The organism is Nocardioides sp. CFH 31398, from assembly GCF_022436705.1.
In the GTDB taxonomy this organism is placed as follows: Bacteria; Actinomycetota; Actinomycetes; order Propionibacteriales; family Nocardioidaceae; genus Nocardioides.
Map to the genome: position 1 here is coordinate 55,708 of NZ_JAKUHT010000014.1, position 44,067 is coordinate 99,774.

Here is a 44,067-nt window from a genome sequence, read left to right on the forward strand (position 1 = left end):
CCGCCTCGCTGGCGACGTACGCCGTGGTGAAGCCCGCGTCGGCCAGCTTGGCCTCGAAGAGGCTCATGCTCGCGCGGTGCAGCACCAGCTTGTGGGTGTGGAACCGGTACTGGCGGAAGAAGAGGTCGGGCTCGACGAGGACCATCAGGGTGCCCTCGTCGGCGTCCAGGTGCTCGACGAACAGCTGGTGGGGCATCACGAGACGCGCGGTGACCATGACCCCCGGGTTCCCCCACGGGCGCGGCGCGACACGCCCGGCCCCGGTGCGCGGACCGCGATCGTGTCCCGGGGGCCCGTGGGCCGGCCACGGCCGGCCTCGGCCGGCCTCGCGTCTCGATCTGTGGTGGGCCGGCCGGTACGTTGCGGCGATGGGGGCGTGGGACGAGCTGGTCGTCGGGGACAACCTCGACGTCATGGCGCGGCTGGCGGCCGAGGGTCGCCGCTACGACCTCGCCTACCTCGACCCGCCGTACAACACCGGCCACCGGTTCGCCTACGACGACCGCCTCGCCGGCGGGCACGAGGCGTGGACGGCGGCCCTGCGGCCGCGGCTCGAGGCCGTCCGCGACCTGCTGGAGCCGACGGGCGCGGTCTGGCTGAGCATCGACGACCACGAGGTCGCCCACCTGCGGCTGCTGTGCGACGAGGTGCTCGGCGAGGAGGCGTTCCTCGGTCAGCTGGTGGTCGAGGTGAACGTCAAGGGCCGACAGCTGGGTCGGTGGTTCGCGTCGACCCACGAGTACCTGCTCGTCTACGCCCGCGACCCCGCGCGCTGCACCCTCGACCCGACCAGCCCGGACGGCGTGGACCCACGGGACTTCCCGCTCGCCACCGACGACGGCCGTCGCTACCGCCACCTGCCGCTGCGCAACACGAACAAGCGGTTCAACCCGGCGACGGCGCCCTCCATGCGCTTCGTGCTGTACGGCGACCCGGACGGCGGGCGGGTGTCCCCGGAGCCCTTCGAGGGCGCGGTCGAGGTGTGGCCGACCTTCGGCGACGGCGCCCCCGCCGTGTGGCGCTGGTCGGCCGCGCTGGTCGCCGAGAGACCCGACGACCTGGTGTGCCGCACCGTGCGCTCACCGCTGGGGCCGCGCGTCGACGTCGCCCAGCGCGACTGGCTGACGACCGGGCGCCGCAAGAAGCTGCGCAGCGTCTGGCACGCCGAGGAGGTCGGCACCACCGACGTCGCGGTCGCCGAGATCAAGGACCTGCTGGGCGCCCCGGTCTTCGCCTCGCCCAAGCCGACCGCCCTGCTGCGGCGGGTCGTCGGCACCGCCGGGCCGGACGCCCGCGTGCTCGACCCCTACGCCGGGTCGGGGACGACGGCCCACGCCGTGGCGCTGCTCAACGAGGCGGACGGTGGCCGCCGTACGTGCACGAGCATCGAGACCGACCTGGCCGTCGTCGACGGCAGCGGGGCGGCCGCGGCGGGGTACGCCACCGCCGCCGACGTCACCCGGGCGCGGCTCGACGCGGTCGCGGCCCGGCTCGGCGCCGCACCGCCCGCGCCGACCCTCAGACCCCGGCGGCCTTCTCCAGCGACGCCAGCTCGTCGTCCAGGTGGGTCAGGATCCGCTGCAGGCGCGGCACCGTCCGGCGGCAGCCGGTGACGCCGAAGCCCATGTCGCCGTCGTACGACGTGCAGGTGATGTTGAGCGCCATGCCGTGGATCGGGATCGACAGCGGGTAGAGCCCGTCGAGCCGGGCGCCGTTGAAGTACTGCGTCTCCTTCGGGCCCGGCACGTTCGAGATGATCACGTTGAACGGCGGGCGCAGGATGTTGTGCATCCGCAGCATCGGCGTGACGATCGCCGGCGCGAGGCCCACGGCGGTCATGGCGATGATCTGCGCCGGCGTCATCGACGACAGCGCCTGCTTGCCGTCCTGCATCGAGCGGTGGATCGAGGCGAGCCGGTCGGCGGGGTCGGCGAGGTCCGTGCCGAGCTGGACCATCACGGAGCCGACCGCGTTGCCGCCGTCCGCGGAGGCCTGGTGGACCTTCTTCGCGTTCAACCCGACCGGCACCATCGCGACGAGCGGGCGGTCGGGCAGCGCGTCCTGCTCGAGCAGGTAGGACCGCAGCGCACCGCTGCACATGGCGAGGACGACGTCGTTCAGGGTCGTGCCCGTCGCCTTGCCGACGGCCTTCATGCGCTCGATCGGCCAGTCCTGCGCCGCGAAGCGCCGGGAGCCGGTGATCTTCTGGTTGAAGATCGTCTGCGGGGCGTAGAGGGAGATGGCCGACGTGTCGTTCTTCAGCCCCCGCGCCAGGGTGCGGACGAAGGCGCTCGGCATGCCGGCCGCCTCGGCGCTGATCCCGAAGGCGGTGCGCAGCGCCTCGATCGGCACCTCGGCCAGGCTCGTGCCCGGTTCCTCCTGCTTGGGCGGGCGGCGCGTGCGGTTGGCCGCCGACCACGGCGCCGGCATGTCGCGCTCGTCCGGGTCGGTCGACAGGGTGCTCTGCACGAGGCGGGAGGCCGCGACGCCGTCCACCAGGGCGTGGTGCATCTTCGTGTGCAGCGCCATCCGCCCGTCGCGCAGGCCCTCGATCAGGGTCGCCTCCCACAGCGGGCGCTCGCGGGCCAGGCGGGTGCTGTGCAGCCGCGAGCACAGCTCGAGCAGCTCACGGATGCGGCCCGGCTTGGGCAGCCCGGAATGCCGCACGTGGTAGTCGATGTCGAAGAGGTCGTCGGTCTCCCAGACCCACTGCCCGGCCGTCGCGGCGGAGCGGTGCGGGCGTCGCAGGAAGAGCGGGGCGATCTCCTCGACCTCGCGCAGCTGCGAGTACATGTCGCGGGAGTACGACCGGCCGGCGCCCTCCGGCTTCGCGAACAGCTGCAGGCCGCCGACGTGCATCGGCATCGCGCGGTTCTCGGCGAAGAGGAAGGCCAGTGACGTCGGGTCGAGTGGCGTGACCACCGGGGCGGCTCCTGGGGACGAAGGGACTGTCCATCATCCCGCGCAGGTGGTGACCGTCACAAGGGGATGTGACCTGCTCGGTCAACGTGCGTTCACCGAAAAGGTGGGACGCCGTCACGCCGGGGTCGTGCCGGCGTCACGCCGGGACGGGGGAATCCCTTGATCGACCCTCGACTCGTCCGGCGGTCACCCGCCGGGGCCCCTGCTGGGGCAGGGTGTGCGCCGTCCGCCCCTCCACTCTCGGGAGCCCCCATGTCCGCCCTCACCCCGCTTCGCCGCCTCCTCGCCGGGTCCGCCGTCGCCACCGTGGCCGCCGGAGCCCTCCTCGTCGGTCCCGCCGGGACCGCCCCCGCGGTCTCCGAGGACACCTCGCGTGCCGCCTCCGCCGAGACCTACTCCGCCTCGCTGCGCACCGCCGTCCGGGACCTGCCCGTGGCCACCGAGGTCCGCACCGGCTACAGCCGCGACCTGTTCCGCCACTGGGTGGACGCCGACGGCGACGGCTGCGACGCGCGCCGCGAGGTCCTCATCGCCGAGGCCGAGGAGCGTCCGACCGTCGGGTCCGGCTGCTCCCTCACCGGTGGCCGCTGGTTCTCCTACTACGACGGCGTCTCGCGCTACAGCGCCTCCGACATCAGCGTCGACCACATGGTGCCGCTGGCCGAGGCCTGGGACTCCGGGGCCCGGAGCTGGGACTCCTCCACCCGGCAGGCGTTCGCCAACGACCTGGGCGACTACCGCTCGCTGGTGGGCGTCACCGTCTCCTCCAACTCCTCGAAGTCGGACTCCGACCCCGCCGACTGGCAGCCCGGCCGCGAGCAGTGCCGTTACGTGTTCGAGTACACCGCGGTGAAGATCCGCTGGCGCCTGTCCGTCGACAGCGCCGAGCGCAGCGCGCTGATCTCGCGGGCGGACTCCTGCTCCGACCGGACGCTCACGGTGACCCGGGCCCGCTGAGGACCCGCCTGACGGCCCGCGGCGGGCCGCCGGGCGTCCACAGGCGCGGGGTGGTGCGGTCCCTGCACAGGCGTCGGCGCGAGGCCCGCGCGGCGTGGTCGATCGTTCCTAGCGTCCTTCCCACCAGCGCCCCGCCGGACACGCCGGCGGGGCCGACACGGAGGAGAGACGCATGGGACGACGCACGCCCCTGACCGCGCTGATCACGCTCGCCGCCCTGCTCGTGGGCGCCCTCGTCGGGTCGACCGGCGCGGCCTCGGCGCAGGAGCCGAGCGCCACCGGGTCGTGGCGGCCGCCGGGCCACACGATCGTGCGGGTGACCGGCGACGCCGCCAACGGTTTCACCGTGCACCGCTTCGACGGCACCGCGCTGCACCCGCCGACGCACTCGGAGTCGATGGCCGAGTGCGGGGAGTACCACCGGGCCGTCGCCCGGGTGCGCTGCCGCACCGAGGTGCGCGTCTGGTACCGCGACCTCGCGGCGACCAAGACGGCCATCAACTGGGCACGGTACGACGCCCGCCGCTGACGCGGCGGGGGCCGGACGCCCGGGCCCCCCGCCGCGTCGGCCGGCTCTGGCACGATCGCGTCATGGAACCGCTGGGCCGGGCCCGGGACTGGGGAGCGCGGGGCCGGAGCTCGGGCCGGGCCGGGGTCGACCGCTGGCGGGCGAAGTGGTGGCACGTCGGCCAGTGCACGATCGCGGCGGGGTTGGCGTGGTTCATCGCCGCTGACCTGCTCGGCAACCCGACCCCGTTCTTCGCCCCGGCGGCGGCCGTGCTCAGCCTCGGGACGTCGTACGGCCAGCGTCTGCGCCGGGTGGGGGAGGTCGCGGTCGGGGTCGCGGTCGGCGTGCTCGTCGGTGACCTGCTGGTCTCCGTGGTCGGTGCCGGGGCCTGGCAGGTCGGCCTGATCGTCGGCCTGGCGATGTCGGCGGCCCTGCTGCTCGACGGCAGCCCGCTGCTGGTCAACCAGGCGGCGGTGCAGGCGATCATCGTCGCCACGCTGCTGCCGGCGGACGTGGCCGCGGGGTTCACCCGGTGGGTCGACGCCCTGGTGGGAGGGGCGGTGGCCCTGGTCGCGGCGACCGTGGTGCCGCGGGCGCCGTTGCGGCGCCCGCGGCTGCAGGCGGGGGAGGTGCTGCGCAAGGTCGGCCGGCTGCTGCGGGCCGCGTCGGAGGTGATGACCTCCGGTGACGACGGTCCGGCGACGGCCCTGCTCGCCGACGCACGGTCCACCGACCACCTGGTCCGGGAGCTGCGCAGCGCGGCCGACGAGGGCCTGGCGGTGGTGCGGGTCTCGCCGTTCCGGACGCGCTACCGCCCGGACGTCGAGCACATCGCGGGCCTGGTGGAGCCCATCGACCGGGCGCTGCGCAGCACCCGCGTGCTCGTCCGCCGCGCGGCGGTGGCCGCGCACCGGGGCTCCTCGATGCCCGCGACGTACGCCGGGCTGTGCCGCGAGCTCGCGGACGCCTGCGACATCACCGCCGGCGAGCTGTTGACCGAGGGGGTCCCGATGCAGCTGCGGGAGCGGCTGGTCACCATCGGGGCCGCCACGTCCCGCGTCGAGCGGACCGGCGACCTGTCGGCCGAGGTCGTGCTCGCGCAGATGCGGTCGGTGGTGGCCGACCTGCTGGTCCTGACGGGCATGTCCGCCGTGGAGGCCACCGACGCCATCCCCCCGATGGCCGAGCGCGACCCGTGAGCACCGGCCCCACCGGTCGGACCGGCCCGGGCGGGCCGGTGCTGCACGTCGACCTCGACGAGTTCGTCGCCGCGGTCGAGATCCGTCGCCGCCCCGAGCTGGCCGGGCTGCCGGTCGTCGTCGGCGGACGCGGCGACCCGACCGAGCGTGGCGTCGTCGCGACGGCGTCGTACGCCGCCCGCGAGCACGGCGTGGGGTCCGGGATGCCGCTGCGCGTCGCGGCCCGGAAGTGCCCCGACGCGGTCTTCCTCGCCGCCGACCACGCGGCGTACGACGCCGCCAGCGTCGAGGTGATGGACACGGTGCGGGCGATGACGTGGGGCGGGGAGCCGGTGGTGCTCGAGGTCCTGGGCTGGGACGAGGCGTTCGTCGCCCCGCGCCCGTCGGCCGTGGCGGCGGGCGGGCTGGGCGACCCGGTGGGCTTCGCGGAGTCCGTGCGCGCCGCCGTCCTCGACGCGACCGGGCTGCACTGCTCGGTGGGCGTGGGCGACAACAAGCTGCAGGCCAAGCTGGCGACGTCGTTCGGCAAGCCGCGCGGCGTGGGCCGCCTCGTCAGCGAGGACTGGGCCACCGTGATGGGCCCGCAGGGCGTCGACGCGCTGTGGGGGATCGGCCCCGGCTGGGCGCGGAGGCTCGGCGAGCTCGGCATCCGCACGGTCGCCGACCTCGGCGCGGCCGACGTCCACCACCTCGCCGACGTCCTCGGGCCGAGCACCGGGCCCTGGCTGCGGCGGATGGGTCGCGGCGTCGACACCTCGCCCGTCGACGACACCCCGCGGGTGGCGGTCAGCCACGGCCACGAGACGACCTTCCAGGTGGACCTGGAGACGCTGGACGAGGTGCACGCCGGGCTCGCCGAGCTCGTGGCGAGGGCGCGCGAGGACGTGCTCGCCGAGGGGCGCGCGGTCGCGCGGGTGGGGCTCAAGATCCGGTTCGTGCCCTTCACGACCTTCACCCGGATCCGCAAGCTGCCCGAGCCCAGCACGGACGCCGAGGTGCTGCTGACCGCGGCGGTCTCGCTGCTGGACAGGGTCCCCACCACGCGGGAGGACGGCTCGCTGCGCAAGGTCCGGCTGCTGGGCGTGCGCCTCGAGATGACCCCGCCGTAGGCCGGCTGCCGGACGTCGCGACGCCCCCTGGTGTTCGATGCGTCACCTGCCCTGGTGGACGGCCGCGCCGTTTGGCTCCGGGGCCCCTCGGACTGACACGATTTCGGCATGCTCGACGTGCACGACCGGCTCGACGGTGACACCCGCCCGACCCCTGTCCAGAACCGCATCCAGAACCGCCACCAGACCCCCTCCCAGACCGTCACCAGCGAGGCCGATCGCACCGTGGACCGCACCACGACCCAGGTCCTCGACCTGGCCCTGCGCATCGGCGAGCTGCTGCTGTCCAGCGGCGCCGGCGCCGCCGACGTGACCGCCACGATGCAGTCCGTGGCCATCCACTACGGCGTCCGTCAGCCGGAGATCGACGTCACCTTCACGTCGCTGTCGATGAGCACCCAGCCCGATCCGTACGTCGCCCCGATCGTCGTCATGCGCCAGGTCAAGCAGCGCGACATCGACTACGCCGACCTCACCTCGGTCGACGTCCTGGTCAGCGACATCCTGCTGGGCCGCGTCGAGCCGGACGAGGCCCGCAGCCGCCTGGCCCGGATCACCTCCACCGGGCACACGACGAGGCGCGGGGTCGTCAGCCTGGCTTGGGGCCTGATGAGCGCGGGCATCGCGCTGCAGCTCGGCGGCGACCTCCCCGTGCTGGGGATCGCCTTCGTGGCCGCGATCGGCATCGACCGCCTCCAGCTCGCGATGGCGCGGCGCCGGCTGCCGTACTTCTACCAGCAGGTCGCGGGCGGGGCGTTCGCCTCCACGCTGGCGATCACGGCGGCCAGCCTCAGCGACGAGATCGACCCGTCGCTGGTCGTCACCGCCAACATCGTCATGCTGCTCGCCGGCATCGGATTCATGGGCGCCCTGCAGGACGCCCTGTCGGGCTTCTACATCACGGCCGGGGCCCGGATCACCGAGGCGTTGCTCGCCACCGCCGGCATCATCGTCGGGGTGAGCGCGGGGCTCACCGTCACCGAGGTCGTCGGGCTGGCCCCCGAACGGCTGATCCCGGGACGTACCTCCCTGGAGGAGCTGGTCCTCACCGCACCGGGCGCCGCCATCGGAGCAGCGGCCTTCGCGGTGGCCTGCTACGCGCCGTGGCGGGTCATCGCCCCCATCGGTGTCATCGCGGCTGTCGCCTTCGGCGTCAACCAGGCCGTCTTCGAGGCGAGCTCGTCACGTCCCCTGGCCACCGGGGTCGGCGCGTTCGTCATCGGTCTCGTCGCGTTCGGCGTCGCGGGCCGGGTGCGGGTGCCGCCGCTGGTCGTCGCGGTGCCGGCCGTCATCCCGCTGCTGCCGGGCCTGTCGATCTACCGGGGCCTCTCCCTGCTGACCGAGGACAGCCAGATGGTGTCCTCCGGCCTGCTGTCGATGATCACGGCGATCACGATCGCGCTGGCCATCGCCTCGGCGGTGATCCTCGGCGAGTACATCGCCCAGCCCCTGAAGCGCGAGGCGCGCCGCCTGGAGAGCCGGCTCTCGGGGCCGCGTCTGGTGGGGCCGTTCCGTGCCCGCTCGGTGCGCGCCGACTACCGCCCCGACCAGCGCCCCGACCAGCGCTCCGAGGACGAGCCCGGCGCGCCGAACACCGGCGGGAGCTGAGCCAGCCGCTCCATCCACCGCGCCGCGGTCCCGTCGTACGGCGGGAGACGCGCCTCGACCGCGGCGCGCACGCGCTCGCACGTCTCGCTGGCCGTCGCGACCACGCGGGGCGGGTAGCCCATCGCCAGGCGGTGGGCGGCGAACTCGTCCTCGTCGTCGACCCAGGTGCGGCCCGACGGCCCGCGGACGACGTCCAGGTCGAGGTCGAAGGAGTGCAGCTCGTCGCCGTCGAGGTCCGGGGGCGTGGCGATGTCGACGTACACCTCGTACGGGGTGCCCGGCTCCTGGAACGACGGCAGGCACCAGTCGTGGCCGACGAGGTGCAGCCGGGGCCGCGACTGGGCGTACGACGCCCCCGGCCGCTCGAAGCGGGTGCCGACGGGGCTGCCGAGCCACAGCCCGTGGGTGTCCTCGCCGAGGACGACGGTCTCGTAGGTCCAGTGGGGGGAGCCGTCCCACTTCGCCATGCGCACCCGCACCCGCTGGAGCCGCGACACCCCGCCATCCTGACGGACGGCGGGGTGTCGGTGCGGGAGCGTCGGCGGTGCGGCGGGTGCGTCGGACCCCGCTGGGGTCAGCCGCGGCGGGCCGGCATCATCCGCTTGGTGAGGCGGGCGGTGACGTCCTGGTAGCGCGAGCCCACCGTCTTCGCGGCGTGGTGGATGAGGTGGGCGTCGATGCCGACGAGGACGCGGGCCTTGTCGCGGAGGATGCCCCGCACGATGATCTGCGCGGCGCGGGCCGGCTCCATCTTCGCGAGCTTCTCCTCGAAGAGGATGTCGATCGCCTCGGCGTCGCTGCCGACGGTCTTGCGGCCGTTGCGCGAGATGCCGGTCTTGATGCCGCCCGGGTGCACGCAGGAGACGCCGACCGGGTGCTCGCCGACGAGCATCTCCTCGCGGATGGCCTCGGTGAAGCCGCGGACGGCGTACTTCGAGGCGTTGTAGCCGCTCTGGCCCGGCACGCTGATCAGGCCGAAGAGCGACGAGATGTTCACCAGGTGACCGTCGCCCGAGGCGATGAGGTCGGGCAGGAACTCCCGGGTGCCGGTGACCACGCCGTCGAGGTTGATGGACATGATCCAGTCCCACTCGTCGGGCGTGGTGTCGAGGAAGTCGCCGGTCATGGTGACGCCGGCGTTGTTGACGACGACGTTGACCCGGCCGAAGTGCTCGCGCACCGCGGCGGCGTACGCGGTGAAGGCGGCCCGGTCGGACACGTCGAGGCGCGCGGCGTGCACGAGCGGCGAGCCGGCGGCCTTGGCGAGCTCGACGGTCTCGGCGAGCCCGGCCTCGTTCACGTCGGAGACGGCCACCTGCGCGCCGTGGCTGGCGACCTCGACCGCGAGGGCGCGGCCGATGCCGGAGCCGGCGCCGGTGACGACGACCACCTTGTCGGTCAGGGTCTTCATGCGGGGATCTCCTCGGGGGTCTGGGTGGTGCGGTCGGTGCGGTCCGTGCGGGGGCCCTCGACGTCGTACGCCTGCACGTCGAACGCGCTGGTCTGGCGGCGGAAGGTGAAGGTCGCGCGGGGCCACAGCGTGGTGTTGCGACCGTGGTCGTCGAGGTACCAGCTGGCGCAGCCGCCAGCCGACCACACGGTGCCCTCCATGCGGTCCTGGAGGTCGGCGTTGTAGCGCTCCTGGACGTCGGCGCGCGGCTCGAGGGCGGCGTACCGGTCCCGGCGCATGGTGGCGATCGCGTCGCGGATGTAGGCGACCTGCGACTCGATCATGAACACCATCGAGCTGTGGCCCAGACCGACGTTGGGACCGACGATCTGGAAGAAGTTCGGGTAGCCGTGGACCGTCGTGCCCTTGTACGCCGCCATGCCGTTGCGGGCCCACGTCTCCCCGAGCGAGCGGCCGCCGCGACCGTGGATGTGGTGGCTGATGGGCTGGTCGGTCGTGTGGAACCCGGTGGCGACGACGAGCACGTCGATCTCGCGCTCGGTCCCGTCGGCGGTGACGATGCCGGTCGGGGTGACCCTGGCGATCCGGTCGGTGACCAGGTCGACGTGGTCGGAGGCGAGCGCCGGGTAGTAGGCGTTGGAGATGAGGATCCGCTTGCAGCCGATCCGGTAGTCCGGCGTCACCTTGGCCTTGAGCTCGGGGTCCTTGATCGCGCGGGCGATGTTGCCGAGCGCCAGGGCCTGCGCCGGCGCGGCCAGGCGCGGCTCCTTCGTGAACGCGGGGACGTAGCACTCGCGGCCCCAGTAGATCGCCGTCCGGTAGAGCCTCTGGATCCCCGGCAGGTGGCGGAACGCGAACCGCTCGAGGGCCGTGTAGTGCCGGTCGTTGCGGGGGATCACCCACGGCGCGGTGCGCTGGTAGACGTCGAGGTGCCCGACGACCTTGGCGAGCTCCGGGACGATCTGGATCGCCGAAGCGCCGGTGCCGATGACCGCGACACGCTTGCCGGTGAGGTCGACGTCGTCGTCCCAGCGGGCGGAGTGGAACGTCTGGCCGGCGAACGACCCGATGCCCTCGATGTCCGGCAGTCGGGGCTCCGAGAGGCCACCCGCGCCCGAGATGAGGGTGGTCGCCGTGAGGTCGCCCGCGTCGGTCGACACCTGCCAGTGCTGCGCCCGCTCGTCCCAGCGCGCGTCCAGCATCGTCACCCCGAATCGGAAGCGGTCCAGCGTGCCCGACTCCTGCGCCACGCGCTGGATGTAGGACTGGATCTCCGGCTGCGGGGAGAACGACATGGACCACTCGGGGTTCGGCGCGAACGAGTACGAGTAGAGCTGGCTCGGCACGTCGCACGCGGCACCGGGGTAGGTGTTGTCGCGCCAGGTCCCGCCGACGTCGTGGCCCTTCTCGAGGACGAGGAAGTCGCGCTCGCCGTCCTCGTCGAGCTTGATGGCCATCGCGAGGCCGGCGAACCCGGCACCGACCACGAGGTGGTCGACGTGCCCGCTGAGGGTGGTGTCGGTCATGGGGACGACGGTAGGGGCGCTATTGAACGAGCGTCAACAGTTATGATGCGAGTGTGTCCACCACCACCCCCGCCGGCCGCCGTGCCCGCCTGGCCCCGGAGGAGCGCCGCTCGCAGCTGCTCGACCTCGGGGTCCGGCTGCTCGCGACCCGGTCGGTGGAGGAGCTGTCGGTGGAGGTGCTCGCCGAGGAGGGCGGGGTCTCCCGCGGGCTGCTCTACCACTACTTCGGTGGCAAGCACGCCTTCCACGAGGCCGTCGTGCGCCGGGTCGCGGACGAGCTGATCGAACGGACGGCGCCGCCGCCGTCCGGTGACCCGGTCGAGCGCCTGCTGGCCTCCGTCGACGCCTACGTCGGCTACGTCGTCGAGCACTACGACAGCTACCTGTCGCTGGTGAAGGGCGCCTCGAGCGGCAACCCGACCGTCCGGGCCATCCACGACGAGGTCCTCGCCGCGATGACGGACCGGATCTTCGACGAGGACGGCGGCGAGACCGTCCCCGACACCCCCGGCGCCCGCCTCATGGCCCGCGGCTGGGGGGCGATGGTCGAGGAGGTCGTCCTCGGCTGGGCCGCCCACCCCCGCGGCATCACCCGCGAGAACCTGCTGCTCTCCCTCGCCGCGTCCCTCCAGCACCTGGTCGACAGCGCCCCGTAGGCCGACCTGGCCCGAACGCACGCCTGCAGAGCGCCGAGTCGGCGCGAACGCACGCCTGGAGAGCGCCGAGTCGGCCCGAACGCACGTCCAGAGAGTGCTGAGTCGGCCCGAACCCACGTCCAGAAAGTGCCGAGTCGGCCCGAAGACGCGTCGGCGACGTCGTGGAACGCACTGCCCGTGGCACGGCGGTGACGCCGATGGCTTGCCCCGGAGCGGCCTTGTTCGAGCGTTTAGGCCGACTCGGCGTCTGTGGGGCGTGCGTTCGGGCCGACTCGGCGTCCGTGGGGCGTGCATTCGGGCCGAGTCGGCGTCTTTCGGGTGTGCGTTCGGGCCGACTCGGCGTCCGTGGGAAGTGCGTTCGGGCCGACTCGCGTCCGTGGGAAGTGCGTTCGGGCCGACTCGGCGTCCGTGGGGTGTGCGTTCGGGCCGACTCGGCGGTCAGCCCTGGACGACGTCCACGAGCTGGTCGAGGCCCCAGGCGAGGTCCTCGGCGGAGACGACGAGCGGGGGAGCGAGGCGGATGGTGGAGCCGTGGGTGTCCTTGGCGAGGACGCCGCGGTCCATCAGGGCCTCGCAGACCGCGCGGCCGGTGCCGACGGCGGGGTCGATGTCGACGCCTGCCCACAGCCCGCGGGTGCGGACGGCGTGGACGCCGTGGCCGACGAGGGCCTCGAGGCGCTCGCGCATGAGCTCGCCGAGCTCGAGGGCGCGGGCCTGCAGCTCGCCGCTGCCCAGCAGCGAGACGACCTCGCGGCCGACGGCGCAGGCGAGGGGGTTGCCGCCGAAGGTGGAGCCGTGCTGGCCGGGGCGCAGGACGCCGAGGACGTCGCGGTCCGCGACGACCGCCGACACCGGGACGATCCCGCCGCCCAGAGCCTTGCCGAGGATGTAGACGTCGGGGACGACGTCCTCGTGGTCGCAGGCGAACGTCCTGCCGGTGCGCCCGAGGCCGGCCTGGATCTCGTCGGCCATGAACAGCACGTCGTTCTCGGTGCAGATGTCGCGCACCGCGCGCAGGTAGCCGTCCGGCGGGATCAGCACGCCGGCCTCGCCCTGGATGGGCTCGATCATCACGGCGACGGTGTCACCGTCGATGGCCTCGCGCAGCGCCTCGGCGTCGCCGTACGGCACGTGCACGAAGCCCGGCGCGAACGGGCCGAAGCCGTTCTTGGCGTCCGGGTCGTCGGAGAAGCCGACGACGGTCGTGGTGCGGCCGTGGAAGTTGCCGTTCGCCACGATGATCTTGGCCTGGCCGTCGGCGACGCCCTTGACCTGGTAGCCCCACTTGCGCGAGACCTTGATCGCGGTCTCGACGGCCTCGGCGCCGGTGTTCATCGGCAGCACGAGGTCCTTGCCGGCGAGGTCGCCGAGCTCGGCGCAGAAGGCGCCGAACTGGTCGTGGACGAAGGCGCGGCTCGTGAGGGTCAGGCGGTCGAGCTGGGTGTGCGCGGCGCGCAGCAGCGCCGGGTGGCCGTGGCCGAAGTTCAGCGCGGAGTAGCCCGCCAGCAGGTCGAGGAAGCGACGTCCGTCGACGTCGGTCATCCAGGCACCCTCCGCGTGCTCCACGACCACCGGCAGGGGGTGGTAGTTGTGCGCGGTGCGCGAGTCCGCCAGGGCGGCGAGCTCGGGGGTGCGGGGCTGCGTGTCGAGGGCGGTGCTGGTGGTGGTGCTCATGCCCTTCACGGTAACGCGAGCCCCGCCGTACGCCGCATCGTCGGCGCGCAGGTCAGGGCCGGTGGCGGCGTGCGACAGAATGGGCCCTGCTGTGCGCATCCACTTCCCGCCCGAGCTCCCCGTCTCGGGCCGCCGCGACGACATCGCCGCCGCCATCCGCGACCACCAGGTCGTTGTGGTCGCGGGCGAGACGGGCTCGGGCAAGACGACCCAGCTGCCGAAGATCTGCCTCGAGCTGGGGCGTGGCCGAGGACGTCGTGGCCAGGACGGGAGGGGTGACCTGATCGGCCACACCCAGCCCCGGCGGATCGCCGCCCGCAGCGTCGCCGAGCGCATCGGCGAGGAGCTCGGCACCGGCCTCGGCGACGACAGCCCGGTCGGCTACCAGGTCCGCTTCACCGACCGCACCTCGAGCTCGACCCGCGTGAAGCTGATGACCGACGGAATCCTGCTCGCCGAGCTGCAGCGCGACCGGATGCTCCGGCGCTACGACACCCTCATCATCGACGAGGCCCACGAGCGCAGCCTCAACATCGACTTCCTCCTGGGCTACCTCAAGCAGCTGCTGCCACGGCGCCCCGACCTCAAGGTCGTGATCACCTCCGCGACCATCGACCCGCAGCGCTTCGCCGAGCACTTCGCGCAACCCGACGGCACCCCGGCGCCCATCATCGAGGTCTCCGGCCGCACCTTCCCCGTCGAGGTCCGCTACCGCCCCCTTCTCGAGCTCCCCGAGGACGACGAGGACGGCGAGCCGGTCCAGCGCGACACCACCGAGGCCGTCGTGGACGCCGTCCGCGAGCTGTCGCGCGAGGGCCCCGGCGACGTCCTGGTCTTCCTGCCCGGTGAGCGCGAGATCCGCGACACCGCCGACGCCCTCACCGAGGCGCTCGAACCGAGGGGCGGCTCGCGCCTGGAGGTCCTGCCCCTCTACAGCCGCCTGTCGGCCGCCGAGCAGCACCGCGTCTTCGCGCGGCCGTCCAGCAACGTCGTGCGCCGCGTCGTCCTGGCCACCAACGTCGCCGAGACGTCGCTGACCGTCCCCGGCATCCGGTACGTCGTCGACTCCGGCGTCGCGAGGATCAGCCGCTACTCGGCGCGCACCAAGGTCCAGCGGCTGCCCGTCGAGCCCATCAGCCAGGCCTCCGCCCGCCAGCGCTCCGGCCGCTGCGGCCGTGTCGAGGCGGGCATCGCGATCCGCCTCTACTCCGAGGAGGACCACGACGCCCGCCCGGAGTTCACCGACCCCGAGATCCTGCGCACCAACCTCGCCAGCGTCGTCCTGCAGATGGCCGCGCTCGGCCTCGGCGAGCTCGCCGACTTCCCGTTCGTCGAGCCGCCCGAGAGCCGCGACGTCACCGCCGGCGTCCAGCTGCTCGAGGAGCTCGGCGCGATCAAGGGCAGCAGGGGCAGGCGCCAGCTCACCGGCCTCGGCCGCAAGCTCGCCCGGCTGCCCGTCGACCCCCGCATCGGCCGGATGGTCCTCGAGGCGGAGCGGTTGAACGTCGTCCGCGAGGTCCTCGTCATCGCCGCCGCGCTGTCGCTGCAGGACCCCCGCGAGCGCCCGCTGGAGCAGCGCGCCCAGGCCGACCAGCTCCACGCCCGGTTCCGCTCGGAGACCTCGGACTTCCTGTCCTGGCTCAGCCTGTGGCGCTACCTGCGGGCCCAGCAGCGCGACCTGTCGTCCAGCGCCTTCCGCCGCATGTGCAAGCGGGAGCACCTCAACTACCTGCGGGTGCGGGAGTGGCAGGACTTCGAGTCCCAGCTGCGCCAGGTCACCAAGGAGATGGACGTCCGCCTCGGGCCCCAGCGCGGCCCCGAGGACGAGCCCGACGCCGACGGCATCCACCAGGCCCTGCTGTCGGGCCTGCTGAGCCAGATCGGGCTGCTCGAGGAGCGCGAGAAGCCCGCCCCGGGCGCGCCGCCCAAGGAGCGCCGCCGCGGCCCGCGGGAGTACCTCGGCGCCCGCGGCGCGAGGTTCGCCATCTTCCCGGGCAGCGGGCTGCACCGCCGCAACCCGCCGTTCGTCATGGCCGGGGAGCTCGTCGAGACCGGACGCCTCTGGGGCCGCCAGGTCGCGGCGATCCAGCCCGAGTGGGCCGAGCGCCTCGGCGCCCACCTGGTCAAGCGCACCTACGCCGAGCCGCACTGGTCGAAGCGCCGGGGCTCGGTCGTCGCCCGCGAGCGCGTCACCCTGTACGGCGTCCCGCTGGTCGCCGACCGCCTGATCGGCTTCGGGAAGGTCGACCCGCAGCTGTCCCGGGAGCTGTTCATCCGCCACGCGCTGGTGTACGGCGAGTGGCACAGCCGCCACCGGTTCCTCGCCGAGAACGCGCGGCTGCTGCGCGAGGCGCAGGAGCTCGAGCACCGGGCGCGGCGCCGCGGGATCGTCGTCGACGAGCACACGCTCTTCGACTTCTACGACGCCCGTGTCGGCGCCGAGGTCGTCTCCGGCGCCCACTTCGACACCTGGTGGAAGGCGGAGCGCCGCCGGCGCCCCGACCTGCTCACCTTCGACCCCGACATGCTGACCCACGACGGGGCGGGCGTGACCGAGGAGGAGTTCCCCGACGCGTGGGCCGCCCCCAGCGGCACCGGTGCGGACGGTCTGACCTTCGACCTGCGCTACCACTTCGAGCCCGGCGCGGCCGACGACGGCGTGACGGTCGACGTCCCCGTCGCCACGCTGAACCGGGTCAGCGACGAGGACTTCTCCTGGCACGTCCCGGGCCTGCGCCACGAGCTCGTCACGAGCCTGATCCGGAGCCTGCCCAAGGCGCTGCGGGTGAACTTCGTCCCGGCCCCGCAGCGCGCCGCGGAGTTCCTCGACGCCGTCCCGGCGGGGGAGGAGCCCCTGCTCGACGCCCTGGAGCGCCACCTCCGCGCGACGACCGGGGTCCACGTGCCCCGCGAGGCCTGGGACTGGGACAAGGTGCCCGGCCACCTCCGCCCCACCTTCCGCGTGCTGGACGCCGAGGGCGCCGAGGCGGCGCGCGGCAAGGACCTCGAGGCCCTCAAGGCGCCCCTGCGCGGCGAGTTCGCCCAGGCCGTCCAGGAGGCCGCCGACGAGACCACCGTGACCGGGCAGACGACCTGGACGTTCGGGACCGTGCCGACCTCGGGCACCTGGACCCGCGGCGGCCACGAGGTCCAGGCCTTCCCCGGGCTGGACGACGAGGCCCACCCGGACGGACGCAGGACCGTCGGCCTCGGCGTCTTCGGCACCGCCGACGAGGCCGAGGCCCGCCACCGGCTCGGCGTACGACGGCTGCTCGCGCTCGCCGTCCCGGCGCCGACGAGGACGCTGCTCGACGGGCTGTCGACGGCCGAGAAGCTCGGCCTGGCCTCGACGCCGTACCCGACCGCGACGGCGCTGCTGGACGACCTGAGCCTGGCGGTGCTCACCGACGCCGTCGACGCGTGGCCCGGCGGGGCCGCCGCCGTCCGCGACGAACAGGCGTACGCCGCCCTGGAGCGCGCCGCCCGCGACGGTCACGCCGAGCGCGTCGCCGCCGCGCTCCCGGACGTCCTGCGGGTCCTCGAGCGCTGGCGGGAGGCGCAGAAGGCGCTCGGCGGTCGCGCCGAGATGGCGCAGCTGCCGTCCCTGACCGACATGCGCGACCAGCTGGCCGCGCTCGTGCGGCCGGGCTTCCTGGCCGACGCGGGTGCCGCCCGGCTGCGGCGGGTCGCCGTCCACCTCCAGGCGCTGCTCGTCCGTCGCGAACGGCTCGGGACCCACCTCGCGGAGGACCGCCAGCTCATGGCGCAGGTGACCCCGGTCGTCGACGCCTGGCGGCACCGGGTCGACGCGCTGCCGCCCGGCCGCCCGATGGGCGCCCACCTGCGCCGCGCCCGGTGGCTGCTGGAGGAGCTGCGCGTCTCGACCTGGGCGCAGCGACTGGGCACGGCCGAGAAGGTCAGCGACGCGCGCATCCGCAAGCTGCTGGGCTGAGACCCGCGGCGCTCGGGCGGGCTGGTGAGATGGAGGGATGAGCGAACGGCCCCACCACCGCCCGGTCCGCCCGGGCAACGACTTCTTCGACGCCCGGGAGGGCGGCGAGGACCCGGCCGCGCTCACCGAGGCCGCCGAGGTCGCGGCCACGCTGCTGGTGCGCGGCGTCCGCGGCACCGACGACGCCGGGATGGTCGACCGCGTGCTGCACCTCGCGGACACCGAGGGCCTCGACGCGCTCGCGCAGGTCTGGTCGCACTCCCCGGCCGACTCCCTCGCGGGCTGCCTGTGGCGCCTGTACCTCCTCCGCTCGTGGGTGTACGCCGACCCGGTGTCGGTCGCCCGCGAGTACGACGCGGGACGCCACGCCCAGGTCGCCCGGGTCGTCGCGGGGGTCGCCGAGCCGCCCGGTCCCGACGAGCTCCGCGCGATGGTCGACGAGGTCCTGCGCGGCATCGCCGTCAGCGACTTCGCCGACGTCCTCCTGCGCGCCGCGGCGTTCGCCCGCGTCGTCGCCACCGGCCGCGCCGAGCTCGACGAGGCCTCGCCGGACCAGGTGGCGCGCATGCTGCTGCTCTCCGAGCAGCTCGAGGCCTCGGGCCACACCGAGCTCGCCGCGGGCCTGTCGTAGCCGACGTGGGCCGCCCTGTGGACGATGGCGCCGAGGTGGTGTCGCCGTGTGCCCCCCGGCGCTAAAATCGTCAGTGACGGCACGCCGGGCCGCGGCAGCCCCGGGTCCCAACTGAAGCCGCTACGAGCGGCCACGCGCCGTGAGGCGCTCCCGGTCCGGTGTGTCGTCACCCTCCGCCGCGGACCCCCTGGTCCGTCCGTCTGTAGGGTGGCCGCTCCGGATCGTCCGCGACCCGGGCACGGTTCGGCAGTGCGGGAGGGCACGGGTCTTGTCAGCGGGTCAGCAGCACGGTGCACGCCCACGGTCCCCCCGTCGCCTCCGGCGCACCGCCGCGTCGGCCCTCGCCGCGCTGGCCGTCCTGGTCGCCACCGTCGCCTGCTCGCCGGACGCCGACGAGCCGGCCGGCCCGGACCCGTCGCCCGACCAGACCCCCGCGAGCCTCAGCTTCGGGATCTCGTCCTCCGACGCCGAGGCGCAGGCGTGGCGGGCGGTCGCCGCCGACTTCGACGACGACGCGGGGACGACGGTCGACACGACCCGCCTGCCCACCGAGACCGGTGCCCTGGTCGAGAAGGCGGAGGCCGGGGAGCTGCCCGACGTCTTCCTCGCCGACCGCAACGAGATCGCGAGCCTCGTCGACGGCGAGCTGGTCCAGCCGGTCGACGAGCTGCTCGACGAGCGCGGCGTCGACTTCGGCGACGGGTACTCCCGCGACGCCGTCCAGGCGCTGAGCAGCGACAACCGGCTGCAGTGCATGCCGATCGGCATCTCGCCGGTGGTCGTCTACTACAACACCGACCTCGTCGACTTCGACCGGATGGCGGCGCGCGGCATCGAGGGCGCCCAGTCCACCGACGGCTGGAACCTCGCCCAGATCTCGAGCTCCGCCCAGTTCGCCACCCGGCCCGCCCGGGGCACCCGCGGGATCCACGTCGACCCGACGCTGCGGGGCTTCTCGCCGTGGGTCTACGCCGCCGAGGGCCAGGTGTACGACGACATCGGCGACCCGGTGTCGACGGCGTTCTCCTCGGAGGAGACGCAGTCGGCGCTCGAGACCTTCCTGCCGCTGCTGCGCGACCGCTCGCTGACCCTCACCGACGAGCAGCTCGAGCGGCGCAGCGGGGTCGAGTGGTTCGAGGCCGGGCGGCTCGGGATGATCACCGGCACGCGCTCGCTCGTGCCTCGCCTGCGCCAGGCCGACGGCCTGTCCTTCGACGTCATGCCCATCCCGTTCCTGGGCCAGAACGCCACGATCGGCGACGTCACGGGCATCTGCATCTCCGCGGACGCCGCGGACCCCGGGCTGGCCGCCGACTTCCTCGTCCACGCGCTGTCCCCGGAGTCGCTCGGCCGGGTGGCCCGCAAGGGCGAGCTGGTGCCGGCGAACCTGGAGGTGTCGGTCTCCGACGACTTCGTCCAGCCCAGCCGCCAGCCGCGCAGCAGCAACGTGTTCACCGAGAGCGTGCGCGACATCGTCCTCCCGCCGCTGCTGGACACGACCGACGAGCTCGCCGAGGCCGTGAACCCCTCGCTGGAGCAGATGGTCCGCGAGCCCGTCCTCACCCCCGAGGACCTGCAGACCCTCGGGGTCGAGGCCGACCTGGCCTCGCGCGAGGTGCTGACCCCCGGTGACGTCGACGCCGACGGCATCCCCGACTCCGAGGACGACGAGGACGACTCCGGCCTCGAGCTGCCGTCGGAGAGCCCGGACCCCCTGGGCTGAGTGCCGCCGGGGACGGCCGTCGACCGTCCCACGTGGCCCCGACCCGCGGTCGCGACCGCAGGCTCAGTCGTCGGTGCTCGCCTCGGCGGCCAGCACCGCCCGGACCAGCACCGGCGCGACCAGCTCGACCTGCCACGCCCGGGCGCCGAGCCGGCGCAGCGCGGCGTCGACCTCGACGGCCAGCTGCTCGGGGTCGCGGGTGGCGGGCGGCTCCCACAGCACCCGGCGCACGAGGTCGGGCGTCATGAGGTTCTCGGTCGGGACGGCGTGCGCCTCGGCGAGCCCGGCCAGCTCGGCCCGCGCCAGGCTGAGGCGCTCGGCGGCGACCGGGTCGCGCTCGGCCCAGGCCCGGGGCAGGGGCGGGCCGTCGGAGCGGGGGGAGCGGGGCGGCAGGTCGGCCTCGTCCATCTCCACGGCGAGGCGCAGGGCCTCGACCCACCGGGAGGCGTAGCGGGAGGCGCCGCGTCCGTGGAAGCCCGGCGTCGACAGCAGCGCGCGGCGCTCGGTGGGCAGCGCCTGGGCGGCGGCGACGATGGCGGAGTCGGGGATGATGCGGCCCGGCGTGACGTCGCGGGAGGCGGCGACCTCGTCCCGCCGCAGCCACAGCTCGCGGACCGCCGCGAGCCCCCGCCGTCCGCGGACCTTGTGCATGCCCGACGTGCGGCGCCACGCGTCGACGCGGACGGGCGCCTGGTGGTCGAGCAGCGCCTCGAACTCCTGGCGGGCCCACTCGGCCTTGCCGGCCTCCTCGAGCTGGTCGGCGAGCACCGCCCGCAGCTCGACGAGCGCCTCGACGTCGAGCGCGGCGTACTCGAGCCAGGGCTCGGGCAGCGGCCGCGTCGACCAGTCCTGCGCCGAGTGCTCCTTGCGCAGCCGCTTGCCCAGCTGCGTCTCGACGAGGGTGGCGAGCCCCACCCGGGGGTGACCGAGCAGCCGTCCGGCGAGCTCGGTGTCGAACAGCGCGTCGGGGCGCAGGCCGACCTCGCGCAGGCAGGGGAGGTCCTGGGTGGCGGCGTGCAGGATCCACTCGGTGCCGCGCAGCACCTCCTGGAGCTCCTCGAGGGAGTCGAAGGCGATGGGGTCGACCAGGAACGTGCCGGAGCCCTCGCGCCGCAGCTGGACCAGGTAGGCGCGGGCGGAGTAGCGGTAGCCCGAGGCGCGCTCGGCGTCGATGGCGACGGGACCGGTGCCGCCGGCGATGGCCGCGCACGCCTCGGCCAGGCCGGCGTCGGTGTCGATGACCTCGGGGAGCCCGTCGCGCAGGGTCAGCAGCTCGGCCGGCGGGGCCTCCGGTGCCCCCTCGGCGTCCGGCCCGCTCGGGTCCTGGGTGTCGGCCGTGGTGTCCTCAGGTGTCGTCACGGGGTCCACGGGGCCCTCAGTGACCCGGTCCTCGGTGTCCGCGCCGGCTGGGCATGACGGACACGCCGTCGGGCACGGGCGGCAGGCCCGCGGCGGTGCACAGCAGCTCGCCCCAGGCCTCGACGTGGCGACCGATCTCGTCGGCCTCGGGCGTCCACGACGCCCGGATCTCGACCTGGGCGCTGGGCTCCTCGTCGGCCATCCCGCCGAAGCTGGTGCTGCTCACACAGGTCACCGTGCCCGAAGCGGCGCGGAAGGACGCATGGTGGGCGGCGAGCGCCTCGGTCAGCCAGGTCCAGGCGACCTCCGCGAGCATGGGGTCACCGGCCTGCTCGGGCTCGACCTCGGCCCGGACGTACCCGACGCAGCGGAAGGTGCCGTCCCAGGCGTCGTTGCCGGCGGGGTCGTGGAGCAGCACCAGGCGGCCGGTGCCGACCTCCTCGCCGTCGACGTCCACGTCGCCCGCGAGGGCGGCGGCGTACGGCGCGATCCGCTGCGGCGCGGGCATCTGCTCGGCGGTCACCTCGGGTCGCAGCACGGCGTCACGCATCGCGGCGACCGCGGTCGCGAACTCGGCGGGGAACGCTGCACCGCCGACGCCCGTGCCGGCCCCGCGGCGCGGCTCGTGACCGACGACCATGATGACAATGTAAGCCGCCCGTCCCGGGACCGGCCGCCCGCCACGCCGTCTGACCTGGGAGGATCGTGGGGTGAGCGAGGCCGTGAGCACAGGTGACCACCAGCCCGACCCCCGGCTCGCGGACAGCCCCTTCCTGGCCGCGTGCCGCGGTGAGCGGCCGGCGCACGTGCCGGTCTGGTACATGCGGCAGGCGGGCCGCTCGCTGCCCGAGTACCTGGAGGTCCGCGAGGGCGTCGCCATGCTGGACGCCTGCATGGACCCCGACCTCGTCACCGAGATCACCCTGCAGCCCGTGCGCCGGTACGGCGTCGACGCGGCGATCTTCTTCTCCGACATCGTGCTGCCGCTCAAGGCCGTCGGGGTCGACCTCGACATCAAGCCCGGCGTGGGCCCGGTGGTGGCGGACCCGGTCGCCACGCTCGCGGACGTGGAGGCCATCCCGGACCTGACGCCGGACGCGGTCGACTTCGTCGACGCCGCCGTCCGCCGCCTCGTCGGCGAGCTGGGCGGCACCCCGCTGATCGGCTTCGCCGGCGCGCCGTTCACGGTGGCGTCGTACCTCGTCGAGGGCGGTCCGTCGAAGGACCACGCGCGGACCAAGGCCATGATGTTCGGCGCCCCCGACGTGTGGGACGCGCTGATGCGCAAGATCGGCGGCATCGCCGCGGCCTACCTCGAGGTGCAGGTGCGCGCCGGCGCCTCGGCCGTCCAGCTGTTCGACTCCTGGGCCGGGGCGACCTCGCCCCGCGACTACCGCGAGCACGTGAAGCCGTACTCCGCCGCGGTGCTGGAGCGGGTGGGGGCGCTGGGCGTCCCGCGCATCCACTTCGGCGTCGGCACCTCCGAGCTGCTCGCCGACATGGGTGACGCCGGCGCGGACGTCGTCGGCGTCGACTGGCGCACCCCGCTCGACGTCGGCATCTCCCGCATCGGCGACCGGGCCGTCCAGGGCAACCTCGACCCCACCCTCGTCTTCGCGCCCGCCGACGTGATGCTCGCCCGGGCCGCCGAGGTCGTCGAGGCGGGTCGCGCGGCCCGGGGCCACGTGTTCAACCTCGGCCACGGCGTCCTGCCCGCGACGGACCCGGCCCGCCTGGAGGAGCTCACCGCCTTCGTGCAGTCCCACGCCGGCTGAGCCTGCGGGCCCGGACGCCGGGGGCGGCGCTCAGCGGCGGCCCGAGCGCCAGTAGGCCACGCCCGCGTGGGGGACGACCCAGAGCAGGGCGGTGGCCATGAGGACGGTGGCGGTGGCCGCGGGCGGCGCGGAGTCGGCGACGGCGAGGGCGGCGAGGCTGAAGGGGGCGCCGAGCACCCCGAGGACGGACTGCAGGAGCGCGGTCCCGAGGCCCGGGTCGCCGTCGGCCACGGTGGCGCACACGGCGAGCACGACGCCCGCCACGACCACCGCCGCCGCGTGGAGGGCCGGGGCGACGAGCCACCGCCACGGGTCCCGCGCCCCGTGCGCCGAGGGGTCGGGGCCCGCGTACGGCGTGGGGCGCGGCCGCGTGTGGGCCGGCGGGTACGGCTGCGACCACGGCTGCGACCACGGCTGCGACCACGGCTGCGGGTAGGGCTGCGGGGCGGCGGGGGACCAGGGCTGCGGGTTCATGTGCCCCACGCTCGCCCGGACCGGGCGTGGGGCGCATGGGTCGGCGTACTCAGGTCCGACCCCCGGGTGCTCAGGCGGGGGTGAGCGCCCCGCCCGCCGAGGTCGGTGCGGCGGCCACGCCCGCGACAGCCTGCTCCTCGAGGGCCTCCTCGGCGAGGCGCTCGGCCTGCTCGGCGAGGGCCCGCATCAGCAGCCGGACGGCGGGGGGCTGCGCCGCGGCGGCGTGCAGCATCAGCAGCGACACCTCGGTCTGGACGCCGACGAGCGGGCGGTAGGTGATGACGCCCGCCTTGACCAGCGGGTCGCTGTCGATGCTGTAGTCGGGCAGGACGGTGACGCCGAGGCCCTCGGCGACCAGCAGCTTGCCCATCTCGGCGCCGTCCGCGGCGATCGCCACCGTCGGCGGGTCGCCCTCGGCGACGCGGTGCAGGAAGCGGTGCATGAGGTAGCCCGAGCGCATCCCGACCAGCGTGGCCAGCCGCAGGTCGTCCAGGGTCACGCTGTCCTGCTGGGCGAGCGGGTGGTCGGCGGGGCAGCAGACGACGACGTCGCCCCGCAGCAGCACGGTGGTCCCGAGCTCGGGCAGCTGGTCGTCCCCGGGCAGGGCGTTCACGAGGCCGAGGTCGAGGCTGCCCTCGGCGATCGCCTGGGCGATCGGCGCCTGCTGGCTGGTGACGACCTCGACGGCGGCGCCGGTCCCGGCCTCGTGGAAGTCCCGCAGCGCCGGCACCAGGAGGTGCGACGTCCCGGCGTTCACCGTGCCGACGTGGACCGTGCGCGCACTGGTGCGCTGGTGGCCCGCCTGGCTGCGCAGCCGGTCCACGGCCTCCAGGATCTCGACCATCCCGGGCAGCAGCGCCTTGCCGTCGCGGCTGATGCGCGCCCCCGAGCGCCGCCGGTCGAGCAGCGTCACGCCGAGCTCGCGCTCGAGGTTGCGCAGGCCCTCGCTCAGCGCGGGCTGTGAGAGGTGGAGCTGCTCGCTCGCGCGCCGCAGCGACCCGTGCCGGGTCACCGCGGTGAGGTACTCCAGCTGTTCGATCCGCACCCTGTGCTCCTGTCGTCCGATCGGTGCCCGCAGGCCGGGGGTGCGAGGCGGTTCCTTGCGCCCCCACGGACCTGCGTGGCGTGCCGGGCGTGGCCCGAGCCGTCCCCGTCAGTACTTTGTCTAGCGAGATCATAGACAAATGGAAGGCGGATCCGATGACCGACACCCTGGTGACCCCCTCCTTCGTGGGTACCGCGGAGCCCGCAGCGGACCGCGTCCGGGCCCGGTTCGCGCCGCTGCTGGCCCAGATCGCCGAGGGCGCCGTCCGCCGTGAGCGGGAGGGCGAGCTGCCCTTCGACGCCGTCCGACGGCTCGCCGAGGCGGGGGTCGGGGCGGTCCGCCTGCCGGTCGAGCACGGCGGCGACGGGCTTGACCTCGTCGGCCTGACCGCGCTGTGGATCGACCTCGCCGCGGCCGACGCGAACCTGGCCCAGGCGCTGCGCGGCCACGGCGCCCTCGTCGAGGACCGGCTGTGGCAGCACGCCTGCGGCGCCGACCAGACGACCTGGTTCGGCCGGCTCGCCGCCGGCGAGCTCGTCGGCAACGCCTGGTCGGAGGTCGGGACGACCCCCCAGGACAGCCAGAAGACGACCATCACCCGCGACGGCGAGGCCTGGCGCCTCGACGGTGCGAAGTACTACACGACCGGCACGATCTACGCCGACTGGGCAGACGTCTACGTCCGCGTCGCCGGCACCGGCCGGACGACCGGGGAGGGTGCGCAGTACGCCATCGCGCTGGTCCGCACCGACCAGCCCGGCGTCGTGGTCTCCGACGACTGGGACGGCTTCGGCCAGCGGGGCACCGGTTCCGGCACGGCCCTGTTCAGCGGGGCCGTCGTGGACGACGCCGACGTGCTCCCCTTCGGTCAGCGGTTCGGCTACCAGACGGCGCTCTACCAGCTGAACCTGCTCGCCACCCTCGTCGGCATCGGCCGCGCCGCGCTCGACGACACGGTCCGCGAGGTCCGCGCCCGCGACCGCAACTACTCCCACGCCAACGCCGCCCGGGTGCGGGACGACGCGCAGGTCCTCGCCCGGGTGGGCGAGATCGCCGCCCGGGTGTACGCCGCCGAGGCCGCGACGCTGCGTGTCGGCGAGGCGATGCAGCGCGCCGCGGACTCCCACGCCCTCGACGCCGAGGCCCAGCAGGCGGCCTTCGAGGCCGCGGAGGTCGAGTCCTCCGTCGCCCAGGTGGTGGTCACCCAGCTCGTGCTCGACGCGACCACCGACCTCTTCGACACCCTCGGCGCGTCGGCGACGTCGCGCGAGAAGGCGCTGGACCGGCACTGGCGCAACGCCCGGACGGTGTCCTCGCACAACCCGCGCATCCTCAAGGCGCGCGTCGTCGGCGACTCGCTCGTCAACGGCACGGCCCCGCCGTACGCCTGGGCCATCGGCCGCACCGAGCGCACCGACACCGCCTGAGCGGCAGGCGCGGGCGTGATGGGTGCGAGGCGGCGCCTGTCACCGGCTCGCCGCATCCGACGGCCCACGGGGCCCGTCGAGTTGAAGTCCGACCCTTTAGTCCAGCAACCTGATCTAGTTAACCGAGTTCAAGGAGACCGCCCATGACCCAGCACGCCTCCACCGAGAGCCTCGCCCCCGACGCCCCCCTGTCCTTCGCCTACTGGGTGCCCAACGTCAGCGGCGGCCTCGTCGTCTCGAAGGTGGAGCAGCGCACCGACTGGGGCTACGAGTACAACAAGCGCCTCGCCCGCACCGCCGAGAACAACGGCTTCGAGTACGCGCTGTCCCAGGTCCGCTACATGGCCAGCTACGGCGCGGCGTACCAGCACGAGTCGACCTCGTTCAGCCTCGCCCTGCTGCTCGCGACCGAGCGCCTCAAGGTCATCGCCGCGGTCCACCCGGGCCTGTGGCAGCCCGGCGTCCTCGCGAAGTTCCTCGCGACCGCCGACCACCTCTCCGGCGGCCGCGCCGCGGTCAACGTGGTGTCCGGCTGGTTCAAGGACGAGTTCACGAAGCTCGGCGAGCAGTGGCTCGAGCACGGCGAGCGCTACCGCCGCTCGGAGGAGTTCATCACCTACCTCCGCGAGATCTGGACCAGCGACCACGCCGAGGTGAACGGCGACTTCTACCGCCTCCACGACTTCGACCTGAAGCCGAAGCCGCTGTCGAGCCCCGAGCGCCCGCACCCCGAGATCTTCCAGGGCGGCAACTCCGGTGACGCCCAGGCCATGGCCGGCCGGGTCTCCGACTGGTACCTCGCGAACGGCAACACCCCGGAGCGCATCGCCGAGCAGGTGCGCGTCGTCAAGGGCGGCGCCGCCGAGCACGGACGCCGCCTGCGGGTCGGCGTCAACGGCTTCATGGTCGCCCGCGACTCCGAGGCCGAGGCCCGCGACGTACTCCGCGAGATCATCGACCGCGCCGACACCGAGGCCGTCGAGGGCTTCGGCGCCGCCGTCAAGCAGGCCGGCCAGTCCACCGGCGACGGCCGCGGCATGTGGCAGGACTCCAGCTTCGCCGACCTCGTCCAGTACAACGACGGCTTCCGGACCGGCCTCGTCGGCAGCCCCGAGCAGGTCGCCGAGCAGGCCATCAAGCAGAAGCAGGCCGGCGCCGACCTCCTGCTGCTGGGCTTCCTGCACTTCCAGGAGGAGGTCGAGTACTTCGGTCAGAAGGTCCTGCCGCTGATCCGCGAGATGGAGGACGACCTCGCCGGTCGCCCGCGCGGCAGCAGCCTGGTGGCCTCCTGACGGGCACGGCGTCCCGTCACGACCGCGCGGCACCCCCGGCAGCACGCACCCACGAGGAGAGAGATGAGCCTGAAGTTCCACTGGTTCCTGCCCACCAACGGTGGCGACGGCCGCCAGGTCGTCGGCGGCGGCCACGGCGTCAACCCCGGTGCCGCCGGCCGTCCCGGCGACGTCGCCTACCTGACCCAGGTCGCGCGGGCCGCGGAGGACAACGGCTTCGAGGCCGCCCTGACCCCGACGGGCGCGTGGTGCGAGGACGCGTGGCTGTCGACGGCGATGCTCTCGCAGACCTCGGAGCGGCTGAAGTTCCTGGTCGCCTTCCGGCCCGGTCTCGTCTCGCCGTACGTCGCGGCGCAGATGGCGGGCACGTTCCAGAACCTGACCGGTGGTCGCCTGCTGCTCAACGTGGTCACCGGCGGGGAGAGCCACGAGCAGCGGATGTTCGGCGACTTCCTCGACAAGGACGGCCGCTACGCCCGGTGCGACGAGTTCCTCACCATCGTCCGGCGGCTGTGGGCCGGCGAGACCGTCGACCACGACGGTGAGCACCTCAGGGTCGAGAACGCCCGGCTGGACCAGATCCCGAACCCGCTGCCGGAGATCTACTTCGGCGGTTCCTCCCCGGCCGCCGGCCGGGTGGCCGCCAAGCACGCCGACGTCTACCTGACCTGGGGCGAGCCGCCGGAGGCCGTGGCGAAGAAGATCGAGTGGATCCGCGGCCTGGCCGCCGAGGAGGGCCGGGAGGTCCGCTTCGGCATCCGCATGCACACGATCACCCGCGACACCTCGGAGGAGGCGTGGGCCGAGGCGCAGCGCCTGCTCGACCAGATCGACCCGGCCATGATCGAGAAGGTCCAGTCGGGCCTGAAGCGCAGCGAGTCGGAGGGCCAGCGCCGCATGCTGGAGCTCAACCGGGGCGCGAAGGGCGACGACGTCCACTCCCTCGAGATCCACCCGAACGTCTGGGCCGGCGTCGGCCTGGTCCGCGGCGGCGCGGGCACGGCGCTGGTCGGCAGCCACACCGAGGTCGCCGACCGGATCGAGGAGTACGCCGACCTCGGCATCGACGAGTTCGTGCTGTCGGCCTACCCGCACCTCGAGGGTGCGTACTGGTTCGGCGAGGGCGTGCTGCCCGTCCTCGCCGAGCGCGGCCGCTGGAAGGACGCTCGTCCCGAGCGCCACCGCAACGCCGCCGTGCCGTTCGCCGGCGCCGACGGCCCGCGGACGGTCTCGTGAACGCCCCCCGCACCGTGGTGCTCGTCGGCAACCCGCGCCCCGCGTCGCGCACCCGCGCGGCGGGGGAGCGGGTGGTCGCCGGCCTGACCGGCCGCGAGCCCGACCTCGTGATCGAGCTCGCCGACCTCGGGCCCGAGCTGCTCGACTGGACCTCGGAGCGGGTGACCGGGCTCGTCGAGGCCGTCGCCGGTGCCGACCTGGTCGTGGTGGCCAGCCCGACGTACAAGACGGCGTACACGGGTCTGCTGAAGCTGTTCCTCGACCGGTTCGCGATCGGGCAGATCGGTGGCGTCGTGGTGCCCCTGATGCTCGTCGCGGCGCCCCAGCACGCCCTGGCCCCCGAGCTGGTGCTGCGCCCGGTGCTGGCCGAGATCTCCTCGGGCCCGGTGCTCAAGGGGCTCGCCGTGCACGACACGGCGTACGACGAGGAGTCGTCGTACGCCGGGTGGATCGAGACCGTCCTGCCCACGACCACGCGGCTGCTCGGTGCCGGCCCGGCCCCCACCCCCTCCCTCTCGACGACAGGAGCGCACGCATGACCGTGACCCCGCTGTTCACCAACCAGGACCTCGACCCGGACCGCCTTCGCGAGGCCTTCGGCGTGTTCCCCTCCGGTGTCGTCGCCGTCGCCGCCGAGGTGGACGGCGTCCGCACCGGGCTCGCCGCGTCGTCGTTCACCTCGGTGAGCCTCGACCCGCCGCTGGTGCAGTTCTCCGTCGCCAACTCGTCGAAGACGTGGCCCGTCCTGCGACGCGCCTCCCACCTCGGCCTGAGCGTGCTCGCCGACCACCACGGCGGTGTGTGCCGCCAGCTCGCGGGCCCGGTCGAGCGGCGCTTCGACGACATCGACGTCACGGTCAGCGAGCACGGCTCGCTCTTCCTGGACGACGGGCTCGCCCGGTTCGACTGCACCGTCTACCGCGAGGTCGAGGCGGGCGACCACACGATCGTGCTGCTCCAGCTGCACGCCGTGGAGCAGGCCAGCGACGTCTCCCTGCCGCTGGTCTTCCACCGCAGCGCCTTCGCGGGCGTCGCCGCCACGGGCTGAGCAGCCCCTCCCACGCCGCCGAGTCGGCCCGGACCCGTCCTCGGCGTCCTGGCAGGCTGGGGGACGTGCGGGTCGCGGTGGTCGGAGCGGGGATCGGCGGTCTCGTCGCCGCCCGGGACCTCGTGGCCGCCGGGCACGACGTCACCGTCCTCGAGGCGTCGGACCGCCCCGGCGGGAAGCTGCGGCGGGCCGAGGTCGCCGGGGTCGGCGTCGACGTCGGCACCGAGGCGATGCTGCACCGGCGCCCGGAGGGGTCCGCCCTGGCCGCCGAGCTCGGCCTGGAGGTCGTGCACCCGACGCGCGCGTCGTCCCGCATCTGGACCCGCGGCGCCCTGCGCCCCCTGCCGCGATCGCTGATGGGCGTGCCACTCGACGTCGACGACCTGGCCGCGAGCGGCGTGCTGTCGCCCGCGGGCCTCGAGCGCGCCCGGGTGGAGCGCGTCGAGCCCTGGGACGGCGAGGACCTCGCCGTCGGCGAGCTCGTGGCCGCCCGCTTCGGCGACGAGGTCGTCGACCGCCTCGTCGAGCCGCTGCTCGGCGGCGTGTACGCCGGGCACGCCCGCCGCCTGTCGCTGCGGGCGACGGTGCCCGCGCTGGCCGACCTCGCCGCCCGCGGGCCGCTCGTCACCGAGTCCAACCGCGGCACCACCGCGGCCGCCGCCGGTGCCGGCGTCCCCGTCTTCGCGGGCCTGGCCGGCGGCATGACCACCCTGGTCGAGGCGCTCGCCGGCGACCTCCCGGTCCGGGTCGGCACGACCGTCCGCGCCCTCGGACGCACCCCGGACGGCTTCACGCTGACCCTTGGGCCCACCACGGACCTGGAGCGCCTCGACGTGGACGGCGTCGTCCTCGCCGTCCCGCCCGCCGCGGCCTCGCGGCTGCTCGGTGCGGTGGCACCCTCCGCGGCCGTCGAGCTCGGCGCGGTCGAGGCCGCCTCGACGGTCGTCGTCGCCCTGGCGTTCGCGGCCCGCGACCTGGCCGGCCTCCCGGGCTTCGACGGCGGCGCGGCCGGGTTCCTCGTCCCGCCCGTCGACGGGCGCCGCATCAAGGCCGCGACGTTCTCCTTCGCGAAGTGGGACCACGTCCGCGCCGCGGGGGCCGCGGCGGCGGACGGGGGCGTCGTCCACCTGCGCACCTCGCTGGGCCGCCAGGGGGAGGAGGCCACGCTCCAGCGCGACGACGCCGAGCTCGTCGCGGACTCCCTCGCCGACCTCCGCGACGCCACCGGTCTCGAGGCCCGGCCGGTCGACGCCGTGGTGCAGCGGTGGGGCGGGGGCCTGCCGCAGTACGCCGTCGGCCACCTCGACCGCGTGGCGCGCATCCGGGCCGCCGTCGGCGAGGTCCCCGGACTCGTCGTCTGCGGCGCGGCGTACGACGGGGTCGGCGTGCCGGCCGTCATCGGCTCGGCCCACCGGGCGGCCGTTGAGCTCCACGAGGGCCTGCGCGGCAGAATGGGGCCATGAGCGAGCAGACGAACGCGGCGAAGCTGAAGGAGATCAACGCCCTCACGCGCTACACGATGTGGTCGGTCTTCCGGCTGCGCGACGTCCTCGGCGACGCCGCGGACCGCGCCGGCGAGGCCGCCGAGGTCGAGAAGCTGCTCGCGGGCCTCGCGGAGGACGACGTCGTCGTCCGCGGCCTGTACGACGTCTCCGGCCTGCGCGCCGACGCCGACGTGATGGTGTGGTGGCACGCCGCCGACTCCGAGCAGCTCCAGTCGGCGTACCACCGCTTCCGCCGCACCGCCTTCGGCGCCCGCCTGGAGCCGGTGTGGTCGCAGATGGCGCTGCACCGCCCGGCCGAGTTCAACAAGTCGCACGTGCCCGCGTTCCTCGCCGGCGAGGAGCCCAAGCGGCACCTGTGCGTCTACCCGTTCGTGCGGTCCTACGAGTGGTACCTGCTGCCCGACGAGGAGCGCCGCGCCCTGCTCGCCGAGCACGGCAAGATGGCGCGCCCCTACCCCGACGTCCGCGCCAACACGGTGTCGTCGTTCGCCCTCGGCGACTACGAGTGGCTGCTGGCCTTCGAGGCCGACGACCTCGGCCGCATCGTCGACCTCATGCGCGACCTCCGCGCCTCCGGCGCCCGCCGCCACGTCCGCGAGGAGATCCCCTTCTACACCGGGGCCCGCGTCGAGGTCGCCGACCTCGTCGACCGCCTGCCCTGACCCGCCGCGACCGAGGAACGAGGTCGCGACGCGGGTCAGGTCGAGCGAGCCTGCGACCGAGCGGGCGAGGTCGCAAGGGCGGGTCGAGGCCCGGTGAGACGGGTGCCGGCCGGCGGCGGGGCTCAGCCTGACAGCTGCCGCGACACCCCGGAGCCGTAGCGGCGGGTCGGGTTGGACCCGATGGACCCGCGCTGCGGCGAGGACTTCCTCGCGTCGCTGGTCTTCTTCGCCGCCGAGGTCTTCTTCGCCGCGGCCGACTTCGTGGGCGCCGACTTCTTCGCCGCAGACGTCTTCTTGGCCGCCGCCGAGGTCTTCTTGGCCGTCGACTTCTTGGCCGTCGACTTCTTCGCCGCCGAGGTCTTCTTGGCCGTCGACTTCCTCGCCGAGGTCTTCTTCGCCGCGGTCTTCCTCGCCGGCGCCTCCCGCCCGCTGAACCGCTCGAACCAGTCGTCGAGGGAGCGCCAGGTGGTCGTGCGGGCGCCGCGGCCGGTGAGCATGCCGAGGTGGCCGCCGGGGACGATCTCGAAGTCGACGGTCTCGGCGCCGCGCAGCAGGCCCACCAGCGCCTTGACGGCGGCGACGGGGGCGATGCCGTCGTTCGCGCCGGCGTAGACCGCGACGGGCACCCTCACGTCGGCGAGCTCGATGGTGCGGTCGCCGAGCGTGACGGAGCCGCGGCGGAGCTCGTTGGAGCGCACGAAGCGGTGGTAGAGCTGCCCGAAGCTGCGGCCCGGGTAGGCGTTCATGTTCGCCGTGAAGTGGTCGACGGCCTCGATCTGCGCCAGCCACTCGGTGTCGTCGAGGTGGGCGGCGATCGCGACCGGCTTGGTGACGAACTTCTGGAACGACGACATCTGGAACGCCCACCGGACGACGGGCTTCGGCGCGCCGCCGAGGAGCCGGTAGGCGCGGTCGATGACCCCGCCGCCGGCGAGGTTCAGCAGGGGTCGCAGCGGGGCGACCATCGGCACCAGGCGCGTGTCGACCGGGGTCGCGAGCACGCTCACCGAGGCGATCGGGAGGTCCTGGCCGTCGGCGGCGACGAGCAGGGAGAACAACCCGCCGAGGGACCAGCCGACGAGGTGCACGGGGCGCCCGCCGGCGTGCTCGGAGACCGCGCGGACGGCGGCCGGGACGACCTCGTCGACCCAGTGCTCGATGCCGAGGCTCCGGTTGCGGAAGGAGATCTGCCCGTACTCCACGACGTACGTCGGACGCCCGACGGTCACCAGGTGCTCCGCCAGGGAGCAGCCGCGGCGCAGGTCCCAGCACAGGCTGGGGGCGGCCAGGGGCGTGACCAGCAGGACGGGGTCGCCGGACTCGCGGACCGCCATCGGGCGGTAGTGGTGGACCTCGCGCAGCTCGCCCTCGTCGATCAGGGTCCGCGGCATGGGTCGCAGGTCGGCGAGCCCGCCGTACAGGACGGTGTGCGCGACGTTGCCCGCGCCGCGGACCACGGTGGAGAGCACCTGGTCCGGCTGCAGGGGCTGGGGGACCAGGGGGACGGCGGGCAGCGCCATCAGCTCTCGTCCCCCTCGTCGGCGCCGTCGCCGACCGGGCGCACGGTCTTGCCGTGGTCGGGCCGGGTGGCCGCGAGCTCGGCCAGGAAGCTGTCGGCCCAGCGGGTGACGTTCCGCTCCTTCACGGTCTTCCGCATCGCGCGCATGCGCCGGTTCAGCTCCTTCGGTTCAGCGTTGTGCGCCTCGCGCAGCGCCGCCTTCATGCCGTTGATGTCGTAGGGGTTGACCAGCCAGGCCTGCCGCAGCTCGTCGGCGGCGCCGGCGAACTCGGACAGCACCAGCGCGCCGTCCTCCTCGAGACGGCAGGCGACGTACTCCTTGGCCACGAGGTTCATGCCGTCCCGGAACGGCGTCACCACCATCACGTCCGCCGCACGGTAGAGCGCCGCCATCTCCTCGCGCGGGTAGGAGGAGTGCAGGTAGGAGATGACGGGGCGGCCGATCTCGCCGAGGTCGCCGTTGATGCGCCCGACGAGGCGGTCGATGTCGTCGCGGAGGCGGCGGTACTGCTCCACCCGCTCGCGCGACGGCGTCGCGACCTGCACGAACACCGAGTCACGCACCGACAGGTGCTCGTCGCGGACCAGCTCGGAGAAGGCGCGCAGCCGGGCGTAGATGCCCTTCGTGTAGTCGAGGCGGTCGATGCCGAGGAAGATGGTCCTCGGGTTGCCGAGCGCCTCGCGGATCTCCTTGGCGCGCTGGGCCACCGGCTCGGACGCGGCCAGCTCCTCGAAGCCCTCGGTGTCGATGGAGATGGGGAAGGCGGCGGCCTTCACCGTCCGGCCGTCGGGCAGGTAGACGAGGTCGCGGTGCGTCTTGTGGCCGACCCGCTGGCGCACCAGGCGGACGAAGTTCTGCGCGGCCCCCGGCAGCTGGAAGCCGATGAGGTCGGCACCGAGGAGGCCCTGGAGGATCTCGCGGCGCCACGGCAGCTGCTGGAAGAGCTCGCCGGGCGGGAAGGGGATGTGGAGGTAGAACCCGATCTTGAGGTCGGGGCGGGCCTCGCGGAGCATCTGCGGCACGAGCTGCATCTGGTAGTCCTGCACCCAGACGGTGGCGCCCTCGGCGGCGATCCTGGCGGCGCGGTCGGCGAAGCGCTGGTTGACCCGCACGTAGGAGTCCCACCACTCGCGGTGGAACTCCGGCTTGGCGACGAGGTCGTGGTACAGCGGCCACAGGGTGCCGTTGGAGAACCCCTCGTAGTGCTCCTCGATCTCCTCGGCGCTCAGCGACTCCGGGACGAGGGAGAGCCCGTCGGAGGTGAACGGCTTCATGCCGGTCTCGGTGCCTCCCGGCCACCCGATCCAGGCGCCGTCGTTCGCCCGCATCACGGGTTCGAGGGCCGTCACCAGCCCGCCGGGGGAGGTTCGCCAGGACTTGCTCCCGTCCGCTTCCTCGACACGGTCAACGGGCAGGCGGTTGGCCACGATCACGAGGTCCGCCGAGCGGTTCTTCAGGGCCACGTCGCGACCCTATCCGGCGTGTCGACCCGCCACGCCGTCCGGCGAACGACAGCGGTGTGATTCTCGGGCTACAGTGCCGCCATGACCGCTGCCTCCGACGTCGCCCCCGACCAGCCGGAGCCCGGACTCTCCGAGCGTGACCGGGCGATCCTCGCCTTCGAGCGCCAGTGGTGGAAGTACGCCGGCGCCAAGGAGCAGGCGGTCCGCGAGGCGTTCGACATGTCCGCCACGCGGTACTACCAGGTCCTGAACGCCCTCATCGACAGCCCGGACGCGCTCGCCGAGGACCCGCTCCTCGTCCGTCGTCTGCGGCGTCTCCGCTCGGCCCGCCAGCGTCAGCGCTCGGCCCGACGCCTCGGCTTCGAGGTCTGATGCCCGGCCGCCGGGTGGACCGCGCGCGGGACGAGCGCGGCGTCGCCTTCCCGTCGCCGCTGGTGATGCTGAGCATCGTCGCGGTCGCGATGGCCGGCCTCGCCTTCCTGGTCACCTCGGGTGACGAGCCCGCCGACGAGGCCCGGGTCGTGACGTCGACGCCGTCCGCCACCCCGACCCCCGAGCGGACGCAGGAGTCGAAGCCGCGGCGCTCGCCGAAGCCCTCGCCGTCCCCGACCCCGGTCGAGCGCGGCGACGTGTTCGTCGAGGTCTACAACAACTCGGGGATCACCGGGCTCGCCGCCGGCTTCTCCGAGACCGCGACGGCCGCCGGCTGGCAGGTCGTGGGCTCCGACAACTGGGTCGGCACCATCCCGTCGTCCACGGTCTACTACCCGCCCCGTCTGGAGCGGGAGGCCGAGACGCTGGCCCGGGACCTGGGGATCAGCCGCCTGATGCCCGCGGTCGCACCCATGCGCTTCGACCGCCTCACCGTGATCCTCACGGGCGACGTCACCTAGATCACGTCGGCAGGGGTCCACCGGCGCCGGTTTCGCCGCCGGTGCACGGTCGTTCCGTGGCAGGCTCCTGCCATGGAGTTCACCTCCCCTGCCGGCGAGCAGCAGTACGCCGCGCTCGTGCGCGCCTCGGCGGACCTGCTCGTCTGCCTCGACTTCGACGGCGTCCTCGCGCCGATCGTGGAGGACCCCAGCGAGGCCCACGTGCACCCCGACGCCGGTGACGCGCTCGTCGCCCTGTCGGAGGTCTGCCGCGCCATCGCGGTGGTGACGGGGCGGCCCGCGCGGCAGGCGATCGAGCTCGGCGGGCTCGAGGAGGTCGGCGAGGCCATGGAGGAGCGGGGCCGCACCCTGTACCTCCGCGGGCAGTACGGCAACGAGCGGTGGGACTCGGGGTCCCGCCGCGTGCACTCGCCGAGGCCGCCCGCGGGACTGGCCCGGTTCGAGGCCGAGCTGCCCGTCCTCCTGCGCGAGCACGACGCCGCCGACGCCTTCGTGGAGGACAAGGTGCTCGCCGTCGGCGTCCACACCCGGCGCCTGCCCGACCCGGACGCCGCTCTCGAGCGGCTCCGCGGGCCCGTCGCCGCGCTCGCCGCCAGGCACGACCTCGCCGTCGAGCCCGGCCGGCAGGTCCTGGAGGTCCGCGCCCCGGGCGCCGACAAGGGGGCCGCCGTCCGCGAGCTGCTGGAGCAGACCGGCGCGGGCGCCGTCCTGTTCGCCGGCGACGACCTCGGCGACGTCGCGGCGTTCGACGCCGTCGCCGAGCTGCGCGAGTCCGCGGCCCGTCACGGCACCCCCCTGCCCGGCCTGCTCGTCGCCTCGGCGTCCGAGGCCACCCCCGTGCCCGAGCTCGTCTCCCGCGCCGACGTCGTCGTCGACGGCCCCGACGGGGTCCTCGCGCTCCTGCGCCTCCTCGTGGACGACGCAGCCGGCGCCCGTCTCTGACGCGGACGCCGGGCCGCTCGTCTCATCATCCGGACGCGTGGTCCACATTCCGGGACCCCGATGTGCGTCACCCGGAAGGGGCTGCGTACGGTGTGGGTTGCTCATCACGAGGGACTGAGGGAACGGCCCGTCGACGTCCCGGCAACCACCGCCACCCACGCCGTCCAGAGGCGTGCGAAGGCCGGAGAGGTGCCAATTCCGGCCCGCGGCGAGAGACGTCCCGGGGAAGATGAGGAGGAGGATCCATGAGCGCCCCCGTCGTCGAGGTCACCGACGCCCCCCAGTCCGCCGCCACCCCCGCCGGCGCCACGCTGCGCGAGGGCGCCTTCGGGCCGGCCCGCTGCCTCGCGTGTCGCGAGTGCGGCGCCGAGGTCGAGCTGGGCCCGCAGTACGCCTGTCCGGAGTGCTTCGGCCCCCTCGAGGTGGCCTACGAGTTCGGCACGGTCACCCGCGAGGAGATCGAGGCCGGGCCCCGCAACATCTGGCGCTACAAGTCGTTGCTGCCGGTCCCCACCGACATCGAGAGCAGCCCCAACACCGAGCCGGGCTTCACCCGGCTGCTCAAGGCGGACAACCTCGCCGCCGAGCTGGGCCTGTCGAGCCTGTGGGTCAAGGACGACTCCACGAACCCGACCAACTCCTTCAAGGACCGCGTCGTCGCCTGCGCGCTGAGCGCCGCCCGCGAGTTCGGCTCGACCGTGTTCGCCTGCCCCTCGACGGGCAACCTCGCGAACGCCGTCGCCGCCGCGGGCGCCCGCGCCGGCATGAAGACCGTCGTCTTCATCCCCAGCAACCTGGAGAAGCCCAAGCAGGTGAACTCGGCGGTCTACACGGACTCGCTCGTCGCCGTCGACGGCAACTACGACGACGTCAACCGCCTCGCCTCCGAGATCGCGGGCGAGGAGGACGGCTGGGCGTTCGTGAACGTCAACGTCCGCCCCTACTACGCCGAGGGCTCCAAGACGCTCGGCTACGAGATCGCCGAGCAGCTCGGCTGGCGCCTGCCCGACCAGATCGTCATCCCCGTCGCCTCCGGCTCGCAGCTGACGAAGGTCGACAAGGCCTTCCGCGAGCTGATCGCCCTCGGCCTCGTCGAGGACAAGGAGTACCGCGTCTTCGGCGCGCAGGCGACCGGCTGCTCGCCGGTGTCGGTGGCCTACAAGGCCGGCACGGACGTCGTCCGCCCCGTCAAGCCGGACACCATCGCCAAGTCGCTGGCCATCGGCAACCCGGCCGACGCCGTCTACGTGCTCGACGTCTGCAAGCGGACGAACGGCGCCGTCGAGGACGTCACCGACGACGAGATCCGCGAGGGCATCCTGCTGCTCGCCCGCAACGAGGGGATCTTCACCGAGACCGCGGGCGGCACCACCACGGCCGTCCTGAAGAAGCTCGTCGAGACCGGCCAGCTCGACACCGAGCTCGAGACCGTCATCATCAACACCGGCATGGGCCTGAAGACCCTCGACGCGGTCGCCGACCGGGTCGGGCCCGCCGCCACCATCGAGCCGACGTACGCCGCCTTCTCGGCGACCGGCATCTGAGCCCACCAACCCCGTACGCCACCCAGCGAGGAGACGAGTTGAGCGTCCAGGTCCGCATCCCCACCATCCTGCGCACCTACACCGGGGGTGAGTCCGAGGTCAGCGCCGAGGGCAGCACGCTCGCCGAGGTCCTCGACGACCTGGACGCGAACCACGCGGGCATCAAGGGCCGGATCCTGGACGACAGCGGCAAGCTGCGCCGCTTCGTCAACGTGTACGTCGGCAACGACGACGTCCGCTTCCTCGACGACCTCGGCACCGCCACCCCCGACGGCACGCAGGTCTCCGTCATCCCCGCCGTCGCCGGCGGCTGAGCGGGGCCGGGCGGGTGGCCGACCACCACTACGCCCTGGAGGTCACCTGGACCGGTGACCGCGGCACCGGGACGAGCGGCTACCGCGACTACGCGCGCGACGTCCTCCTCGAGGCCGCCGGCAAGCCGGTGCTCGAGGGGTCGGCCGACAGGCCGTTCCGGGGCGACCCGGCGCGCTGGAACCCCGAGGAGCTGCTCCTCGCGGCCCTCAGCCAGTGCCACCTGCTCAGCTACCTCCACCTCGCCGTCGTGCACGGCGTCGTGGTCACGGCGTACGCCGACTCGCCGCTCGGCACGATGCGGCAGGAGGGCATCGGCGGCCGGTTCACCGAGGTCGTCCTGCGGCCGCGCGTGACGGTCGCCGACCCCGCCACCGTCCGGACCGCGACCCGGATCCACCGCGACGCCTCGGAGGCGTGCTTCATCGCGGCGTCGGTCAACTTCCCCGTCCGGCACGAGCCGGTCGTCGTCGCGGGCTGAGCCGCGTCCCTCAGCCCAGGGCGGCCCGGCGTCGCGCCAGGTGGTCGGCCTCCACCGCGTTGCGGCACTCCGCCAGCGCCTCGTCGTACGACGCCCGCGCCTCGCCGTCGTGCCCGAGCCGGGCGAGCAGCTCCGCACGGACCGCCGGCAGCCGGTGCCCCGGCAGGCCCAGTCCGTCCAGGAGGGCGAGCCCGGCGGCCGGGCCGTCGGCCTCGGCGAGGGCCACGGCCCGCGCCAGCCGGACGACGGGGGAGCCGGTGAGGGTCTCGAGCTCGTCGTACAGGTCGGCGATGCGGGGCCAGTCGGTGTCCTCCGCCCGGAGGGCGGTGGCGTGGCAGGCCGCGACGAGCGCCTGCAGCAGGTACGGCGTCGCCGGGGCCGTGGTGAGCGGCGTCAGCAGGTCGAGGGCCTCGACGACCTCGCCGTGGTGCCACCGGGAGCGGTCCTGGTCGGGCAGCAGGACCAGCCGGCCGTCGGGGTCGAGCCGGGCGTCGCGCCGCGAGTGCTGGATCAGCACCAGCGCGAGCAGCGCGTCGAGCTCGACCGAGCCCGGCGGGGCCACCTCGTGGACGACCCGGACGAGCCGGACGGCCTCGGCGGCGAGGTCCGGGCGGTGCAGGTCGGGACCCGACGACGGGGCGTAGCCCGCCGTGAAGGCGAGGTAGGCCACGTCCGCGACCACGTCGAGCCGCTCGGTCAGGGCGGCGCCGGTCGGCACCTCGAACCGTTCCGCGGCCAGGCGCTTGCGGGCCCGGGTGAGCCGGGCGGCCATCGTCGGGACCGGCACCAGGAACAGCCGTGCGACCTCGTCGGTCGGCACCCCGACCACCAGCCGCAGCGACAGGGCCGCCGCGGCTTCGCGCGCCAGGGCCGGGTGGGCGCACAGCAGCACCAGGCGCAACCTCTCGTCCACGGCCCCCACCTCCCGTCCGTCGCTGACCAGCACCCGCTCCGCGTCCTGCGCCAGCGACGCCTCGACCGCGAGGACGGGCACCGCGCGGGCGCGGACGGCCTCGGCGCGCAGCCGGTCGAGCACGCGGCGCCGGGCCGTCGTCATCAGCCAGGCGGCCGGGTTGGTCGGCGTCCCGTCGGCGGGCCAGGTCCGCACCGCCGCCTCGAACGCCTCGGCGAGCGCGTCCTCGGCGAGGTCGAGCCGCCCGAACCGCGCGACGAGGAGGGCCAGCAGGCGGCCCCACTCCTCGCGGTGCAGGGCCGCCGGGTCGACCGCGCCCGCGGCGCCCGCGGCGCTCAGAACGCCTCGTCCACGACCTCGCGGACCTCGACGTCGTACTCGCGGGGGAGGAGCCGGGCGACCTCGACCGCGGCGTCGAGGTCGTCGACCTCGATGAGGTAGAAGCCGCCGAGCTGCTCCGCCGTCTCGGCGTACGGCCCGTCGGTGACCGGTCGGGACGCCGCGTCGGCGCCCGCTCGCACGGTGCGTGCCCCGCCCGTCGGGGCCAGGGCCTCGCCGCCGAGGACCGCGCCCCGCGCACGGACCGCGGCGTCGAAGGCCTGGAAGTCCGCGACGACCCGGGCCCGGTGGTCGGCGTCGGCCGCCTCCCAGCGCGCGAAGTGGTCGGTCTCCGCGAGCAGCACGAGCACCTTCACCTCAGGCCTCCCCGTCCGTCGCGGTCCTCGCGGCACGGACCTCGATGCCGCCGTCGCCGTCGAGCAGCAGCTCGGCACAGGCCAGCAGGTCCTCGAGGTCGTCGCTCGCGACCAGGTAGAAGCCGGTCAGCTGCTCGGCGGTCTCCGCGTAGGGGCCGTCGGTCCGCACGACGCCGTCCCCGCGGCGGCGCAACGCGCGGGCGCCCCGCGGGTGGGTCAGCTCGGCGCCGCCGACGATGGTGTGGCCGCGCTCGGCGAGGGCCGCGGCGAAGCGGCCGTGGGCGGCGTAGGTCTCGGCCCGGGCGGCGTCGTCCGCGCCCTCCCAGGCGTCGGCGTCACCGGACAGCAGGACGGTGTAGGTGGTGGTCATGGTCGTTCTCCTCCGGGGGTCGGGTGCATCGTCTCTCGTGGTGATGACGTGCGGAACCGCCGCGGATCGACAGCACGACGGAGATGTTCCGGGATTTCGGCTCCGGGGCGCCCTGCCGTCACCCGCCCGTCGTCCCGGTGGGGGACACAGGACCCCGTGCGATCTCGGATGCTCACCCTGGCCCTGCTCACCCCCCTCCTCGCCGCGCCGACCGCCGTGGCGCCCGGCCTGACGGCACCGGCCGCGGCCGAGCCGGAGGCGCGGTCGAGCGCCTCGCGGACCCTCGACCTGCAGGCCCACCGCGGCGGCATGGCGCTCACCGTGGAGTCCACCCGCGCGGGCTTCGCGCGCGCCCTGCGTCTCGGGGTCACGACGCTGGAGCTGGACACCCAGGTCACCGAGGACGGCGTCGCGGTCGTCACCCACGACCGGCGCACGAACCCGCAGGTCTGCACCGACACGGCACCCGCCACGCCGGGCGACCCCGACTTCCCCTACGTCGGCTCCTTCGTCCGCGACCTCTCCTGGGACCAGCTCGCCACCCTCGACTGCGGCTCCACGACGAAGTCGGTCGCCTACCCCGGCCAGCTCGCCGTCCCCGGAGCCCGCATGCTGCGACTCGACGAGCTCTTCGACCTCGTCGAGATCTACGGCGCCGACGGCCCGGACGGCGTCCGGATGAACGTCGAGACCAAGGTGGAGGCCGGTGCGCCGTCCGAGACCGCACCGCGCGGCCGCTTCGTCCGCGCTGTCCTGGCGGAGATCGAGGAGGCCGGGGTCGCCGACCAGGTCACCGTCCAGAGCTTCGACTGGGGCGCGCTGAACCTCGTCGACCGCCTCGCCCCCGAGCTGCCGCTGGTGGCGCTCGACAACGAGGACTCTCTCCAGAAGGGCCAGCCCGGCGCCTCGCCCTGGCTGGGCGGCGCCGACATCGACGACTACGACGGCGACCCCGTCGCCGCGGTCGCCGCGCTCGGGTACGACGCCTGGTCGCCGGTCCAGGGTCGCCCGCAGAACGGCGCGGTCGGCGACGGCACCTTCGTCCCCTACGCCACCCGCGCCGACGTCCGCGAGGCCCACCGGCTCGGTCTCGACGTGGTCCCGTGGACGGTCAACGACCGCGCCACGATGGCCTGGTACCTCGACCGCGGCGTCGACGGACTCATCACCGACCGCCCGGACGTGCTGCGCGACCTGATGGCCGAGCGCGGCATCGCCCTGCCGACGGCGTACGCGAACCCCGGCGGGCGGGTCGTCCTGCCCCCGGCGCACGCCCACAACGACTACGAGCACGAGCGGCCCCTGCTCGACGCCCTCGCCCGCGGCTTCACCAGCGTCGAGGCCGACGTCTGGCTGCGGGACGGCGACCTGCTCGTCGCCCACGACGAGGTCGACCTCGACCCCGCCCGCACCCTCCGCGCCCTCTACCTCGAGCCGCTGGCGCGGCGCGTCGAGCGGCTCGGTGGCCGGGTGCACCGCGGCAGCGACCGTCCGCTGCAGCTGCTGGTGGACCTGAAGAGCGACGGTCCGACGACGTACGCCGAGCTGGACGGGCAGCTGCGGGAGTTCCGCTCGATGCTCACCCGCTTCGCGCCCACCCTGCGGCCGGGGGCCGTCGAGGTCGTCGTCAGCGGCAACCGGCCGCTGGCCGAGATGCAGGCGCAGCGCACCCGCTGGGCCGGGTACGACGGCCGGCTGCCCGACCTCGACTCCGACCTGCCGCCGGAGGTGATGCCGCTGGTCAGCGACAACTGGGCGAACCACTTCACCTGGACCGGCGTCGGCCCGATGCCCGCCACCGAGCACGCGAGGCTCGTCTCGCTGGTGCGGCGGGCGCACACCCAGGGCTACCGCCTCCGGTTCTGGAACACCCCCGACGCCGCCTCGGCCGAGCGGGCCCGCCTGTGGGCGGTGCTCGCCGACACCGGCGTGGACCACCTCAACACCGACGACCTCCCCGGCCTGTCCACGTTCCTGACGAACCGCGGGTTCGCCGAGGGTGGGACGACGCCCGCCCGGTGACGTGGCCGCCTAGGGTCGGCGTCGTACCCGGACGACGACGACCAGGAGGACCACGATGAGGGCAGTCGGCTACACCGAGGCAGGACCGGCGAGCGTGCTGGGCGACGTGGAGCTCCCCGACCCGACCCCCGGCCCGCGCGACCTGCTGGTCGAGGTCGCGGCGGTCTCGGTGAACCCGGTCGACACGAAGGTCCGCACCCGGGGCGGCTCCGAGGACGGCACCCCGAAGGTCCTGGGCTACGACGCCGCGGGCGTCGTGGCGGCGGTGGGCGAGCAGGTCGAGGCGTTCTCGGTCGGCGACGAGGTCTACTACGCCGGCTCGATCGCGCGACCCGGCACCAACTCCGAGCTCCACCTCGTCGACGAGCGCATCGTCGGCCCGAAGCCGTCCTCGCTGTCGATGGCCGAGGCCGCCGCGCTGCCGCTGACCGCCATCACCGCCTGGGAGCTGCTCTTCGACCGGCTGGGCGTGGAGCAGGGCGGGGGAGAGGGGCGGACCCTCCTGGTCGTCGGTGCCGCCGGCGGCGTGGGGTCGATCCTCGTCCAGCTCGCCCGTCAGCTGACCTCGCTGCGCGTCGTCGGGACCGCCTCGCGTCCCGAGACCCAGGAGTGGGCCCGCGACCTCGGCGCCCACGACGTGGTCGACCACTCCGGCGACCTCGCGGCCGCCGTCCGCGAGCTGGGGATCGACCACGTCGACCTCATCGCCGGCCTGACCGCCACCGACGACCACTGGGCGGCGTACGCCGACCTGGTCGCCCCCCAGGGCCGCATCGGCGTCATCGACGACCCGGCCGACGGGCTCGACGTCATGGGTCTGAAGCAGAAGTGTGCGTCGCTGCACTGGGAGTTCATGTTCGCCCGCCCCGTGCACCAGACGCCCGACATGGTCGAGCAGCACCGGTTGCTCGCCGAGGTCGCCCGCCTCGTGGACGACGGTCGCGTCCGCTCGACGCTGACCGAGACCGCCGGCGAGATCACGGCCGAGAACGTCGTCCGCGCTCACCGGATGCTGGAGTCCGGCTCCACCCGCGGCAAGGTCGTGCTCGCGGGCTGGCCGGCCTGACGCCTCGCCGCCGTCCGGTCGAGGGCTCGCAGGCGCCGCCGACACTGCCGGGACCAATCCTCGCGAGACCACGATGAGTCGTGGCGCCCCCCCGCGCCTGAGTGGGGGGGGGGGTAGACAAGGGGTTTTGTAGGGTGTTAAAAGCCC

General features: G+C 74.2%; 41 protein-coding genes and 1 riboswitch (1 of these 42 only partly in view). Of the genes, 26 read left to right on the forward strand and 15 right to left on the reverse strand.

Going from position 1 to position 44,067, the window contains the following annotated elements; translation table 11 throughout:
• On the reverse strand, window positions 1–217 hold the 5' end (the start) of the coding sequence (locus tag MJ876_RS13915) for a cryptochrome/photolyase family protein (protein WP_240237041.1). The gene continues 1,247 nt to the left of window position 1, outside the view; only the first 217 of its 1,464 coding nucleotides appear in the window; the start codon lies at window positions 215–217; its stop codon lies beyond the left edge, outside the window.
• 151 nt (window positions 218–368) lie between these two features.
• Here MJ876_RS13915 and MJ876_RS13920 point away from each other — a divergent pair, with 151 nt between their 5' ends.
• A complete protein-coding gene (locus tag MJ876_RS13920; RefSeq protein WP_240237043.1) occupies window positions 369–1,613 on the forward strand; it encodes a site-specific DNA-methyltransferase in 1,245 nt (414 codons plus the stop codon).
• Here the strand turns inward: MJ876_RS13920 and MJ876_RS13925 are convergent.
• Window positions 1,519–2,922, reverse strand: coding sequence for a wax ester/triacylglycerol synthase family O-acyltransferase (locus MJ876_RS13925; protein WP_240237045.1), 1,404 nt, complete (start codon window positions 2,920–2,922; stop codon window positions 1,519–1,521). The genes MJ876_RS13920 and MJ876_RS13925 overlap by 95 nt on opposite strands.
• 252 nt (window positions 2,923–3,174) lie before the next feature.
• Here MJ876_RS13925 and MJ876_RS13930 point away from each other — a divergent pair, with 252 nt between their 5' ends.
• The 5 genes from MJ876_RS13930 (at window position 3,175) to MJ876_RS13950 (ending at window position 8,303) form a co-directional block, all read left to right on the forward strand.
• The gene (locus MJ876_RS13930) at window positions 3,175–3,879 is read left to right on the forward strand and encodes a DUF1524 domain-containing protein (protein ID WP_240237047.1); all 705 of its coding nucleotides are present in this window, start codon (window positions 3,175–3,177) and stop codon (window positions 3,877–3,879) included.
• 172 nt (window positions 3,880–4,051) lie between these two features.
• On the forward strand, window positions 4,052–4,408 hold the full coding sequence (locus MJ876_RS13935; RefSeq protein WP_240237049.1) for a hypothetical protein: 357 nt from the start codon (window positions 4,052–4,054) through the stop codon (window positions 4,406–4,408).
• Between the two features lie 62 nt (window positions 4,409–4,470).
• The gene (locus MJ876_RS13940; RefSeq protein WP_240237051.1) at window positions 4,471–5,586 is read left to right on the forward strand and encodes an aromatic acid exporter family protein; all 1,116 of its coding nucleotides are present in this window, start codon (window positions 4,471–4,473) and stop codon (window positions 5,584–5,586) included.
• Window positions 5,583–6,695, forward strand: a complete 1,113-nt coding sequence (locus MJ876_RS13945; protein WP_240237053.1) for a DNA polymerase IV — start codon at window positions 5,583–5,585, stop codon at window positions 6,693–6,695. Before MJ876_RS13940 ends, MJ876_RS13945 begins: the two co-directional genes overlap by 4 nt.
• Window positions 6,696–6,803: 108 nt before the next feature.
• Window positions 6,804–8,303, forward strand: a complete 1,500-nt coding sequence (locus MJ876_RS13950) for a threonine/serine exporter ThrE family protein (RefSeq protein WP_240237055.1) — start codon at window positions 6,804–6,806, stop codon at window positions 8,301–8,303.
• Here the strand turns inward: MJ876_RS13950 and MJ876_RS13955 are convergent.
• The 3 genes from MJ876_RS13955 to MJ876_RS13965 all read right to left on the reverse strand — a co-directional run bounded on the left by MJ876_RS13955 (window position 8,231) and on the right by MJ876_RS13965 (window position 11,240).
• Complete coding sequence (locus tag MJ876_RS13955) at window positions 8,231–8,800, reverse strand: DUF402 domain-containing protein (protein ID WP_240237057.1); 570 nt, start codon at window positions 8,798–8,800, stop codon at window positions 8,231–8,233. The genes MJ876_RS13950 and MJ876_RS13955 overlap by 73 nt on opposite strands.
• 77 nt (window positions 8,801–8,877) lie before the next feature.
• Window positions 8,878–9,714, reverse strand: a complete 837-nt coding sequence (locus tag MJ876_RS13960) for an SDR family oxidoreductase (protein ID WP_240237059.1) — start codon at window positions 9,712–9,714, stop codon at window positions 8,878–8,880.
• Window positions 9,711–11,240: an NAD(P)/FAD-dependent oxidoreductase gene (locus tag MJ876_RS13965; RefSeq protein ID WP_240237062.1), complete on the reverse strand. Its 1,530-nt coding sequence runs from the start codon at window positions 11,238–11,240 to the stop codon at window positions 9,711–9,713. Before MJ876_RS13965 ends, MJ876_RS13960 begins: the two co-directional genes overlap by 4 nt.
• 53 nt (window positions 11,241–11,293) lie before the next feature.
• Between MJ876_RS13965 and MJ876_RS13970 the strand changes: the two genes are divergently transcribed.
• Window positions 11,294–11,896 (forward strand): TetR/AcrR family transcriptional regulator, encoded by a 603-nt coding sequence (locus tag MJ876_RS13970; RefSeq protein ID WP_240237064.1) that lies wholly within the window; start codon window positions 11,294–11,296, stop codon window positions 11,894–11,896.
• Window positions 11,897–12,334: 438 nt separating this feature from the next.
• Here the strand turns inward: MJ876_RS13970 and rocD are convergent, their stop codons facing one another.
• Window positions 12,335–13,570 carry an ornithine--oxo-acid transaminase gene (gene rocD / locus MJ876_RS13975; RefSeq protein ID WP_240237066.1) on the reverse strand — a complete coding sequence of 412 codons (1,236 nt, stop codon included), beginning with the start codon at window positions 13,568–13,570 and terminating at the stop codon, window positions 12,335–12,337.
• A 79-nt stretch (window positions 13,571–13,649) separates the two neighbouring features.
• Between rocD and hrpA the strand changes: the two genes are divergently transcribed.
• The 3 genes from hrpA (at window position 13,650) to MJ876_RS13990 (ending at window position 19,876) form a co-directional block, all read left to right on the forward strand.
• On the forward strand, window positions 13,650–17,522 hold the full coding sequence (gene hrpA / locus MJ876_RS13980) for an ATP-dependent RNA helicase HrpA (protein ID WP_240237068.1): 3,873 nt from the start codon (window positions 13,650–13,652) through the stop codon (window positions 17,520–17,522).
• 37 nt (window positions 17,523–17,559) lie between these two features.
• Window positions 17,560–18,153, forward strand: coding sequence for a hypothetical protein (locus MJ876_RS13985; protein WP_240237070.1), 594 nt, complete (start codon window positions 17,560–17,562; stop codon window positions 18,151–18,153).
• A 268-nt stretch (window positions 18,154–18,421) separates the two neighbouring features.
• On the forward strand, window positions 18,422–19,876 hold the full coding sequence (locus tag MJ876_RS13990) for an extracellular solute-binding protein (RefSeq protein ID WP_240237072.1): 1,455 nt from the start codon (window positions 18,422–18,424) through the stop codon (window positions 19,874–19,876).
• Between the two features lie 63 nt (window positions 19,877–19,939).
• Here the strand turns inward: MJ876_RS13990 and MJ876_RS13995 are convergent, their stop codons facing one another.
• Together MJ876_RS13995 and MJ876_RS14000 are read right to left on the reverse strand one after the other, a co-directional pair.
• On the reverse strand, window positions 19,940–21,235 hold the full coding sequence (locus MJ876_RS13995) for a ribonuclease D (RefSeq protein ID WP_240237074.1): 1,296 nt from the start codon (window positions 21,233–21,235) through the stop codon (window positions 19,940–19,942).
• Between the two features lie 16 nt (window positions 21,236–21,251).
• A complete protein-coding gene (locus MJ876_RS14000) occupies window positions 21,252–21,875 on the reverse strand; it encodes a DUF3000 domain-containing protein (RefSeq protein WP_240237076.1) in 624 nt (207 codons plus the stop codon).
• Between the two features lie 70 nt (window positions 21,876–21,945).
• On the opposite strand from MJ876_RS14000, the gene hemE reads away from it, so the two are divergent.
• Complete coding sequence (gene hemE, locus MJ876_RS14005) at window positions 21,946–23,010, forward strand: uroporphyrinogen decarboxylase (protein WP_240237078.1); 1,065 nt, start codon at window positions 21,946–21,948, stop codon at window positions 23,008–23,010.
• A 30-nt stretch (window positions 23,011–23,040) separates the two neighbouring features.
• On the opposite strand, the gene MJ876_RS14010 is transcribed toward hemE, so the two are convergent.
• Together MJ876_RS14010 and MJ876_RS14015 are read right to left on the reverse strand one after the other, a co-directional pair.
• Window positions 23,041–23,484 (reverse strand): hypothetical protein, encoded by a 444-nt coding sequence (locus MJ876_RS14010; RefSeq protein WP_240237080.1) that lies wholly within the window; start codon window positions 23,482–23,484, stop codon window positions 23,041–23,043.
• Between the two features lie 70 nt (window positions 23,485–23,554).
• Entirely contained in the window at window positions 23,555–24,529 is a 975-nt protein-coding gene (locus MJ876_RS14015) for a LysR family transcriptional regulator (protein ID WP_240237082.1), read from the reverse strand.
• A gap of 155 nt (window positions 24,530–24,684) precedes the next feature.
• On the opposite strand from MJ876_RS14015, the gene MJ876_RS14020 reads away from it, so the two are divergent.
• The 7 genes from MJ876_RS14020 (at window position 24,685) to hemQ (ending at window position 31,699) form a co-directional block, all read left to right on the forward strand.
• Window positions 24,685–25,956 (forward strand): acyl-CoA dehydrogenase family protein, encoded by a 1,272-nt coding sequence (locus MJ876_RS14020; protein WP_240237084.1) that lies wholly within the window; start codon window positions 24,685–24,687, stop codon window positions 25,954–25,956.
• Between the two features lie 143 nt (window positions 25,957–26,099).
• Window positions 26,100–27,248, forward strand: a complete 1,149-nt coding sequence (sfnG, locus tag MJ876_RS14025; protein ID WP_240237086.1) for a dimethylsulfone monooxygenase SfnG — start codon at window positions 26,100–26,102, stop codon at window positions 27,246–27,248.
• A gap of 63 nt (window positions 27,249–27,311) precedes the next feature.
• Window positions 27,312–28,484, forward strand: coding sequence for an LLM class flavin-dependent oxidoreductase (locus MJ876_RS14030; protein WP_240237088.1), 1,173 nt, complete (start codon window positions 27,312–27,314; stop codon window positions 28,482–28,484).
• Window positions 28,481–29,023: an NADPH-dependent FMN reductase gene (locus MJ876_RS14035; protein ID WP_240237090.1), complete on the forward strand. Its 543-nt coding sequence runs from the start codon at window positions 28,481–28,483 to the stop codon at window positions 29,021–29,023. Before MJ876_RS14030 ends, MJ876_RS14035 begins: the two co-directional genes overlap by 4 nt.
• The gene (locus tag MJ876_RS14040) at window positions 29,020–29,532 is read left to right on the forward strand and encodes a flavin reductase family protein (RefSeq protein ID WP_240237092.1); all 513 of its coding nucleotides are present in this window, start codon (window positions 29,020–29,022) and stop codon (window positions 29,530–29,532) included. Before MJ876_RS14035 ends, MJ876_RS14040 begins: the two co-directional genes overlap by 4 nt.
• A gap of 65 nt (window positions 29,533–29,597) precedes the next feature.
• The gene (gene hemG / locus MJ876_RS14045) at window positions 29,598–30,995 is read left to right on the forward strand and encodes a protoporphyrinogen oxidase (protein ID WP_240237094.1); all 1,398 of its coding nucleotides are present in this window, start codon (window positions 29,598–29,600) and stop codon (window positions 30,993–30,995) included.
• Window positions 30,992–31,699 carry a hydrogen peroxide-dependent heme synthase gene (gene hemQ, locus MJ876_RS14050; protein ID WP_240237096.1) on the forward strand — a complete coding sequence of 236 codons (708 nt, stop codon included), beginning with the start codon at window positions 30,992–30,994 and terminating at the stop codon, window positions 31,697–31,699. The genes hemG and hemQ overlap by 4 nt, the downstream gene beginning before the upstream one ends.
• Before the next feature lie 122 nt (window positions 31,700–31,821).
• On the opposite strand, the gene MJ876_RS14055 is transcribed toward hemQ, so the two are convergent.
• Together MJ876_RS14055 and MJ876_RS14060 are read right to left on the reverse strand one after the other, a co-directional pair.
• The gene (locus tag MJ876_RS14055) at window positions 31,822–33,219 is read right to left on the reverse strand and encodes an alpha/beta fold hydrolase (protein WP_240237098.1); all 1,398 of its coding nucleotides are present in this window, start codon (window positions 33,217–33,219) and stop codon (window positions 31,822–31,824) included.
• Window positions 33,219–34,682 (reverse strand): trehalose-6-phosphate synthase, encoded by a 1,464-nt coding sequence (locus MJ876_RS14060; protein ID WP_240237100.1) that lies wholly within the window; start codon window positions 34,680–34,682, stop codon window positions 33,219–33,221. The genes MJ876_RS14055 and MJ876_RS14060 overlap by 1 nt, the downstream gene beginning before the upstream one ends.
• Window positions 34,683–34,763: 81 nt before the next feature.
• Between MJ876_RS14060 and MJ876_RS14065 the strand changes: the two genes are divergently transcribed.
• From MJ876_RS14065 to MJ876_RS14090, 6 genes are all read left to right on the forward strand, one after another.
• Window positions 34,764–35,054, forward strand: a complete 291-nt coding sequence (locus tag MJ876_RS14065) for a DUF3263 domain-containing protein (RefSeq protein ID WP_240237102.1) — start codon at window positions 34,764–34,766, stop codon at window positions 35,052–35,054.
• The gene (locus tag MJ876_RS14070; RefSeq protein ID WP_240237104.1) at window positions 35,054–35,575 is read left to right on the forward strand and encodes a LytR C-terminal domain-containing protein; all 522 of its coding nucleotides are present in this window, start codon (window positions 35,054–35,056) and stop codon (window positions 35,573–35,575) included. The genes MJ876_RS14065 and MJ876_RS14070 overlap by 1 nt, the downstream gene beginning before the upstream one ends.
• Before the next feature lie 72 nt (window positions 35,576–35,647).
• Window positions 35,648–36,517 carry a trehalose-phosphatase gene (gene otsB, locus MJ876_RS14075; RefSeq protein ID WP_240237106.1) on the forward strand — a complete coding sequence of 290 codons (870 nt, stop codon included), beginning with the start codon at window positions 35,648–35,650 and terminating at the stop codon, window positions 36,515–36,517.
• Window positions 36,518–36,615: 98 nt separating this feature from the next.
• A riboswitch (SAM riboswitch) is annotated at window positions 36,616–36,753 on the forward strand.
• A 9-nt stretch (window positions 36,754–36,762) separates the two neighbouring features.
• On the forward strand, window positions 36,763–38,061 hold the full coding sequence (gene thrC / locus MJ876_RS14080) for a threonine synthase (protein WP_240237108.1): 1,299 nt from the start codon (window positions 36,763–36,765) through the stop codon (window positions 38,059–38,061).
• 38 nt (window positions 38,062–38,099) lie between these two features.
• Window positions 38,100–38,375 carry a MoaD/ThiS family protein gene (locus MJ876_RS14085; protein ID WP_240237110.1) on the forward strand — a complete coding sequence of 92 codons (276 nt, stop codon included), beginning with the start codon at window positions 38,100–38,102 and terminating at the stop codon, window positions 38,373–38,375.
• A gap of 14 nt (window positions 38,376–38,389) precedes the next feature.
• The gene (locus tag MJ876_RS14090) at window positions 38,390–38,854 is read left to right on the forward strand and encodes an OsmC family protein (protein WP_240237112.1); all 465 of its coding nucleotides are present in this window, start codon (window positions 38,390–38,392) and stop codon (window positions 38,852–38,854) included.
• 10 nt (window positions 38,855–38,864) lie between these two features.
• Here MJ876_RS14090 and MJ876_RS14095 read toward each other — a convergent pair whose 3' ends face one another.
• Genes MJ876_RS14095 through MJ876_RS14105 form a run of 3 tightly spaced genes read right to left on the reverse strand, consistent with a single transcriptional unit; the run spans window position 38,865 to window position 40,832 of the window.
• A complete protein-coding gene (locus tag MJ876_RS14095; protein WP_240237124.1) occupies window positions 38,865–40,106 on the reverse strand; it encodes an RNA polymerase sigma factor in 1,242 nt (413 codons plus the stop codon).
• Window positions 40,103–40,462: a YciI family protein gene (locus tag MJ876_RS14100; protein WP_240237114.1), complete on the reverse strand. Its 360-nt coding sequence runs from the start codon at window positions 40,460–40,462 to the stop codon at window positions 40,103–40,105. Before MJ876_RS14100 ends, MJ876_RS14095 begins: the two co-directional genes overlap by 4 nt.
• Window position 40,463: 1 nt before the next feature.
• Window positions 40,464–40,832 carry a YciI family protein gene (locus tag MJ876_RS14105; RefSeq protein ID WP_240237116.1) on the reverse strand — a complete coding sequence of 123 codons (369 nt, stop codon included), beginning with the start codon at window positions 40,830–40,832 and terminating at the stop codon, window positions 40,464–40,466.
• Between the two features lie 168 nt (window positions 40,833–41,000).
• Between MJ876_RS14105 and MJ876_RS14110 the strand changes: the two genes are divergently transcribed.
• Both MJ876_RS14110 and MJ876_RS14115 read left to right on the forward strand, forming a co-directional pair.
• A complete protein-coding gene (locus MJ876_RS14110; protein ID WP_240237118.1) occupies window positions 41,001–42,854 on the forward strand; it encodes a glycerophosphodiester phosphodiesterase family protein in 1,854 nt (617 codons plus the stop codon).
• 55 nt (window positions 42,855–42,909) lie between these two features.
• On the forward strand, window positions 42,910–43,920 hold the full coding sequence (locus MJ876_RS14115) for a zinc-binding alcohol dehydrogenase family protein (protein ID WP_240237120.1): 1,011 nt from the start codon (window positions 42,910–42,912) through the stop codon (window positions 43,918–43,920).
• Window positions 43,921–44,067 lie beyond the last annotated feature (147 nt).

What these genes read in the sequence shown, in the direction of transcription:
- MJ876_RS13920 (WP_240237043.1), top strand. Translation starts at nt 369, where the DNA reads ATGGGGGCGTGGGACGAGCTGGTCGTCGGGGACAACCTCGACGTCATG.
- MJ876_RS13930 (WP_240237047.1), top strand. Translation starts at nt 3,175, where the DNA reads ATGTCCGCCCTCACCCCGCTTCGCCGCCTCCTCGCCGGGTCCGCCGTC.
- MJ876_RS13935 (WP_240237049.1), top strand. Translation starts at nt 4,052, where the DNA reads ATGGGACGACGCACGCCCCTGACCGCGCTGATCACGCTCGCCGCCCTG.
- MJ876_RS13940 (WP_240237051.1), top strand. Translation starts at nt 4,471, where the DNA reads ATGGAACCGCTGGGCCGGGCCCGGGACTGGGGAGCGCGGGGCCGGAGC.
- MJ876_RS13950 (WP_240237055.1), top strand. Translation starts at nt 6,804, where the DNA reads ATGCTCGACGTGCACGACCGGCTCGACGGTGACACCCGCCCGACCCCT.
- MJ876_RS13960 (WP_240237059.1), bottom strand. Translation starts at nt 9,714, where the DNA reads ATGAAGACCCTGACCGACAAGGTGGTCGTCGTCACCGGCGCCGGCTCC.
- MJ876_RS13965 (WP_240237062.1), bottom strand. Translation starts at nt 11,240, where the DNA reads ATGACCGACACCACCCTCAGCGGGCACGTCGACCACCTCGTGGTCGGT.
- rocD (WP_240237066.1), bottom strand. Translation starts at nt 13,570, where the DNA reads ATGAGCACCACCACCAGCACCGCCCTCGACACGCAGCCCCGCACCCCC.
- hrpA (WP_240237068.1), top strand. Translation starts at nt 13,650, where the DNA reads ATGGGCCCTGCTGTGCGCATCCACTTCCCGCCCGAGCTCCCCGTCTCG.
- MJ876_RS13985 (WP_240237070.1), top strand. Translation starts at nt 17,560, where the DNA reads ATGAGCGAACGGCCCCACCACCGCCCGGTCCGCCCGGGCAACGACTTC.
- MJ876_RS14000 (WP_240237076.1), bottom strand. Translation starts at nt 21,875, where the DNA reads ATGGTCGTCGGTCACGAGCCGCGCCGCGGGGCCGGCACGGGCGTCGGC.
- MJ876_RS14010 (WP_240237080.1), bottom strand. Translation starts at nt 23,484, where the DNA reads ATGAACCCGCAGCCCTGGTCCCCCGCCGCCCCGCAGCCCTACCCGCAG.
- MJ876_RS14020 (WP_240237084.1), top strand. Translation starts at nt 24,685, where the DNA reads ATGACCGACACCCTGGTGACCCCCTCCTTCGTGGGTACCGCGGAGCCC.
- sfnG (WP_240237086.1), top strand. Translation starts at nt 26,100, where the DNA reads ATGACCCAGCACGCCTCCACCGAGAGCCTCGCCCCCGACGCCCCCCTG.
- MJ876_RS14030 (WP_240237088.1), top strand. Translation starts at nt 27,312, where the DNA reads ATGAGCCTGAAGTTCCACTGGTTCCTGCCCACCAACGGTGGCGACGGC.
- MJ876_RS14040 (WP_240237092.1), top strand. Translation starts at nt 29,020, where the DNA reads ATGACCGTGACCCCGCTGTTCACCAACCAGGACCTCGACCCGGACCGC.
- hemQ (WP_240237096.1), top strand. Translation starts at nt 30,992, where the DNA reads ATGAGCGAGCAGACGAACGCGGCGAAGCTGAAGGAGATCAACGCCCTC.
- MJ876_RS14055 (WP_240237098.1), bottom strand. Translation starts at nt 33,219, where the DNA reads ATGGCGCTGCCCGCCGTCCCCCTGGTCCCCCAGCCCCTGCAGCCGGAC.
- MJ876_RS14065 (WP_240237102.1), top strand. Translation starts at nt 34,764, where the DNA reads ATGACCGCTGCCTCCGACGTCGCCCCCGACCAGCCGGAGCCCGGACTC.
- MJ876_RS14070 (WP_240237104.1), top strand. Translation starts at nt 35,054, where the DNA reads ATGCCCGGCCGCCGGGTGGACCGCGCGCGGGACGAGCGCGGCGTCGCC.
- otsB (WP_240237106.1), top strand. Translation starts at nt 35,648, where the DNA reads ATGGAGTTCACCTCCCCTGCCGGCGAGCAGCAGTACGCCGCGCTCGTG.
- thrC (WP_240237108.1), top strand. Translation starts at nt 36,763, where the DNA reads ATGAGCGCCCCCGTCGTCGAGGTCACCGACGCCCCCCAGTCCGCCGCC.
- MJ876_RS14105 (WP_240237116.1), bottom strand. Translation starts at nt 40,832, where the DNA reads ATGACCACCACCTACACCGTCCTGCTGTCCGGTGACGCCGACGCCTGG.
- MJ876_RS14110 (WP_240237118.1), top strand. Translation starts at nt 41,001, where the DNA reads ATGCTCACCCTGGCCCTGCTCACCCCCCTCCTCGCCGCGCCGACCGCC.
- MJ876_RS14115 (WP_240237120.1), top strand. Translation starts at nt 42,910, where the DNA reads ATGAGGGCAGTCGGCTACACCGAGGCAGGACCGGCGAGCGTGCTGGGC.